52 protein-coding genes (2 of these 52 cut by a window edge) are annotated in these 56,865 nt (G+C 61.3%); 24 read left to right on the forward strand and 28 right to left on the reverse strand.

The window, feature by feature from the left end:
* A protein-coding gene (locus GTP58_RS07590) for a hypothetical protein (protein ID WP_161076886.1) crosses the window boundary here: on the reverse strand, nt 1–174 show its start. The gene continues 1,380 nt to the left of window position 1, outside the view; the window shows 174 of its 1,554 coding nt (coding positions 1–174); its start codon is at nt 172–174; its stop codon lies beyond the left edge, outside the window.
* A 193-nt stretch (nt 175–367) separates the two neighbouring features.
* The gene (locus tag GTP58_RS07595; RefSeq protein WP_161076887.1) at nt 368–997 is read right to left on the reverse strand and encodes a LysE family translocator; all 630 of its coding nucleotides are present in this window, start codon (nt 995–997) and stop codon (nt 368–370) included.
* A gap of 86 nt (nt 998–1,083) precedes the next feature.
* On the opposite strand from GTP58_RS07595, the gene GTP58_RS07600 reads away from it, so the two are divergent.
* From GTP58_RS07600 to GTP58_RS07615, 4 genes are all read left to right on the forward strand, one after another.
* Nucleotides 1,084–2,046 carry a YafY family protein gene (locus tag GTP58_RS07600; protein ID WP_161076888.1) on the forward strand — a complete coding sequence of 321 codons (963 nt, stop codon included), beginning with the start codon at nt 1,084–1,086 and terminating at the stop codon, nt 2,044–2,046.
* Between the two features lie 31 nt (nt 2,047–2,077).
* The gene (locus GTP58_RS07605; RefSeq protein ID WP_161076889.1) at nt 2,078–2,854 is read left to right on the forward strand and encodes a DNA/RNA non-specific endonuclease; all 777 of its coding nucleotides are present in this window, start codon (nt 2,078–2,080) and stop codon (nt 2,852–2,854) included.
* Nucleotides 2,851–3,099: a hypothetical protein gene (locus tag GTP58_RS07610; RefSeq protein WP_161076890.1), complete on the forward strand. Its 249-nt coding sequence runs from the start codon at nt 2,851–2,853 to the stop codon at nt 3,097–3,099. The genes GTP58_RS07605 and GTP58_RS07610 overlap by 4 nt, the downstream gene beginning before the upstream one ends.
* 87 nt (nt 3,100–3,186) lie before the next feature.
* On the forward strand, nt 3,187–4,899 hold the full coding sequence (locus tag GTP58_RS07615) for a DUF4214 domain-containing protein (protein WP_161076891.1): 1,713 nt from the start codon (nt 3,187–3,189) through the stop codon (nt 4,897–4,899).
* On the opposite strand, the gene GTP58_RS07620 is transcribed toward GTP58_RS07615, so the two are convergent.
* Nucleotides 4,900–5,895, reverse strand: a complete 996-nt coding sequence (locus tag GTP58_RS07620; protein ID WP_229215455.1) for a diguanylate cyclase — start codon at nt 5,893–5,895, stop codon at nt 4,900–4,902. It abuts the gene before it with no gap.
* 17 nt (nt 5,896–5,912) lie between these two features.
* The gene (locus GTP58_RS07625) at nt 5,913–6,677 is read right to left on the reverse strand and encodes a sensor histidine kinase (RefSeq protein ID WP_161076892.1); all 765 of its coding nucleotides are present in this window, start codon (nt 6,675–6,677) and stop codon (nt 5,913–5,915) included.
* Nucleotides 6,678–6,837: 160 nt separating this feature from the next.
* Here GTP58_RS07625 and queE point away from each other — a divergent pair, with 160 nt between their 5' ends.
* The 5 genes from queE (at nt 6,838) to GTP58_RS07650 (ending at nt 10,336) form a co-directional block, all read left to right on the forward strand.
* A complete protein-coding gene (gene queE / locus GTP58_RS07630; protein ID WP_072782120.1) occupies nt 6,838–7,473 on the forward strand; it encodes a 7-carboxy-7-deazaguanine synthase in 636 nt (211 codons plus the stop codon).
* The gene (gene queD / locus GTP58_RS07635) at nt 7,474–7,923 is read left to right on the forward strand and encodes a 6-carboxytetrahydropterin synthase QueD (protein WP_161076893.1); all 450 of its coding nucleotides are present in this window, start codon (nt 7,474–7,476) and stop codon (nt 7,921–7,923) included.
* Complete coding sequence (gene tadA, locus GTP58_RS07640) at nt 7,913–8,398, forward strand: tRNA adenosine(34) deaminase TadA (RefSeq protein ID WP_161076894.1); 486 nt, start codon at nt 7,913–7,915, stop codon at nt 8,396–8,398. The genes queD and tadA overlap by 11 nt, the downstream gene beginning before the upstream one ends.
* Before the next feature lie 65 nt (nt 8,399–8,463).
* Entirely contained in the window at nt 8,464–9,405 is a 942-nt protein-coding gene (locus GTP58_RS07645; RefSeq protein ID WP_161076895.1) for an alpha/beta fold hydrolase, read from the forward strand.
* Nucleotides 9,406–9,415: 10 nt separating this feature from the next.
* Nucleotides 9,416–10,336, forward strand: a complete 921-nt coding sequence (locus tag GTP58_RS07650) for an LD-carboxypeptidase (protein WP_161076896.1) — start codon at nt 9,416–9,418, stop codon at nt 10,334–10,336.
* Here GTP58_RS07650 and GTP58_RS07655 read toward each other — a convergent pair whose 3' ends face one another.
* Nucleotides 10,337–10,822, reverse strand: coding sequence for a hypothetical protein (locus GTP58_RS07655; RefSeq protein WP_161076897.1), 486 nt, complete (start codon nt 10,820–10,822; stop codon nt 10,337–10,339).
* Nucleotides 10,823–10,903: 81 nt separating this feature from the next.
* Entirely contained in the window at nt 10,904–11,464 is a 561-nt protein-coding gene (locus GTP58_RS07660) for a PEP-CTERM sorting domain-containing protein (RefSeq protein WP_161076898.1), read from the reverse strand.
* 172 nt (nt 11,465–11,636) lie between these two features.
* On the opposite strand from GTP58_RS07660, the gene GTP58_RS07665 reads away from it, so the two are divergent.
* The 4 genes from GTP58_RS07665 to GTP58_RS31040 all read left to right on the forward strand — a co-directional run bounded on the left by GTP58_RS07665 (nt 11,637) and on the right by GTP58_RS31040 (nt 16,150).
* A complete protein-coding gene (locus tag GTP58_RS07665) occupies nt 11,637–13,238 on the forward strand; it encodes an ABC-F family ATPase (protein ID WP_072782109.1) in 1,602 nt (533 codons plus the stop codon).
* 6 nt (nt 13,239–13,244) lie between these two features.
* The gene (gene nadA, locus GTP58_RS07670; RefSeq protein WP_161076899.1) at nt 13,245–14,399 is read left to right on the forward strand and encodes a quinolinate synthase NadA; all 1,155 of its coding nucleotides are present in this window, start codon (nt 13,245–13,247) and stop codon (nt 14,397–14,399) included.
* Nucleotides 14,396–15,262 (forward strand): carboxylating nicotinate-nucleotide diphosphorylase, encoded by an 867-nt coding sequence (gene nadC / locus GTP58_RS07675; RefSeq protein ID WP_161076900.1) that lies wholly within the window; start codon nt 14,396–14,398, stop codon nt 15,260–15,262. The genes nadA and nadC overlap by 4 nt, the downstream gene beginning before the upstream one ends.
* A gap of 105 nt (nt 15,263–15,367) precedes the next feature.
* Nucleotides 15,368–16,150, forward strand: coding sequence for a PEP-CTERM sorting domain-containing protein (locus GTP58_RS31040; RefSeq protein WP_202413505.1), 783 nt, complete (start codon nt 15,368–15,370; stop codon nt 16,148–16,150).
* Here GTP58_RS31040 and GTP58_RS07685 read toward each other — a convergent pair.
* Both GTP58_RS07685 and nadB read right to left on the reverse strand, forming a co-directional pair.
* On the reverse strand, nt 16,147–16,683 hold the full coding sequence (locus GTP58_RS07685) for a GNAT family N-acetyltransferase (RefSeq protein WP_072782103.1): 537 nt from the start codon (nt 16,681–16,683) through the stop codon (nt 16,147–16,149). The genes GTP58_RS31040 and GTP58_RS07685 overlap by 4 nt on opposite strands.
* A complete protein-coding gene (gene nadB, locus GTP58_RS07690; protein ID WP_161076901.1) occupies nt 16,683–18,296 on the reverse strand; it encodes an L-aspartate oxidase in 1,614 nt (537 codons plus the stop codon). Before nadB ends, GTP58_RS07685 begins: the two co-directional genes overlap by 1 nt.
* 110 nt (nt 18,297–18,406) lie before the next feature.
* Here nadB and GTP58_RS07695 point away from each other — a divergent pair, with 110 nt between their 5' ends.
* From GTP58_RS07695 to prsR, 3 genes are read left to right on the forward strand one after another with little or no spacing between them, the layout of a single operon-like run.
* Nucleotides 18,407–19,822, forward strand: coding sequence for a TIGR03013 family XrtA/PEP-CTERM system glycosyltransferase (locus GTP58_RS07695; protein WP_308937354.1), 1,416 nt, complete (start codon nt 18,407–18,409; stop codon nt 19,820–19,822).
* Between the two features lie 44 nt (nt 19,823–19,866).
* Complete coding sequence (gene prsK, locus GTP58_RS07700) at nt 19,867–21,831, forward strand: XrtA/PEP-CTERM system histidine kinase PrsK (RefSeq protein WP_308937357.1); 1,965 nt, start codon at nt 19,867–19,869, stop codon at nt 21,829–21,831.
* On the forward strand, nt 21,818–23,158 hold the full coding sequence (gene prsR / locus GTP58_RS07705) for a PEP-CTERM-box response regulator transcription factor (protein WP_161076903.1): 1,341 nt from the start codon (nt 21,818–21,820) through the stop codon (nt 23,156–23,158). Before prsK ends, prsR begins: the two co-directional genes overlap by 14 nt.
* On the opposite strand, the gene GTP58_RS07710 is transcribed toward prsR, so the two are convergent.
* From GTP58_RS07710 to GTP58_RS07735, 6 genes are read right to left on the reverse strand one after another with little or no spacing between them, the layout of a single operon-like run.
* Nucleotides 23,159–23,761, reverse strand: a complete 603-nt coding sequence (locus GTP58_RS07710; RefSeq protein WP_202413507.1) for a tetratricopeptide repeat protein — start codon at nt 23,759–23,761, stop codon at nt 23,159–23,161.
* Nucleotides 23,758–24,996: a glycosyltransferase gene (locus GTP58_RS07715; RefSeq protein ID WP_202413508.1), complete on the reverse strand. Its 1,239-nt coding sequence runs from the start codon at nt 24,994–24,996 to the stop codon at nt 23,758–23,760. The genes GTP58_RS07710 and GTP58_RS07715 overlap by 4 nt, the downstream gene beginning before the upstream one ends.
* Nucleotides 24,990–25,817, reverse strand: a complete 828-nt coding sequence (locus GTP58_RS07720; RefSeq protein WP_202413510.1) for a hydrolase 1, exosortase A system-associated — start codon at nt 25,815–25,817, stop codon at nt 24,990–24,992. Before GTP58_RS07720 ends, GTP58_RS07715 begins: the two co-directional genes overlap by 7 nt.
* Nucleotides 25,817–26,650 (reverse strand): hydrolase 2, exosortase A system-associated, encoded by an 834-nt coding sequence (locus GTP58_RS07725; protein ID WP_373924707.1) that lies wholly within the window; start codon nt 26,648–26,650, stop codon nt 25,817–25,819. Before GTP58_RS07725 ends, GTP58_RS07720 begins: the two co-directional genes overlap by 1 nt.
* 2 nt (nt 26,651–26,652) lie before the next feature.
* A complete protein-coding gene (locus GTP58_RS07730) occupies nt 26,653–26,895 on the reverse strand; it encodes an acyl carrier protein (protein ID WP_161076905.1) in 243 nt (80 codons plus the stop codon).
* On the reverse strand, nt 26,862–27,566 hold the full coding sequence (locus GTP58_RS07735) for a GNAT family N-acetyltransferase (RefSeq protein ID WP_161076906.1): 705 nt from the start codon (nt 27,564–27,566) through the stop codon (nt 26,862–26,864). The genes GTP58_RS07730 and GTP58_RS07735 overlap by 34 nt, the downstream gene beginning before the upstream one ends.
* A 161-nt stretch (nt 27,567–27,727) precedes the next feature.
* Between GTP58_RS07735 and GTP58_RS07740 the strand changes: the two genes are divergently transcribed.
* From GTP58_RS07740 to GTP58_RS07750, 3 genes are read left to right on the forward strand one after another with little or no spacing between them, the layout of a single operon-like run.
* A complete protein-coding gene (locus tag GTP58_RS07740; protein WP_161076907.1) occupies nt 27,728–29,290 on the forward strand; it encodes an acyl-CoA ligase (AMP-forming), exosortase A system-associated in 1,563 nt (520 codons plus the stop codon).
* Nucleotides 29,287–30,513, forward strand: coding sequence for a pyridoxal-dependent decarboxylase, exosortase A system-associated (locus GTP58_RS07745; protein ID WP_161076908.1), 1,227 nt, complete (start codon nt 29,287–29,289; stop codon nt 30,511–30,513). Before GTP58_RS07740 ends, GTP58_RS07745 begins: the two co-directional genes overlap by 4 nt.
* Nucleotides 30,510–32,339 (forward strand): asparagine synthetase B, encoded by a 1,830-nt coding sequence (locus tag GTP58_RS07750; RefSeq protein WP_161076909.1) that lies wholly within the window; start codon nt 30,510–30,512, stop codon nt 32,337–32,339. Before GTP58_RS07745 ends, GTP58_RS07750 begins: the two co-directional genes overlap by 4 nt.
* Here GTP58_RS07750 and GTP58_RS07755 read toward each other — a convergent pair.
* Nucleotides 32,269–33,099 (reverse strand): polysaccharide deacetylase family protein, encoded by an 831-nt coding sequence (locus GTP58_RS07755; protein ID WP_161076910.1) that lies wholly within the window; start codon nt 33,097–33,099, stop codon nt 32,269–32,271. The two genes, GTP58_RS07750 and GTP58_RS07755, sit on opposite strands and share 71 nt — an antisense overlap.
* Nucleotides 33,096–34,349 (reverse strand): putative O-glycosylation ligase, exosortase A system-associated, encoded by a 1,254-nt coding sequence (locus tag GTP58_RS07760; RefSeq protein ID WP_229215456.1) that lies wholly within the window; start codon nt 34,347–34,349, stop codon nt 33,096–33,098. Before GTP58_RS07760 ends, GTP58_RS07755 begins: the two co-directional genes overlap by 4 nt.
* A gap of 82 nt (nt 34,350–34,431) precedes the next feature.
* Here GTP58_RS07760 and GTP58_RS07765 point away from each other — a divergent pair, with 82 nt between their 5' ends.
* From GTP58_RS07765 to GTP58_RS07785, 5 genes are read left to right on the forward strand one after another with little or no spacing between them, the layout of a single operon-like run.
* On the forward strand, nt 34,432–36,516 hold the full coding sequence (locus GTP58_RS07765) for a glycosyltransferase (protein WP_229215457.1): 2,085 nt from the start codon (nt 34,432–34,434) through the stop codon (nt 36,514–36,516).
* Nucleotides 36,513–37,931, forward strand: coding sequence for a lipopolysaccharide biosynthesis protein (locus GTP58_RS07770; RefSeq protein ID WP_373924708.1), 1,419 nt, complete (start codon nt 36,513–36,515; stop codon nt 37,929–37,931). Before GTP58_RS07765 ends, GTP58_RS07770 begins: the two co-directional genes overlap by 4 nt.
* A 9-nt stretch (nt 37,932–37,940) precedes the next feature.
* On the forward strand, nt 37,941–38,984 hold the full coding sequence (locus GTP58_RS07775) for a glycosyltransferase family 4 protein (RefSeq protein ID WP_229215458.1): 1,044 nt from the start codon (nt 37,941–37,943) through the stop codon (nt 38,982–38,984).
* Nucleotides 38,974–40,392, forward strand: a complete 1,419-nt coding sequence (locus GTP58_RS07780) for an MBOAT family protein (RefSeq protein ID WP_161076911.1) — start codon at nt 38,974–38,976, stop codon at nt 40,390–40,392. Before GTP58_RS07775 ends, GTP58_RS07780 begins: the two co-directional genes overlap by 11 nt.
* 32 nt (nt 40,393–40,424) lie before the next feature.
* Entirely contained in the window at nt 40,425–41,549 is a 1,125-nt protein-coding gene (locus GTP58_RS07785) for a hypothetical protein (protein ID WP_373924709.1), read from the forward strand.
* On the opposite strand, the gene GTP58_RS07790 is transcribed toward GTP58_RS07785, so the two are convergent.
* The 12 genes in view from GTP58_RS07790 to GTP58_RS07845 are tightly spaced (at most 13 nt apart) and all read right to left on the reverse strand, a layout consistent with a single transcriptional unit that may run on beyond the window.
* Complete coding sequence (locus tag GTP58_RS07790) at nt 41,533–42,273, reverse strand: class I SAM-dependent methyltransferase (protein WP_161076913.1); 741 nt, start codon at nt 42,271–42,273, stop codon at nt 41,533–41,535. The two genes, GTP58_RS07785 and GTP58_RS07790, sit on opposite strands and share 17 nt — an antisense overlap.
* A gap of 12 nt (nt 42,274–42,285) precedes the next feature.
* The gene (locus tag GTP58_RS07795) at nt 42,286–44,703 is read right to left on the reverse strand and encodes a glycosyltransferase (protein ID WP_202413512.1); all 2,418 of its coding nucleotides are present in this window, start codon (nt 44,701–44,703) and stop codon (nt 42,286–42,288) included.
* A complete protein-coding gene (locus GTP58_RS07800) occupies nt 44,700–45,902 on the reverse strand; it encodes a TIGR04063 family PEP-CTERM/XrtA system glycosyltransferase (RefSeq protein WP_161076914.1) in 1,203 nt (400 codons plus the stop codon). Before GTP58_RS07800 ends, GTP58_RS07795 begins: the two co-directional genes overlap by 4 nt.
* Nucleotides 45,902–47,827 carry an XrtA/PEP-CTERM system amidotransferase gene (locus tag GTP58_RS07805; RefSeq protein WP_161076915.1) on the reverse strand — a complete coding sequence of 642 codons (1,926 nt, stop codon included), beginning with the start codon at nt 47,825–47,827 and terminating at the stop codon, nt 45,902–45,904. The genes GTP58_RS07800 and GTP58_RS07805 overlap by 1 nt, the downstream gene beginning before the upstream one ends.
* A gap of 13 nt (nt 47,828–47,840) precedes the next feature.
* On the reverse strand, nt 47,841–48,989 hold the full coding sequence (locus GTP58_RS07810) for a TIGR03088 family PEP-CTERM/XrtA system glycosyltransferase (protein WP_161076916.1): 1,149 nt from the start codon (nt 48,987–48,989) through the stop codon (nt 47,841–47,843).
* Nucleotides 48,976–50,535: an exosortase A gene (xrtA, locus tag GTP58_RS07815; protein ID WP_161076917.1), complete on the reverse strand. Its 1,560-nt coding sequence runs from the start codon at nt 50,533–50,535 to the stop codon at nt 48,976–48,978. The genes GTP58_RS07810 and xrtA overlap by 14 nt, the downstream gene beginning before the upstream one ends.
* Nucleotides 50,532–51,770, reverse strand: a complete 1,239-nt coding sequence (locus GTP58_RS07820; RefSeq protein WP_161076918.1) for a TIGR03087 family PEP-CTERM/XrtA system glycosyltransferase — start codon at nt 51,768–51,770, stop codon at nt 50,532–50,534. The genes xrtA and GTP58_RS07820 overlap by 4 nt, the downstream gene beginning before the upstream one ends.
* Before the next feature lie 5 nt (nt 51,771–51,775).
* Nucleotides 51,776–52,810, reverse strand: a complete 1,035-nt coding sequence (locus GTP58_RS07825; RefSeq protein ID WP_161076919.1) for a FemAB family XrtA/PEP-CTERM system-associated protein — start codon at nt 52,808–52,810, stop codon at nt 51,776–51,778.
* Entirely contained in the window at nt 52,807–53,637 is an 831-nt protein-coding gene (locus GTP58_RS07830; protein ID WP_161076920.1) for an XrtA system polysaccharide deacetylase, read from the reverse strand. The genes GTP58_RS07825 and GTP58_RS07830 overlap by 4 nt, the downstream gene beginning before the upstream one ends.
* Nucleotides 53,637–54,779 carry a non-hydrolyzing UDP-N-acetylglucosamine 2-epimerase gene (gene wecB / locus GTP58_RS07835; RefSeq protein WP_161076921.1) on the reverse strand — a complete coding sequence of 381 codons (1,143 nt, stop codon included), beginning with the start codon at nt 54,777–54,779 and terminating at the stop codon, nt 53,637–53,639. Before wecB ends, GTP58_RS07830 begins: the two co-directional genes overlap by 1 nt.
* A gap of 12 nt (nt 54,780–54,791) precedes the next feature.
* Nucleotides 54,792–56,321, reverse strand: coding sequence for a TIGR03016 family PEP-CTERM system-associated outer membrane protein (locus tag GTP58_RS07840; protein ID WP_161076922.1), 1,530 nt, complete (start codon nt 56,319–56,321; stop codon nt 54,792–54,794).
* On the reverse strand, nt 56,305–56,865 hold the 3' portion of the coding sequence (locus GTP58_RS07845) for an XrtA-associated tyrosine autokinase (protein WP_161076923.1). Its footprint extends 177 nt past the window's final position; 561 of the gene's 738 nt are visible here — the last part of the coding sequence; its start codon lies beyond the right edge, outside the window — the gene reads right to left on this strand; it ends in the stop codon at nt 56,305–56,307. Before GTP58_RS07845 ends, GTP58_RS07840 begins: the two co-directional genes overlap by 17 nt.

Consider the following 56,865-nt stretch of genomic DNA (forward strand, 5'->3'; position numbering starts at 1 on the left):
ATAGAGTTGCCGCGCAGTTGCTGGCGACGGACCGCTGTAGTACATCAAGAACGATATGGTGGTTTCGTCGTTTTGAATGGTCAACGAGTCGACACCTGCCAGCGCTGATGTTGAAATGCAATACTGGGCAACAAGCGCAGCCAGGCCTTTCAATATGAATTTTTTGTGGGACATAGAATTCCTCATTGGTATAAATGCCAAATTATATATTTGAAAATACATTTTGACATGCATCATGAGGGCTTAGACAGCAGTACCAAACCCGTGTATAATTGCAATCAGTGTTGCACCAAATGAAATAAAAACATTGCCTCTGGTAGGGCTGGATGTTTTGAGAAGGCTGGCGTTCTGTGAACGCCAGCCTTTTTTATTTTCCGGCCTGCGTTGCGCTGAGTACTGCGGTGGCAATCAGCAGCAGCCCCATGACGCGCGCGGCGATGGTGGAGCTTTGCGGATGGCGCGCAAACCAGCCGCTGGCGCCACTGGCAGCGTAGGCCAGCGCACCATAGACGCCCAGTTGCGTGAGCGCAGTGATACCGCCCAGTACCCCGGATTGCACCCACAGCGGCCCCGCACCGGGGCGCAGGAATTGGGGGAAGATGGCCAGCATGAAGATGTAGGCCTTGGGATTCAGCAGGCTGGTGGTCAGCGCGCGGCGGAAGATGACGGCATCGGCCATGGCTTCCGCTCCGGCCGTCGGATGAAAGATGCTGTCGCTGCGCAGCAGTTGATAGCCCATCCAGGCGATGTAGGCGGCGCCAGCCAGCAGCATGATCTTGTACAGCGGCGGCCAGCATTGCAGCACCATGGCCACGCCCAGCGCACCCAGGCATAAATGGCAGAAGCCGCCGGCGATGATGCCGGCCACGGCCGCCATGCCAGAGCGCCGTCCGCCCAGCATGGCGCTGCCCATGACAAACGCCATATCCAGCCCCGGCAGCGCGATCACGCCCAGGACCACGATGAAATACAGCCAGAGATTGGCGGCCTGTGACATGGCAAGACTCCGTAAAGTTGTTGTTTGGAACAGCTTAAGTGGGAATCAGGGCGAATTTGGCCCTATAAACCTGCTATCTTTACGCCATGTACCATCCCACTACACGCGTGCTGGCAGTGCTGGAACTGCTGCAAACCCATGGCCGCCTGAGCGGCGCCGACATGGCCGGCCGGCTGGCGGTCGATGGCCGCACGCTGCGGCGCTATATCGTGATGCTGGAGCAGCTCGGTATTCCGATCACGGCTGAGCGTGGCCGGCATGGCGGCTATGCGCTGATGCCCGGTTTTAAGCTGCCGCCCATGATGTTCACCGACGATGAAGCGCAGGCTTTGTCGCTGGGCTTGCTGGCGGCGCGGGGGCTGGGGTTGGCGGAAGCCGCGCCAGCGGTCGCCAGCGCCCAGGCCAAGCTGGAGCGCATCATGCCGGATGGTCTGCGCCACCGCGTGAGTGCGATGCATGACACGGTGCGGCTAGACTTGCGCAGCGTGTCGTCCCGCACTGCGCCGCCGCCGGACAACGCCGCGCTGGGCGCGCTGTCGCTGGCGGCCAAGGAGGGGCGGCGCGTGCGCCTGCATTACCGCACCGCCGGCGTGGACAGCGAACGCGACTTTGATACCTATGGCCTGGCTTATTACGGCGGCTATTGGTATGCGGTCGGGTACTGCTATTTGCGGCAGGACATGCGGACGTTCCGGCTGGACCGCGTGACGGCAGTCCGGCCCACGCGCGGCCTGGCACAGCGGCCGCCTGGTTTCGACGCGCTCGAGCATCTGCGGGTCGCGGTCGCGACGGTGCCGCGCAAGTTCGCTGCCAGGGTACTGCTGAAGACCACGCTGGACCAGGCACGACGCGCCTTCATCGACACCATCGGCCTGTTTGAGCAATGCGAACATGGCGTGCTGCTGCATAACCAGTCCGATGAGCTGGAGTGGTTCGCGCGCCAGCTGGCGGCGGCGCCGTTTGAGGTGGAGGTGCTGGAGCCGCCCGCATTGCGCACGGCGCTACGCACGATAGGCGAGCGCTTGTTGCGCATGGCCGCCGTCCGCTAGAATGCGGCGACTTTATCGCAACAAGGAAACTATGTATCTGATTCAGCGTCTGGTGGCCACGGCTGCCATGCTGGCCGCCACCGTGGCCACGGCGGGCCAATGCCCCACTCATTATGTCGATGGCCGTTTGCCGGAAATCCGCAATGCCAAAATGAATGCCGCCACCACCGAGCTATGCTACGGCGTGTTTGGCGTGATGTACTCCGGAATCACGCGCACGCCGCTGTGGTCGGCCGAACATCTGACGGCGCAAAATATCGACGCGGCAAAGAACCTGTCGCGCGAAAACTCCTTCCACCCCGAGCCGCGCCTGGCGCCCGGTACGCGCGCTGAACTGGCCGACTATGCCCGCAGCGGCTACGATCGTGGCCACATGGCGCCGAACGGCGATATGCCAGACCGCGAAACCCAGCACGAAAGCTTTACGCTGGCAAACATGGTGCCGCAGGATGCCGAGAACAACCGTCACATCTGGGCCGGTATCGAAGGCGTGGTGCGCAAGATGGCGCAGAAGGAGGGCGATCTGTATGTGATTACCGGGCCGGCCTTTATCGGCGGCAATCTGCAGAAGGTCGGCAATGTCCTGGTGCCGAGCCATTTGTACAAGCTGGTCTACAGCCCGCGCCAGCGTGCCGGCGCTGCTTTCTTTATCGAAAACCGTAGCGACGCGAGCTACGATATGCTGAGCATTGCGCAGCTTGAAGACAAGGTGGGCATCAAGCTGTTGCCGTCGCTGTCGACGGCGCAGAAAGAAGTCATGCTGCGCATGCCGAAGGTGAGACAACGTAAAGACGGGAGCAAGGAATGAGCAAGTTTGTGCCTTATCAAAATGAATCGGACGTGCTGCGCATCGGCGGTCTGAGTATCGAGAACCGGCTGGACCGTGTGACCATCAACGGCGATATCGACCTGACGGCCGACCAGGCCGGCCTGGCGGACGCGCGCGCATTGCAGCAGTTGCTGGCTGCGGTCGTGGCCCGCCTGGAAGGCCAGCCGCTGCCGGCCAAACTGGCGCCTGCTGCCCACACTATCGTCGCAAATCCATTTGAATAAGTATCGCTGGGGCAACAAGAATGTTATTCTGTGAGGAGGCCCGCCCACGCTGGCCTGTGCCCTTTATTTTATTGAATCGACATTGTCATGAGCTTAACGACCGGTAATAATTCCATCGACTCCCTGGTGTATAGCAGCTGGAAAACCAAAGCTGGACAGCCGGTGTCGCTCACCTACAGTTTCATGACGACGCTGCCTTCCGACGCCAGCGCCGATGACGCCAATGGTTTCGCGCCGATGAGCGCCGAACAGCAGGCTGGCGCACGTGCGGCCATGGCCAAATGGGCAGCGGTGGCGAATATCAAATTCACCGAAGTGGCGTTTGGCGGCAACATCCAGCTGGGTACCAACGACCAGGGCAAGCAGAGCAGTGGCTATGCGTATCTGCCGAACGGTAGCGATCCGACCTATCTGTTCACGAATAACAAGGACGCGTACAACTTCAGCTTCCAGGACGGCGACTTTGGTATCGCGGTGCTGATCCACGAACTGGGCCATACGCTGGGCTTCAAGCATCCTGGTAATTACGATTCCACCGGCAGCTCCATTGACGGCCCGTTCCTGCCGGCGGCGCAGGACAATATCGATTACACGCAGATGTCGTATAACGTCGGCGCTGGTTTCAAGCTCAACGGTAACTACGGCATCACGCCGATGCTGTACGACATCCAGGCGATGCAGTATCTGTATGGCGCCAACATGAGCTATCACACCGGCAACGATACCTACAGCTTCGGCACCGATGCGCCGTTGCAGTGTATCTGGGATGCGGGCGGCACCGACACGCTGGATTTTTCCGCCTGCACCAATGCCAGCGTCATCAACCTGAACGCGGGCAGCTTCAGTGAAACCGCGCCGGGCTATAACAATATTTCGATAGCCTATAACGTCACCATCGAGCGCGCGGTTGCCGGCAGTGGCGGTTCGACGATTTATGCCAATTCGGCTGGCAACGTGATTACCGGCGGCGCGGGCGCCGACACGATATACGAGGGCGCCGGCAATGACCTGATTACGGGCGTGGGCGGCAACGATACGGTGGTATTCAGCCATACGCTGGCGTCTTATGCTTTGTCGGGTTCGATCAGCAACCTGACTGTGACCGGCGACGGCACCGATACCCTGGTGGGCATCAGCAAGCTGCAATTCAGCGATGCTGCGATCCAGCTGTCCAATTACAGCTCGCTGCTGGCGGGCGGCGTCAATAACGATGTGCTGACTGCCGGCAGCGGCAGCCAGCTGATCTGGGGCGGCGCCGGCATCGACCTGGTCAACTTCGGCGGCAAGCGTGCCGATTTTACGGTGTCGGCCAATGTCGGTGGCGTGACGGTGACCAATGCTGCCGGTACTGCAGATTTCCTGGCCGGTGTGGAACGTGTCCAGTTCAGCGACAACACGGGCCTGGCGCTGGATACCAGCGGGGAAGCGGGTCAGCTGTACCGTCTGTACGGCGCCATGTTTGCCCGTACGCCGGATGACCTGGGCATGGGCTTCTGGCTGTACCGCATGGATCACGGACAGACGCTGCTGTCGATCGCCAAGGGGTTTATCAACAGCCCCGAGTTTGTGCGGACCTACGGCGAAAATGCCAGCAACAGTGTGTTTGTCACCAGCCTGTACCACAACGTGCTGCATCGCGAGCCGGATATCGCGGGCTACAATGTCCAGCTGAATGCGCTGACCAACGGCATGTCGCGTGAGCAGCTGCTGGTCAACTTCTCGGAGTCGGCGGAAAACATCGAAGTTATCAGCCATGTGATTCCGGTCGGCGTGTCGTACACGCCGTGGGTTCCAACGTAATCACGGACCATCGGTACCCGGCAGGCTGATACGGTTGCGGCCCATGTGCTTGGCGCGGTACAGCGCCGAATCGGCCGTGGCCACCAGCTGGCTGGGATCGGTCTCCGGCGCCGCCAGCGCTGTGGCTGCGCCGATGCTGACCGTCACCACATGTTGCTGGCTGCCCAGGTTGGGTAGCCGTAGCTGCTCCACGCGGCAGCGGATGCGTTCCGCCACGATTGCCGCGCCCTTGAGCGACTGGTTGGGCAAAATCACCGCAAACTCTTCGCCGCCATAGCGCGCCACCAGGTCGTTGGCGCGCATTTCGCTCGACACGGCCGTGGCGATGCGTTGCAAACACTCGTCGCCGCCCAGGTGGCCGTAAGCGTCGTTGTACTGCTTGAAATTATCGACATCGACCATCAGCAGCGACAAGGGCTGCTGATGGCGCAAGGCGCGCTGCCATTCGGCGTTGAGGGTGTCGTCGAAGCAGCGGCGGTTGGCCAGGCCGGTCAGGCCGTCGCGCGTGGCCAGCTGCTCCAGCGCCACCTGAGCGTGCTTTTCATCGGTGACATCGCGCAGGGTTTCCACCACCGCCACCAGCTTGCCTTCGCTATCGAGAATGGGGCTGGCGTCGGCAGCCAGGTAGCGGCGCCGGCCCAGGCGCGGCATGTCGCACCAGTTTTCGGCGCACAGATTGTTGTCGGCGTCGTTGCGGCGCGCGTGCTGGCGGTAAAGCCGGTGCAGATCGGCGGCGCGGCCCTGGATCACGAGGTCGGCCAGGGTGGGACGCTGCTCGCCATAAAAACATTTCCAGTGGTCGGCGGTGCCCAGCACCTCCCAGGCTTCGACGCCGGTCAAGCGTTCGCACGCGCGGTTCCAGATAATGATTTTGCCACTGGTGTCGATGACGAAGGTGGGAATGACCAGCAATTCCATGAGTTTGAGCGCGAAGCCATGCTGCTGGTCCGCCTGGGAGAATTCCATCACGTGCTGGATTTTCTGGGAGCTGTTCATGGGCGCCGCCTCGCTGGTTATTGGATTGGGATGGACAGGGTGAGCGCAGTGCCCGCGCCGGGTGTGCTGGCAATGTCAACGCGGCCGCCGACCTCGGCGACGCGCTGGGCGATGCCGCGCAAGCCAAAGCCGGCACGTGCGCCCGGTTGCGGCAGGCCGACGCCGTTATCGCGCACGGTCAGGTTCAGGCAGTGTTCCTGCCGGCACAGGCCGATGCAGACTTCGGATGCCTGCGCATGGCGCACGATATTGCTCAGGGATTCCTGCAGCACGCGGTAGACCACGGTGTCGGTGCGTTCCGCAGGCGGGCCGTCGAAGGCGTCGGGCGTGGCGTCGAGACGGCACGGGATGCCGCTCAGGCGCGAGAACTGGGCGATCTGTTGTTGCAGCGCGCCTTCCAGGCCTGATTCCAGCGCCTCCGGCGTCAAATCGTGGACAATGGCACGCATGGCCCGTGTCGCTTGCTGGATGCGCGATGCCTGCCAGGCCAGCGGCTGCGCCAGCGCGGGGTGTTGTGTCTGCAGTGTGGCGCAGTCCAGCGCCAGCGCCAGCAGTTGCTGGCCGAGGTCGTCATGCAGGTCGCAGGCGATGCGGCGCCGTTCGGCGTCGCGCAGCGATTGCTGGCTGGCGCTGAGCTGGCGGATCTGCTGGCGCGCGTGGGTCATCGCCAGCATCGCCTGCGCGCGTTGCCGCCACCACAGCAGCACGCAGGCGGCGGCTGCCAGCACGCACACGCTGGCGCAGAACAGGTCGATTTCAAGGAGGAGCGGCGCGTATCTCATGGTGTATCTTCCTGTGATGGAGGACAACGTTGGCAAGCGTCCACATCGACCAACATAACTGCTTACCAGGTGCAAGCATTGTGAAATGTCAACTTCTGGCGGTTCTACCCGGAAACTGTGGCGTGGGATATAATTGAGGGTTGTCCTATCAGGAACTATCGTGACTTACAGCATCAAAGAGATTTTCTACACGTTGCAGGGTGAGGGCGCCCACGCCGGCCGTCCGGCCGTGTTCTGCCGCTTTTCCGGCTGCAACCTGTGGACCGGCCGCGAAAGCGACCGTGCCAGCGCCATTTGCCAGTTCTGCGATACCGATTTCGTCGGTACCGATGGCGAAGGCGGCGGCAAGTTCAAGACGCCGGAGGCCCTGGCTGCCACCATCAATGCGCTGTGGCCGGAAAGCTATCCGGCCAGCAAGTACGTGGTATTCACGGGCGGCGAGCCGCTGCTGCAGCTGGACAAGCCGCTCATCGACGCCATGCATGCGGCCGGCTTTACCATCGCGATTGAAACCAACGGCACGCTGCCGGTGCCGGACGGCGTGGACTGGATCTGCGTCAGCCCGAAAATGGGCGCCGAGCTGGTGGTCCGCAAAGGCAGCGAAATCAAGGTCGTGATACCGCAGACCAACCAGGACCTGTCAGTCTACGAACAGCTGGATTTCGAGAACTTTTACGTGCAGGCCATGGACGGCCCGCTGGCCGAGTTCAATACCCGGCTGGCGATCGAGACCTGCAAGCGCAACCCGAAGTGGAAGCTGAGCTTGCAAACCCATAAACTTTTACAGATACCTTAAATGTTAACTATTACCCGCAAGCTGGAATTCGACGCCGGCCACCGCATTCCCGACCACAAGAGCCAGTGCCGCAACCTGCACGGCCACCGCTACACGCTGGAAATCACGCTGACCGGCAACATCATCGATGTCGAAGGCAATTCCGACAACGGCATGATCATGGATTTCTCGGACATCAAGGCGCTGGCCAAGGAGCACCTGGTGGACGTCTGGGACCACGCGTTCATCGTCTACGAAAAGGATGACGCGGTGCGCGAGTTCCTGGCATCGCTGCCAAACCACAAAACCGTGGTGATCGACCGTATTCCGACCGTGGAAAACCTGGCCCACGTCGCTTTCGGGATCCTCAAGGCGGCCTACAAGGACCGCTACGGCACCGGTCTGCACCTGCACAAGCTGGTGCTGCACGAAACCCCGAACTGCTGGGCCGAGATCACCGATGGTGTCTGACAGCGTCTACATGCAGCTGGCGCTGGAACAGGCGCAGCAGGCGTGGGACCTCGGCGAGGTGCCGGTAGGCGCCGTCGTCGTCAAGGACGGCGAGGTAATTGCGGTCGGCTGCAACCAGCCGATCGGCAAGCATGATCCCACCGCGCATGCGGAAATCGTCGCGCTGCGCGCTGCGGCCGAGAAGCTGGGCAACTATCGTTTGCCCGGTTGCGAACTGTATGTAACGCTGGAGCCCTGTGTGATGTGTTCGGGCGCGATGATGCATGCGCGCCTGGCCAGGGTGGTGTACGGCGCCGCCGACCCGAAGACGGGCGCCTGTGGTTCGGTGCTCAACCTGTTCGAGCAGGAACAGCTGAACCACCATACCGATATTGTCGGCGGCGTGATGGCCGAGGAATGCGGCGCCATGCTCAAGAATTTCTTTGCCGCGCGCCGTGCGGCACTGGCGGCTGCCAGGCGCGCCACACAAGTGTAAGGCCGGTTTCACCGCGCCAGCAAAAAATGGTATGCTGATTCCCAAGCACGCACAGGGAGATGGTCTTGGCTACGGCGCAAGCAAACGGCATCACGATTGCCTACGAAACCAGCGGTAATCCGCTCGATCCGCCGGTGCTGCTCATCATGGGGCTCGGCATGCAGCTGATTGCCTGGCCTGCGGATCTGGTGGAAGGCCTGGTCGAACAGGGCTACTATGTGATCCGCTTCGACAACCGCGACATTGGCCTGTCCAGCAAATTCCACGAGCATAAAAAACCCAATCTGCTGTGGGCGTATCTCAAGTCGCTGGTCGGCTTGAAGCAGCAGCCCGCCTACACACTGGGCGACATGGCCGACGATGCGCTCGGCCTGCTCGATGCGCTGGGCGTCGCCAAGGCGCATGTGGTGGGCGTCTCCATGGGCGGCATGATTGCGCAGATCTTCGCCTCGCGCTTTGCCGCGCGCACGCTGAGCCTGACCTCCATCATGTCCACCAGCGGCAAGCGCGGCTTGCCTGGTCCCACCGCGAGCGCGCGCAATGCGATGATGCGCTCAGTTGACATGGGCGACCGCAAGGCCGTGGTGGACCATATGATGGCGGTGTATCGCCTGATCGGCAGCCCATCCTTTCCCACGCCGGAACGCGTGTTGCGCGCGAATATAGAGCGGGCGCTGGACCGCGGCACCAACCCCGACGGCGTGGCGCGGCAGATGGTCGCGATTGTCGCTTCCGGCGACCGCACGCCACTGCTGCGGCGGATACATTGTCCGGCGATGGTGATACACGGCGCGGCCGACCCGCTGGTGCCGGTGGCCTGCGGCGTTGATACGGCGCAGTCGATTCCCGATGCGCGGTTGCACGTCATCGAGGGCATGGGACATGACCTGCCGCCGCAACTGATCGAGCGCCTGCTTGCCTTGCTAGACCAGCACCTGCGCGGTAATATGACGGCCGAACTTCCTCCGTTGCCGCAGCATCGCGCAGGCAGCGGCACCCATCACTGACAGAGACACTTTGAGCACATCGAACATCGGCATCGCCATCGCGGCGCCCAGCGGCCGTCCGCTTGATATCGCAGCCTACAACCTGGGCGTGCAGCGCCTGGAACAGCAAGGCTTCCTGGTCCACAATTACTACGACGACGACAAGAAATTCCAGCGCTTCGGCGGCACCGACGAATGGCGCCTGGCGCAGCTGAATGCCGCCGCCGCCGATCCCGATGTACAGGTGGTGATTGCGCTGCGCGGCTCGTATGGCATGTCGCGCCTGCTGCCGTCGATCGACTTTCACAAGATGGCGGACAGCGGCAAGCTGTTTGTCGGCTACAGCGACTTCACCGCGTTCCAGATGCCGTTGATGAAGCAGACCGGCCGCATCAGCTTTGGCGGGCCGATGATGTGCGACGACTTCATTCGCCCCGAGCCGGTGGCGTACACGCTGGACCAGTTCTGGAACTGCCTGCGCGGTCCGGTGCACCAGGTGCGCGGCGCGGTGGCCGACGGTGCTGCCGATAATCCGCTGCTGGATGTCAGCGGCAAGCTGTGGGGCGGGAATCTGGCGATGATGGTCAGCCTGCTCGGTACACCGTATTTCCAGGCGCTGGAGCAGGGCATCTGCTTCATCGAGGATGTCAGCGAGCATCCGTATCGCGTGGAGCGCATGGTGCTGCAGCTGTTCTACGCGGGCGCGCTGGAAGGACAGCGCGCGCTGGTGCTGGGCGATTTCTCTGGCTACAAACTGAGCCCGGTGGACAATGGCTATGACTTCGACAGCATGGTGGCGTACCTGCGCCAGCGTTTGCCGATTCCGGTGCTGACCGGCCTGCCATTTGGCCATATCAAGGAGCGCGCCACGCTGCCGTATGGCGGCATGGCGCATCTGGTATCCAGCGAACGCGGTTTTGATCTGACGATCAGCGATTACCCGACGCTGTAATTACTGCAGGCGGCGCACGCGTGGCGCCTGGCTGGTGCCTTCGATTTCCAGGAAGATCGTGCCTATGCCGTTGCGGCTGATCCGGACTTTGGGATTGGTGACTTCGCTGATGGAGGCCGCGCTGTCATCGGCGACGCGCCAGATCTGGCCATTGGCCAGCTTGAACAGGGTGCCGGCGCTCCAGCCGTCGATGGTGCCGATCAGCGTGCTTTCAATGGTGGTCGGTTCGTCAGACTTGCGCAGCTGGGTGGCGCTCAGGCCGAAGTTCGCTGCCGGATCAGGCTTAGCTGCAGGCGCGCTTGGTGCGACTGGCGTGGCCATTGCGGCGCCGGGGGCGGCGGCCGGGCGGGCGGCCGTTGCGACCGGGATCGCGTCATAGCAGGCGACACGGCCGGCGACGTCGGCAATGCTGCGGCAGCGCAGCAGGTCGGCGTCGGAGGCGAGGGCGGAACCGGATACTGCCAGCAAAAGAAGCAAAGCTTTCATCGAACTCTTTCCAGGTTGCGGGCGCCCGGTCCGGGCGCCACCTGGCTGGATTATATCGGCCCTGGCCCGCCCTCGTATAGCTCAGGCCGAAGGACGCTGGCGGCGGCGTGCGGCGACGCCCAGCAGGCCCAGGCCAGCAAGCAGCATGCCGTAGGTGGCCGGTTCCGGTACCGCGGCAGTTACGCTGATGTTGTCCAGGCGGGTAAAGCTTGGTGCATTGTAGGCGCCAAATTTCAGTTCCGTGCTGGCGCCGGTGGCAACCAGGCCGGTCAGCGTGACGTGGGTCCAGTTGCGGATCTCATTGCTGAAGCTGTAGACCACGGCGCCGTTGAAATCCGCTTCGAAGTACGAGCCGGTGGTGACGTTGTTGAAGATGTCAAAGCTCAGGGTGTAAGCCTTGCCGGCCACGGTGGCCAGGGTCTGGCTGATGTAGGCTGGCGGGGCGCTGGCGCCGACACGCCACAGATAGGTGTGGTTCGCGGTGACGGTATTGGAAATCACATCCGACAACGAGGAGTTGCCCGACTTGGTCCAGCCGGCAAACGAGCCGGTTTCGAAATCGCCATTGGAGACCAGTTCGGTTGCTGCCTGTGCTGAAAACGCAGTGGCTGCCAGGATGGCGACGATGGCCAGTTTCTTCATGTTTACCCCCTATTTGTAATATAAAATTGACAATAGAGTGGTCATAGTAATCTTGTAATTGTTACTTTGTCCAGATGATTTTCCAGCGCCGGCGATGTGTGGGTTCGCAGCCACGGTGTGGAAATGGTAAAATCACCGGTTACTTCATCTTACAGCTCTAAGGGTCTTCCTCGTGCTATCTACAGCAAACATTACCATGCAATTCGGCGCCAAGCCGCTGTTTGAAAACATCTCCGTCAAGTTCGGCGATGGCAACCGTTATGGCCTGATCGGCGCCAACGGCTGCGGCAAGTCCACCTTCATGAAAATCCTCGGCGGCGATCTGGAACCGTCGGCAGGCAACGTGATGCTGGATGTGAACGAGCGCCTCGGTAAGCTGCGTCAGGATCAGTTTGCGTACGAAGAGATGCGCGTACTGGACGTGGTCATGATGGGCCACACCGAGATGTGGGCAGCGATCTCGGAACGCGACGCGATCTACGCCAACCCGGAAGCGACCGACGACGACTACATGCGCGCCGCTGACCTTGAAGGCAAGGTCTCCGAGTACGACGGTTACACCGCGGAATCGCGGGCCGGTGAACTGCTGCTGGGCGTGGGTATTTCCATCGACCTGCACCAGGGGCCGATGAGCGCCGTCTCGCCGGGCTGGAAGCTGCGCGTGCTGCTGGCACAGGCGCTGTTCTCGAATCCGGACATCCTGCTGCTCGACGAACCAACCAATAACCTGGACATCAACACCATCCGCTGGCTGGAAGATGTGCTCAACGAGCGCAACTCCACCATGATTATCATTTCCCACGATCGCCATTTCCTGAACCAGGTGTGCACCCACGTGGCCGACATGGACTACGGCACGCTGAAGATCTACCCAGGCAATTACGATGACTACATGCTGGCATCGACGCAAGCGCGTAACCAGCAGCTGGCCAACAACGCCAAGGCCAAGGAAAAGGTCGCCGAGCTGCAGGACTTCGTGCGCCGCTTCTCGGCCAACAAGTCCAAGGCCCGTCAGGCGACTTCGCGTGCCAAGATGATCGACAAGATCAAGGTCGAAGACATCAAGCCGTCGTCGCGCGCTTATCCGTTCGTGCGCTTTGAAGGCGAGAAGAAGCTGCACCGCCTGGCCGTGGAAGTGGACAGCATCAGCAAGAAGTACGACCGTACGCTGTTCAACAACTTCAGCATCATGGTGGAAGCAGGCGAGCGCATTGCCATCATCGGTGCCAACGGCGCCGGCAAGACCACCATGTTGCGCAGCATCGGCGGCCAGGACATCACGGGTCTGAGCGCCGATCACGGCATGGTCAAGTGGGCGGAAAACGCCAACGTCGGCTACATGCCGCAGGATCCGACCGAAGATTTCGCCAAAGAGATCACGCTCACCGACTGGATGGGCAAGTGGACCAAGGAAGGTGACGACGACCAGGCCGTGCGTTCGATCCTGGGCCGTCTGCTGTTCGGCGGCGACGAGGTGAAGAAGTCGGTCACGGTGCTGTCCGGTGGCGAGAAGGGCCGCATGATGTACGGTAAGCTGATGCTGGGCCGTCACAACGTGCTGCTGCTCGATGAACCGACCAACCACATGGACATGGAATCGATCGAGTCGCTCAACATCGCGCTGGATAAATACGCCGGCACGCTGATCTTCGTGTCGCACGACCGTGAATTCGTGTCGTCGCTGGCCAACCGCATCATCGAGATCAAAGAGAATGAAGTCGTCGACTTCCGCGGCAACTATGAAGAGTATCTGACCAGCCAGGGTATCGCTTAAACGATTATGCAAGCTATCGAGATCAAACCCGTCGAGTATGAACATCCACAAGACGGTGCCAGCTGCGTCGCCCATGCGTGGGCGCGCACGCCAGCTCCAACGACTGCGGAACAGCGCGTCGAACTCAAGGAACGCATCAAGCGCCTGCTGAAGGAAAAGCAGGCGGTCCTCGTGTCGCACTATTACGTGGACGCGGACCTGCAGGACCTGGCCGAGGAAACCGGCGGCTGCGTGTCCGACTCGCTGGAGATGGCGCGCTTTGGCCGCGATCATCCGGCCAAGACGCTGATCGTCGCCGGCGTGCGCTTCATGGGAGAAACGGCCAAGATCCTGAGCCCGGAAAAACGCATCCTGATGCCGGACCTGGACGCGACCTGTTCGCTGGACCTGGGCTGCCCGGCCGACGAGTTCACTGCCTACTGCGACGCCCATCCGGACCGCACGGTGGTGGTGTACGCCAACACCAGCGCTGCCGTCAAGGCGCGTGCGGACTGGATGGTGACGTCGTCGATCGGCCTGGACATCGTCAAGCACCTGCACGAGCAGGGCAAGAAGATCCTGTGGGCGCCGGACAAGCATCTGGGTTCCTACATCCAGAAGCAGACCGGCGCCGACATGCTGCTGTGGCAGGGCTCCTGCCTGGTGCATGACGAGTTCAAGGGCGTGGAGCTGGAACTGCTGAAGGCGCAATACCCTGAAGCGAAGATCCTGGTGCACCCTGAGTCGCCAGCCAATGTGGTGGCGCTGGCCGATGTCGTGGGCTCGACCACGCAGATCATCAACGCCGCCGTGGAGTTAGACTGCGATACCTTCATCGTTGCCACCGACAACGGCATCCTGCACAAGATGCGCGCCGCCGCGCCGGGCAAGCGTTTCATTGAAGCGCCAACCGCCGGCAACAGCGCTACCTGCAAGAGCTGCGCGCACTGCCCGTGGATGGCCATGAACGGCCTGCAGAATCTGGCGGACCTGCTGGAGAATATGGACCAGCCGGAGGTCAGCGCGGCCAACGAAATCTTCGTCGATGCGGAAATCGGCAAGCAGGCCGTGACCTCGATCACGCGCATGCTGGACTTTGCCGCGGCCAAAAAAGCCAAGGTACAGCCAGGGCCGGATCTGGCGCAAGAAGCTAAACTGTTTTCGGGAATTGGTCCTGCATGAGCACTCTGATTAACAAGTTCGCGCCGTTTGACGACGCGTTGAAGTCGGCGTTTGAAGCCAATCTGCTGGCGGCGTTGCTGGAAGATGTCGGTTCCGGCGACCTGACCGGCTTGCTGGTGCCGGAAGGCGGCCGCGCGCAGGCCCGCGTGATCGTGCGCGAAGATGCGGTGCTGTGCGGCGCGGCGTGGTTTGAAGGCGTCATGAACTGCATGCAGGCTGGTATCGAAATCGACTGGCAGTACGCGGAAGGCGACATGATGAAGGCCGACAGCGTGGTCTGCACCATTGCCGGCCCGGCGCGCGCGCTGCTGACGGCAGAACGCGGTGCGCTGAACTTCATGCAGCTGCTGTCCGGCGTGGCGACGGCGACCCGCAAGTATGTGGACGTGATTGCCGGCACCCGCGCCGCCATCCTGGATACCCGCAAGACGCTGCCGGGCCTGCGCCTGGCGCAGAAGTATGCGGTGCGTGTGGGCGGTGGCCAGAACCAGCGCCTGGCGCTGTATGACGGTATCCTCATCAAGGAGAATCACATCGCGGCGGCGGGCGGCATCACCAATGCGGTGCTGGCGGCCAAGGCGCTGAACAAGGGTGTGTCGATACAGGTGGAAGTGGAATCGCTGGACGAGCTGCGTGAAGCGCTGGACGCGGGCGCGGTGTCCATCCTGCTGGATAACTTCAGCACGGACATGATGCGTGAAGCGGTGGCGGTGAACGCCGGCCGCGCGCTGCTGGAGGCCTCCGGCGGCATCAATTTCGATACCGTGCGCGCGATTGCCGAGACCGGCGTGGACCGCATCTCCATCGGCAGCCTGACCAAGGATGTCCGTGCTACCGATTATTCTTTACGCATCATTGGTTAACAAAATTTTATTGTTGACTTCGCCCGCGCACGATTGAAAATTGTTAAATTGAGTAATCAATAAAACAATAAAATATGCCCTCTTTTTAATCAAAGGGGGTAATACATGAAATTACAATACGTGGCGGGTGTACTGGGGATGCTGTGCCTGAGCGGTCTGGCGCAGGCGGAAGGTTTTGTGAATGGCGGCTTTGAGGATGGCAACACCAACGGCTGGATCACGGGCGGCGGTTACCGTGGCAGTGTTCTCAACGACGCGCTGACGCCAGCGCAGCTGTTGCCAGGCGGTAGCCTGCATACCGACAACGGCAGCCGCGGCGCCATTGTCGATGGCAGCTATGTCGATCCACGGCTGGGCAGCCTGATTGGTTCGACCATCTATAGCGGCAAGTACGCCTACCGCGCGGAAGACACCTGGGATGGCGGCAACGCCACCGCCATCAGCCAGCAGGTCAGCAATTACACCGACAATAAAATCGTTTTCGCCTGGAAGGCGGTGCTGGAAAACGGCGGCCACGTCGAGAACGAATCTGCCGTGATGAAGCTGACGCTGACCGACAATACCACGGGTCAATTGCTGGTCAGCCGCAGCTACAATGCCGGCTATACCGGTTCTGGCGTCGACTCGCGCTTCCTGACCGAAAATGGTTTGTTCTACACGCCGCAATGGCAGGTCGAGCAGCTGAACATCGACCAGTCGCTGTCCGGCCACAGCTTCACGCTGTCGCTGCTGGCGGCGGATTGCAACCCGACCGCACATACCGGCTACGTCTATCTGGATGGTTTCGGCGCGGCGCTGCCCGTGCCTGAACCGGAAACCTACGGCATGCTGCTGGCAGGTCTGGGCCTGATGGGCGTGGTTGCCCGCCGCCGTCAGCGCGCCGCTTAAGCCGCGACGGTCTTGCGCATTTTTGCCAGCGGAACCTTGACGTTCCCTGGCAAATCCAGTTCCATGTTCTCGATGATGGTAAAGCCGCAGGCCTGGTAGAGCGGCACGCCGGGCATGGTGGCGGCCAGTTCCAGGGTGTGGAAGCCGCCCGCCAGCGCCGCGTCGGTGCAGTGCTGCAGCAGCAGACGGCCCAGGCCCTGGCGCGCTGCCGACGGATCCACAAAAAAAGCACGGATGCGGGCTGGTTCCCGGGCCGGATCGAGCAGCGGATCGGCGCCGAGCTTGGTGCGGTCGGCGCCAAACAGGGTGGCGCGCTTGCTCCAGCCACCGCAGGCCGCCAGCTGGCCATCCTTCTCAATCACAAAATACGTCTGGTCCGCCACGAGTTGCGTATCGACGCCAAATACGTAACGCGTTACGGCTTGGGCCTGCTCGCTGGTGTAGAAACCGGCGCTGAGCGCAATGCCGGAACGCGCGATCAGCGCTTCCATGGCCGGGATGTCGGCTGGCGTGGCGTGACGGACCGCGATCATTATTTGCGTCGCGGTGGCGTCAGGATGGTGGGCAGCGCCTTGGCCAGGGTTTCCGGATAGTCGCGGCTGAAATGCAGGCCGCGGCTTTCCCGGCGCAGCAGGGCGCTGTTGACGATCAGGCCGGCGACATCGACCAGGTTGCGCAGCTCCAGCAGGTCGTGCGTGACGCGGAAGTTCTGGTAGTACTCGTCGATTTCTTCCTTGAGCAGCGCAATGCGGTGCTGCGCGCGTTCCAGGCGCTTGCTGGTGCGGACGATGCCCACGTAGTTCCACATGAAGCGGCGCAGCTCGTCCCAGTTGTGGGAGATGACCACTTCTTCATCGGCATCGCTGACGCGGCTTTCGTCCCAGTCCGGCAGATAAGGCACTTCGCCTTTTTCCTTGGCGGTGATGTCCATGGCGCAGGCGCGGCCGATGACCACGCATTCCAGCAGCGAGTTGCTGGCCAGGCGGTTGGCGCCATGCAGGCCGGTGCAGGCGGTTTCGCCGACCGCGTACAAGCCCGGCAAATCCGTGCGGCCGTGCATGTCGGTCACCACGCCGCCGCAGGTGTAGTGGGCGGCCGGCACCACGGGAATCGGTTCTTTGGTGATGTCGATGCCCAGTTCCATGCAGCGCGCGTAGATGGTCGGGAAGTGCTCGATCAGGAATTCGGCCGGCTTGTGGCTGATGTCCAGGTGAACATAGTCCAGGCCGCGCTTCTTGATTTCAAAGTCGATGGCGCGCGCCACCACGTCGCGCGGGGCCAGCTCGGCGCGCTCGTCGTGCGACAGCATGAAGCGCTGGCCGGCAGCGGCGCCGGCTTCCGGCGGCAGCTTGAGCAGACCGCCTTCGCCGCGGATCGCTTCGGTAATCAGGAAGGACTTGGCGTACGGGTGGTACAAACAGGTCGGGTGGAACTGGATGAATTCCATATTGGCCACGCGGCAGCCCGCGCGCCAGGCCATGGCGATGCCGTCGCCGCTGGCGGTGTCCGGGTTGGTGGTGTACAGGTAGACCTTGCCGGCGCCGCCGGTGCACATCACCGTCTGCTCGGCGGCGAAGGTGTGGACCTGGCCGGTCTGCTCGTCCTGCACGTACAGGCCGTAGCACTTGGGCTGGGCATGGCCTTTTTTGAGCGGATGCACCTTGTCCGAGGTAATCAGGTCGATGGCGCAGTGGTGTTCGAACAGCGTGATGTTCGGGTGGGCGCGGACTTTTTCTTCCAGCGTGGTCTGCACGGCGTTGCCGGTAGCGTCCGCCGCGTGGATGATGCGCCGCTGGCTGTGGCCGCCTTCGCGCGTGAGGTGGAAGCCCAGTTCGGCCGAGTCGTCGCGCGTGAACGGCACGCCCTGGTCGATCAGCCATTCGATCGCTTCGCGGCCGTGCTCGACGATGTAGCGCGTCGCGCTTTCGTCGCACAGGCCGCCGCCGGCGATCAGGGTGTCTTCTATATGCTGGCTGTGGCTGTCGCCGGAATCCAGTACGGCGGCGATGCCGCCTTGCGCCCAGTTACTGGCGCCGTCCTTGAGCGCACGTTTGGAAATAATCGCTACGGTGCGTGTTTCGGCCAGATGCAGGGCGACCGACAGGCCGGCCAATCCGCTGCCGACAATTGCAACATCAAATTTCATGATTACGTGGTGGAAATGCAATAGAGAACCATGACTATAGACCATTTGTCATAGTCGCGTCACAAATAGCCCTTTTGGCGAGGTGGGTTGCGGGCGCTCAAGGTCTGAGCTTGAGCATTCCCCATGATGAAAGCTTCGCCTGGGAGGCCACCGTGATCCGCATCTTTCACCATTATGTGTCCAGAATCGCCGTCATGCTGCTATTGCTGGAGCTGTCGATATTGCTGGCGGCGGCGGTGGCCAGTGCGCCTCTGTGGCTGTCCGATGCCAGCCAGCTGTATGGGCCTGCAGTGGTGTTTGCGCTGGTGATGGTGTTCAGCATGGGCACACTCGGCATGTACCAGCATGACCAGTCGCGCGAGGATGTCAAAAGTACACTGCTGCGTATCATGCCGTCGTTTGTGCTGGGGTTTTGCCTGATGCGTTTGCTGGCCGGTTTGCTGCCGGGCATACAGCTGGGACGGCTGGGCAGCACGGTGTTCTTGCTGGGCGGTGGCGCGGTGCTGCTGGCGCGGCTGATTGTCTTCACGTCGGCGCAATCGCGCATGCTGGAGCAGCGGCTGATTATCGTGGGGGATGGCGCACTCGCGCTGGAGTGCATGGCGCTGGCGGCAAGCAGCGTCGGCTTCCATCCATTTCGCGTGGTAGGGTTTGTGCCGGTATCCGGCGAGTTGCGTGCGGTGCCGCCGGCGATGCTGCTGCCGGCGGATCTGCCGTTGCTGGCATTGGCGCGGCGCTACGCGGCGGACGAGATCATCGTCACGGTCGGCGACCGGCGCAACGGCGCTTTCCCTGTGCGCCAGTTGCTGGAGTGTGCCCTGGGCGGCGTGCCGGTAACGGATGCCGCCACCTTCTTTGAGCGCGAAGCCTGCCAGATCCGGGTGGATTCGTTGCAGCCCAGTTACCTGATTTTCGGCGGCGGCTTTGACCAGAGCGTCACACGCGCGGCCGTGAAGCGGCTTTTCGATTTGACGGCCAGTGCCGCGATCGGCCTGATCGCGACGCCGGTAATGCTGGCAACGGCGCTGGCGATCAAGATGGACGATGGCGGGCCGGTGTTTTTCCGGCAGGAGCGTGTCGGCCGGGGCAACCGCGTGTTCCACGTGCTGAAATTCCGCAGCATGCGGCCGGATGCGGAGCGCGATGGTCAGCCACGCTGGGCGAGCGAGGGCGATCCGCGTGTGACGCGCGTGGGGCGCTGGATACGTCAGCTGCGCATCGACGAGCTGCCGCAGATGCTGAATGTGTTCAGGGGCGACATGAGTTTTGTCGGTCCGCGGCCGGAGCGCGCCTATTTCGTCGAGCAGTTGCGCCAGCGGATCGCGTACTACAACGTGCGGCACGGGATCAAACCGGGCATCACTGGCCTGGCGCAGGTGCGCTACCGCTACGGCGCTTCGGTCGAGGACGCGGTGCGCAAGTTGCAATATGATTTGTACTATGTGAAGAACAACAGCCTGTTCCTGGACCTGCTCATCCTGGTCGATACGGTGCAGGTGGTGTTGTTTGGCAAGGGCGGACGGTGATGCTGGGGGCTGGCGTTTCCATCGTCGCGCTGTGCAGTCACGCGATGGCGGCGCTGGCATTTGGTGGTCTGGCCGGGTGGGTGCTCAGTCCTGGGCGTCGCGCCTGGCCTCACAGGCGGGCGATCTGTTGCGCCTTGTTGCTTACCGCCCTGTGGGCCGCCGGCGTTGCGGTAGCGGTGCTGCCGTTTGCCGCGCCATCCGCATGGCGGACGTTTCTCCTCATTGATCTGTCGGAGATGCTGCGCAGCGCCGGCTGGCTGATTTTGCTGCAGGTGTTGTCGGGCGCCGGCAAGCGCTGGCTGCTGGCCGTATTGCTGCTGCCGGCGCTGTCGCTGCTGGCGGCAGTGCTGGCCGCGACGATGCCGCTGGTACGCGCGGCGATGTCGTTGTCTGTGGCGGTTCTGGGCATGCTGCTGGTGGAGCACCTGTATCGCCGCGCACCGCAGAACGCGCGCTGGGGCATCAAATTCGCCTGTCTGGGCATCGGCGCCTTGTTTGCGTATGACTTCTACTTGTACAGCGATGCGATGCTGCTGCGCCGTCTGAGCGCGGATATCTGGGCGGCGCGTGGCGTGGTCAATGCGTTCAGCGCGCCCCTGCTGGCGGCGTCCCTGATGCGCGGGCCTTCATGGACGCCGTCGCTGCAGTTGTCGCGTCAGATCATGTTTCGTTCGGCGGCCTTGCTTGGTGCGGCACTGTATTTGCTGGCGATGGCGGCGAGTGCGTGGTATCTGCGTTCCATCGGCGGCGCATGGGGCGGCCTGATGCAGCTGGCCTGCCTGGTTGGCGCGGCGTTGATCCTGGCGGCGCTGCTGTTTTCCGGCAGCGCACGGGCCAGGCTCAAACTCTTCATCGGCAAGCACTTCTACAAGGGGCGCTACGACTATCGCGAGGAATGGCAGCGTTTTACGCACGCGCTGGCCGATGATGCGAATGGCCTGTCGGAGCGCGCCATCCAGGCCGTGGCGGCGCTGGTTGAAAGTCCCGGCGGCCTGCTCTGGTTGCGGCATGATGATGGCAATTATCTTGCCGTCACGCGCTGGAACCTGCCGCTGCCTCAAGCGGAGGAACCTGCGGATGGCGCGATATGTCAGCTGCTCTCAAGCCGGCACTGGGTCATCGAGCTGGCGGATGACCATGCGCCAAGGCCAGCATGGGCCAACGGCGTCTGGCTGATTGTGCCCATGATGCTGGAGCGTAGCCTGTTCGGTTTTATTTGCCTGGCGCCGCCGCGCACCGCGTTGCACATCAACTGGGAGGTGCGCGATGTGTTGAAGATTGCGGGCAGCCAGGCGGCCAGTTATCTTGCGCATCGCGCATCGGCGGACAATCTGGCGGTTGCGCGGCAATTTGAATCGCTGAACCGCATGTCAACCTTTGTCGTGCATGACCTGAAAAACCTGGTCGCGCAGCTTTCCCTGTTGTTGGTGAATGCGGAAAAGCACAAGGCGAATCCGGCATTTCAGGACGATATGCTATCCACGCTGTCGCATTCGCTGGGCAAGATGCGCAACCTGCTGCTTAAACTGCGCCGCGATCAGGCCTCGGACATGGCGTCCGCGCTGGTGCTGGACGCACTGCTGCAGCGCGTGATGCGTGATTACAGCGCTTGCGAGCCGCGTCCATCGCTGGAGCTACGCGACAGCGGGCTGCTGGTGCAGGCCAACGGGCCGCGGCTGGCGCGCGTGATCGGTCATCTGATCCAGAATGCCATCGAAGCCACGCCGCGCGCTGGCCAGGTGCAGGTGCACTTACAGAAAGACGACAACTGCGCCGTGCTGGAGGTGCGCGACACCGGCCACGGCATGGATGCCCAGTTTATCCGAGAACGCCTGTTTCGCCCCTTCGTCTCGACCAAGGCTGCCGGCATGGGCATCGGTGTATTTGAAAGCCGCGAGTATCTGCGCGAGATCGGCGGGCAGGTGCAGGTCCACAGCGAGCCGGCCTGTGGCACCACGTTCCGCATCACGCTACCGTTGCATAAGGAGGCCGTTCATGGGCAAGAATAAGCTGCTGGTCGTTGAGGATGATCCAGGACTGCAAACACAGTTGCGGTGGCGTCTGGATGCGTATGAGGTCCTGGTGGCGGACGACCGCGAGTCCGCCATGGCGCAGTTACGCCGGCATCAGGCAGCCGTGGTGACCATGGACCTGGGCCTGCCTCCCGACCCCGATGGCGCCAGCGAGGGACTGGCCTTGCTGCCACAAATACTGGCAGCCGCGCCGGATACCAAAGTGATCGTGCTGACCGGGAACCAGGACCGGGCGTATGCCTTGAAAGCGGTGGCGATGGGCGCGTATGATTTTCACCCCAAGCCGCTGGACGGGGACACGCTCGCACTGGTGATCGAGCGCGCCTTTCATTTGCATGGCATGCAGCAGGAAAACCGGCGCATGCTGCAAATTCAGGCGGATTCGCCATTGGCTGGCATCATCAGCCGTGATCCTGCGATGTTGAAGTTGTGCCGCAATGTGGAGAAAGTTGCGTCTTCCTCGGCGACGGTGATGCTGCAGGGGGATTCCGGCAGTGGCAAGGAGCTCATTGCGCGCGGGCTGCATCAACTGAGCGCCCGGCGCGACAAGCGTTTTGTCGCCATCAACTGCGCGGCGATTCCCGAGCATCTGCTGGAAAGTGAGTTATTCGGCTATGAAAAAGGCGCGTTCACCGGCGCCCAGCGTCAGACCCAGGGACGGCTGGAACTGGCCCATGGCGGAACCTTGTTTCTCGACGAGATAGGTGACATGGCCATGCCCTTGCAGGCAAAGCTGCTGCGTTTTTTGCAGGAACGTGTGATCGAACGGGTTGGCGGGCGTACTGAAATCAGCGTCGATGTGCGGGTGGTGTGCGCCACGCATCGCAACCTGAAAGCGCTGGCGGTGGAGGGGGGATTTCGTGAGGACCTGTATTACCGGCTCAGCGAGATTGTGTTGCATATTCCGCCGTTACGTGAACGCACGGGCGACAGTGCCCTGTTGGCGCAGCATTTCCGCAATAAATTCTGCGCCGCCGAAGCGCGTTCGCTGCTGGCTTTTAGTCCGCAGGCACTGGCGGCGATTGAGGCATATGCGTGGCCAGGTAACGTGCGCGAGATGGAAAACTGCATACGCCGCGCAGTGATTATGGCCGATGGCGCGCAAATTGAGCCTGCGGATCTGGGCTTGTCGGACGGTGAAGAACGCAGCCTGAACTTGCGCCAGGTGCGCGAAAAAGCGGAATACAGCGTGATGGTGCAGGCGCTGGCGCGGGCGGATGGCAGTATCGTCAAGGCTGCGGAGTTGATGGGGATTAGCCGTCCGACACTGTATGACTTGATGAACCATCACGGTTTGAAGTAGTCACTCGCGCCATTCGCCGGCTGCGGTAAGTTTGTTCCTGAGTCCTGGCAGCGGGAACCCGAGGTTGTACGCCTTTCTGGCGCTGGCGCGCGCACTGTCGAAATCCTTCTTTTTCAGGTAGAGCAGGCCGAGGTTGTAATGCGATGTCGGATTGTCCGGCTCCAGCTGCGCTGCCTGCTGCAGTTGCTCCAGTGCGCCGTCTGTCTGGCCGAGCGCTAAAAGATAACCGCCGTATAGCGAGCGGACGTTAGCGTCGTCCGGGCGGAAACGCAGGGCGCGGGCGAAGTAGCATTCAACGGTGTAGTGAGCGCCGCGTGGTTTGCTATTCTTTTCTCGCAGCGCAAGGCGGGATATCGCCGCCAATGCGCGGCTGTGATTCGGGAAGTGTTCCAGTGTGTAGCCGATATCCGCACCCACGAGGCCACTGACGCCACGGATCAGGCGTTCGACGTCTGGTGTGAAGTGGTAGTTTTCTACGGCGGCCAGTCCCTGGCGGTCTTCTGCGTTGTTATAGTCGCCGCCGGGACTGTGCTTGATGTAATCCGGGCAGTCGTCGGCATGGGCGGCTGCGCATAATGACAGCAGAACGAGCAGGGTTTTCATCGCGGCTCCTTGCATATGTGGTCTAGTAAGGTTGCGAGTTCGCGCGTCCGCGCCGCACGTGCATGGCGGACGACGACGTCGGCAGGGGCCAGTGGTGCGCGTTGTTCGCGGCATGAGTTCAGAAACTCTGGAAGTTTTACGGCGATCTCTTCGGCCGAATTCAGACGTGCGATGGTGTGAATGCCGGCGTTGCGCAGTGTGGTGGCGGTATCGCCGTCCGGGTGGGTGAGCGCGAGTAGCGGGCGGCGTGCGCGCAGGTACTCGTACAGTTTGGCGGGAATCTGACCGTTGCAGTTGCCCGCTTGTAGCAGCAGCAGTCCATCGGCGTGCAGCATTTCGGCCAGCGCTGCCTGGTAAGGGAGTGGTGGAGCGAGTTCGACTAGCGCTTGCAGGCCAGGGTGCTGCTGTATGAGGCCGCGCAGGTAATCGTCATGGCCTGTTGCGCGCAGCACGAGGCGAAAATTTCCGGGGTTGATGGCATTCGTGGCCAGCAGGCGCGTGAGCGCCGCGAACAGCGCGCGTGGGTCACGCTCCGATGGGTAGATGGCGCCGCTGTGCAGAAGACGGAATGGTTTTTGGGCGTCTTGTACTGGCGCCGGCAGTAGTTCAGCGGCGATAAAGCCGGCTTCGTCGTAGCCGTTCTCGATCAGGGAAATCGCTGTGCTGGCCCCGTGGCGTCGGGCCAGATCACCGGCGGCCATCGGCGTGGTGCAGACGATGGCTGCGGCCCGCTGTGCCGCTTGCTGTTCTATCCAGCGATGGATGCGGTAGCGGCGCGCGTCCGGGGGATAGTCCTGGTCGATCATGGGGTCGCGCTGGTCTGCTATCCACGGCAGACCGCTGAGGCGATGCAGCGTCATTCCGATCAGGTGTGCGGTGGCGATCGGATAGGTGGACCAGATGACTTGCGGGCGAAATTTGCGTATCAGGGCCAGCCCCGTTGGCACCGCGCTGAGCCACCAGGACGACCAGCGGTCTGGCTGCGCCAGCAGGGCTGGATAGCGTCCCTGTATCGAGAGCTGGCGGGCGGCGTCCAGCGCAAAGCTGCGGTGGGCTTGCACGCGCGGTTCTGCGGCGCGAGCCCATTCGGCGTAGGCGTTGAGGCTGACGGACAGCACCACCGGTTCCCAGCCGGACTGCGGCAGGTGTTGTGTGAATGCGGCCGTGCGTTGCATGCCGCTGCCGCCGCAGACCGGCGGATAGTGGTAAGCAATCATGAGTACGCGTTTTACCATTGCCGTATCCAGTTGGTGCAGATGGTTGCCACTTCATCGCGCCAGGCCTGGCGGGCAAAGGTGTGATTGGCGTGGGGGATTACGGTTTGATGTATTTGTGGTGCAGCCAGCAGCTTGCGCCAATGCGCGTGCTGGCGCGGTAAGGCCATGAATTCGCGCGCGCCCAGATCTGCGCCCGCCAGGATAATCAGAATCTGGCCCCGAAACTGCCGCAATGCCTGATACACCCGATCTGGTAACGCTTCGACCTGGGCTGACGGCGTACTGGCGGCAACCGCCAGTTTTCCCATCGAGGTTGCCGCCGCGCGCATCCCAAAGCGGCCACGCAGCAGCTTGCGCCAGAATTCCCGGTCGCGGATGCGTTGCAGGTAGTAGTGTCGCAACGTGGTTCTTGCCGCGCCCTGATCGGTACGCACCCATGGGTTCAGCAATACCAGCCCTTTGATGCGTGGATCGCTCCAGGCGTGGAAGGCGGCGGCTGTGGCGCCGTCGCACAGGCCCCACAGTACCAGTTCCTTCATTGCCGGCATGGTGGTGAAGAATTCGCTGATCGCGGCTTCCAGATCGTCCTGGATATCTTCAAAAGTGCGCGGTTCGCCTTCGCTGTCGCCCATGCCGCGATAGTCGAACCGCATCACTGGGACATTATGGGCGGCCAAATGCCGTGCCAGCAGCACGAATTGGCGATGGCTGCCGATGCGGTACTGCGGCCCGCCCGTGATGATGAGGACACCGCGCTGTATGGCCTGGTCTGGCACGTGCAATATGCCGATCAGCCAGCATCCACGGCACAGGAAACGGAGTACGCGTTCGTGTGCCATCAGGCTGACTCCATGGCTTGGGCGGTCGCGGCCAGCAGGTCCGGAACAATGCCGATTTCTGCGCTGCTCCAGAACGGATCGCCGTGCAGCGACCAGGTATGCACAGTTGCCCCGGCATCGCGCCAGCGCGTTATCAACAAGGCCGATGCGGGTTGCAGAGCAGGGTGGGAGATGCCGGCGGCGGTTGCATAGTCTTCGGCCGCATCCTGTATTCTGGTGTTGAGTTCCAGCCACTGTACCGGGCAGTCTGGTGTTAGCTTAGCGGCATCCAGCTCGTGGATGGCCTTGGACAATGAGGGTGACATCAGGTAGCCGCCGATTTCGGTATTCTGCTCGACAGACGGGCCAGTTGAAAATAGTCTGGCTGCGCTCTGCATGCGTGCGAACTGGTTCAGATGTGCGCGTCCGCTGAGTGCGGGCTGCCACAAGATCAGCGATGCTGGATTCACACGTTTGGCAAAGTGCAGGGCGAGCAATCCGCCCAGTCTCAATCCCCACAGGTGACGCGGGCCAAGATTACGCTGGTCCAGCCAGCGCCAGGCATGTTCGAGATCAGTGAGCCAGATCTCGCCATGCGCCTTGCCGATGTCGCCACTGCTGTCGCCGCAGCCATACAGGTCAATTTGCAGCACGCCGAAACCCGCTTGCGCATAGGCGCGTGCCTGCAACATCACCATGCGCCGGCTTTTGTTGAGTTCTTCGGCAAATGGCGGCACGTAGAGGATGGTCCCGCGCGGCTGCACGCCAGGCTCCGGTTCATGATACAGGCAAAAACGCTCACCCTCGTCGGTGTTGAGGAAGAACGGCAAGGCATTGAACGGCAAGGTATCCACGGTCACGCCATTTTGCCGACGACGAAGTCGGACAGCGTTCCCACCGTTGCAAAGTGGTGGGCGCTGATCTCGTCGTCCTGCACTTCGAAGCCGTAGTGCTGCTCGAGCGCGATAATGAGGTTGGCCACCGCCATCGAATCGAGTTCCGGCAGGCTGCCCAGCAGCGGTGTCTTTTCGGAGAGCGGCATCTGGTGCAGGCCCAGCGTGGTTCTCAGGATCTGGCAGACTTGTTGAAGAGGGGGCATGACGGCTCCTGGAATGTCAGTTGGGGATAGGACGCGGGATGGCGGGACAGGTGGACGTATGGCGGCAGGCTGGCGAGCATCCACTGCCACGCGCCGCAGCGCAGAAAGGTGGCGCTCCCCATGTTCACGGCGCCCATGCTGGCGTGGGCACGCAGTGAAACAGCGTTGAAGGCGGAGATGCGGCTGCAGCTCCATTGAATGTCGCGCTGGCGCAGGTCGAGCCGCGCGGCTTCCCATAACTTGCGAAATACCCAGCCCAGACGTTCTTCCGGCCGCACCCAGACGTCGAAGTCCCAACTGGTGTGCGGCGATGCGAGCAGATAACGGACGCGCACTTCATCTTCCTGGTAGGCGCTTTGGATCAGCCATAGAAAACCTGCGAGCCGGCCTTTGCGCCAGGCCGCCAGAGCGCGGGCGCCCTGGGCGTAGCGCTGGCCGATCACATTGGCCGGGCGGGGATAGTCTGGCGGCAGTGCTTCGTGTGCCGCCGGCAGGCGGATTTCGATGTCTGTGCCGCGCAACGGTAGCAGTGGCGTATCGCCAATGGGCTGGGCGACGAACCGGTAGCGAAACAGGGTCCAGCGGCCGCCCGTGATCGCAGCCAGACCCCGCGCCAGCAGATAGAGCATGGCGTTGAACCAGCCAAGTTGCGCGAAGGTGTTGGTCATCATGGCAGTGGTGCGGAGAACGGCGGAAGTCCGATTAGACTATGCACGCCTGGCGCACGGTTTGCGTTATCTCAAGCGCATTGGGACTTTGATCGGGATCAAATACGGCTGTGTCGAATCTCCGATGATGGAAGACTGTCCAACGTCCAGTGAAGGACTTCGCCATGACGCAACTTATCCATGAATTCATTTTCTCGTCGGCGCAGACCATGGCCGGGCGGCAGGCGCTGTGCTATCAGGGCGTGGGCCTGAATTACGGCGCGCTGGCGCAAATGGTGCGCGTGGCGGCGGATGCCTGGCTGCAGCTTGGTTTCGGACGCAGCGAGCGTCTGGCGGTGTATCTGGAGAAGCGTGAGGAGGCGGTGGCGGCGATGTTTGGTGCGGCTGCGGCGGGTGGTGTGTTTGTGCCGGTGAATCCGGTGCTGAAAGCGGAGCAGGTGGCTTATATCCTGGCGGACTGCAATGTCCGCATCCTGGTGACGTCGCGCGAGCGGCTGAACCAGCTGGCCGAGGTGCTGGCATTGTGCCCGGACCTGCGCAGCGTCATCGTGATCGGTTCCATGGAAGGGCTGCCGGAAATCGCCGGCATACAATTACATTCGTGGCGTGAAACCATGGTCGGCGCCGCGCCGCATCCCGCGCATGCCTGTATCGACAGCGATATGGCGGCCATAATGTACACCTCCGGCAGCACGGGCAAGCCCAAGGGCGTGATCCTGTCGCACCGCAACCTGGTGGCTGGCGCGCTGAGTGTATCCAGCTACCTGAATAATACGGCCGAAGACCGTATCTTGTGCGTGCTGCCACTGAGTTTTGATTACGGTCTCAGTCAGCTGACCACGGCGTTTGCGGTGGGCGCCTGCGCGGTGCTGCTGAATCATCTGCTGCTGCGCGATGTACTGGATGCGGTTGATCGGGAGCGTATCACTGGTCTGGCCGGCGTACCGCCGCTGTGGATACAGTTGTCGGAGTTGAGCTGGACTCATGCACGGCGGCTGCGCTATATCACGAACTCCGGTGGCGTCATGCCGCTACACACCGTCAAGGCGCTACGCAAGGCGCTGCCGCAGGTAGAGATTTACCTGATGTATGGGTTGACCGAAGCGTTCCGCTCCACCTATCTGGCGCCGGAGCAGCTGGACAGGCGCCCGGATTCAATCGGCAAGGCGATCCCGAATGCGGAAATATTGGTGTTGCGCCAGGATGGCACGCCTTGCGACCCGAATGAACCGGGAGAGCTGGTGCATCGCGGACCGCTGGTCTCGCTGGGTTACTGGAACGACCAGGCCCGCACCTCGGAGCGTTTTCGTGTTCTGCCGGACCGTACGGGCGGTGTGACTGTGCCGGAACTGGCAGTCTGGTCCGGCGATACGGTGAGAGTGGATGAGGAGGGTTTTCTATATTTTATCGGCCGTAGTGACGACATGATCAAGACCTCCGGCTATCGCGTCAGTCCGGCGGAGGTGGAATCGGTGGTCTACGGTACCGGTCTGGTCAGCGAGGCGGCTGCGTTTGGCGTAGCACATCACCTGCTGGGGCAGGCAATCGTGCTCATCGCGGTTGGCCGGGCGCAGGATGGCGCGGTGCTGCTGGCAGCCTGCAAGCGCGCCTTACCAACCTATATGGTCCCGGCGCGGATTGAAATGCGCGAGCAGCGGCTGCCGCGCAATCCCAACGGCAAGATCGACCGCAAACTGTTGGCCCTGCAACTGGAGGAACGCGCATGACCCCCGTGCACGAGGAACAGCGGCAATTCCCGGTGCTGGATGATTGTTTGCACATCGGCGGCATTGCGTTGACGCGGCTGGCGGAACGCGTCGGCCGTACGCCATTTTATGCTTACGAACGGAGCCATATCGCATCACGCATCGCCTTGCTGCGGCAGACGCTGCCGGCAGGATTGGAGTTGCACTATGCGGTCAAAGCCAATCCCATGCCGGCTGTGGCGCAGTTGATTGCTCCGTTGGTGGATGGCTTTGATGTGGCGTCCGGTGGTGAAATGAAAATCGCGCTGGATGCGGGTATGTCCGCTTCGCAAGTGAGCTTTGCCGGGCCGGGCAAGAGCAATGCGGAACTGCGCAGTGCCATTGCTGCGGGCGTCTTGCTGCATCTGGAATCGGAAGATGAAATGCACCGCGCAGCACGTGCGGGCGATCTGCTGGGGCTGACGCCGCGTGTGGCGGTGCGTGTCAATCCCGAATTTGAACTCAAGTATGCCGGCATGAAGATGGCTGGCGGCGCGCGCCAGTTTGGTGTCGATGCGGAGCGCGTACCTGCCATGTTGCGCAAGCTGGGCGCGCTGGGACTGGACTTTCACGGTTTTCACCTCTTTTGTGGCGCACAGAATTTATCCGCTAAGGCGATCTGCGAGGCGCAGCACCTGTCGGTACAGTTGGGCTTGCGTCTGGCCGCGCACGCGCCTTCCGCCTTGAGAATGTTGAATATCGGCGGTGGTTTTGGTGTGCCTTACTTTCCCGGTGAGCGGGCGCTGTATCTGCCGGCGGTAGCGGAGGGATTGCAGCACACCATGCAAATGTTGTCAGCGGAGTCGCCGCAAACCCGGCTGATACTGGAACTGGGGCGGTATCTGGTCGCGGAAGCGGGCATCTATGTCTGCCGCGTGCTGGAACGCAAGGTGTCGCATGACCGGGTATTTGTGATTACGGATGGCGGCATGCACCATCATCTGGCGGCGTCCGGAAATTTTGGGCAGGTGATACGCAAGAACTATCCGGTCACGATCGGCAACCGCGTGCATGCCGGCGCACGTGAGACTGCCTCGGTTGTCGGGCCACTGTGCACGCCGCTGGACCTGTTGGCCGATAGCATGGAGCTGGCGCGGGTGGAACCTGGCGATCTGGTGGTGGTCTTTCAGTCTGGGGCATATGGACTGACTGCCAGCCCGATTGCATTTCTGGGCCATCCTGCACCGCTGGAGGTACTGGTATGAGCGGCTTGTGCGGTTATCTGAATGCCCCGGCACCGCGTGATGCCGTGCTGGGCCTGGATGGCAGTCCATTACGGCGGTTGTCGCTAGGTGCTGCGGGGATATCTGTCGCCGCATCGCGTGACAGCATCAGTCTGCACCAGGAAACGGGGCTGCTGGCCGCAGTCTGGGGGCGCGCTTCACTGGACGGCAGCCGCGAGCTGGTCGCGCCCAGGCTGGCAGCCCTGTGGCGCCTGCGCGGGTCAAAGGCTTGCGAGAAGCTGTCGGGGCATTTTGCCGTCTGCATCATTGATGGCAATGAAGGCCAGGTGCTGCTGGCGGTGGACCGCAGCGGCGTGCATACGATGTACTATCAGCGAACACAGACGGGGCTGGTATTTTCTTCATCGGTTGCCGCGCTGGCTGGTGAGCTGGACCCGCAGGCTTTGTATGACTATCTTTATTTTCACGTGATTCCCGCCCCACGTAGCGTTTATCGGCAGCAGCATCGACTGCTGCCAGGACAGTATGTCCTGTATCAACGGGGCAAGCTGGAGTGCGCCACTTATTGGCGGATGCGCTTTCAGGAAACCGACAGGCTACCGTTTGCACAAAAAAAGCAGCAGTTTTTAAGCCTGCTGCGGGATGCCGTACGCCAGTCGGCAGATGGTGCAGAGAGGGTTGGCGCTTTTCTGAGTGGCGGTACGGACAGTTCTACGCTGGCTGGCCTATTGGCACAGCTTGGCGGAGAACCTGCACACACGTATTCGATAGGCTTTGACGTCAAGGACTATGACGAAATGGCTTATGCACGCATTGCCTCCCGCCATTTTCAAACGCAGCACCACGAGTACTATCTGACTGCGGGCGATGTCGTGGATGCAATTCCTCGTATCGCAACGGCGTGCGACCAGCCATTTGGCAATTCATCCATCGTACCTGCCTATTTTTGCGCGCAGATGGCGCGTGCGGATGGCGTCACCCGTCTGCTTGGGGGCGATGGCGGCGATGAGCTGTTCGGCGGAAACGCGCGTTATGCGCGACAACACGTTTTTGCTCGCTATGAGCGTTTGCCGTTCTGGCTACGGCAGGCGGTGCTGGAACCGTTGCTGTTCGGCTTGCTGCGCCACAGACAGGCAACACTACTGCGCAAAGCGCGTAGTTATATTGAGCAAGCGCTGGTCCCGATGCCCGCGCAGTTGGAAACGTATAATCTGTTGCAGCGCTACGGTCCGTCGCAGATGCTGGATGCAGATTTTCTGGCCTCTGTGGATCAGCGCTCGCCACTGGCGCAGCTGAATGCCTGTTACTCGGAGTCGGATGGCCTGAGCTTAATCAACCGCATGCAGGCGCTGGACTTGCGCTACACGCTGGCGGATAACGATCTGTGCAAAGTGAACATGGCCTGCGCCCTGGCAGGCGTAGAGGCTGCTTTCCCGTTGCTTGCCGATGATGTGCTGGCGTTTTCTGCGCGGCTCTCACCGCGCGACAAGCTGAATGGCACGCAGCTACGCTATTTCTTTAAACATGCCCTGAAAGAACATCTGCCAGCGGCCATCCTGCGCAAGCAAAAGCATGGCTTCGGCATGCCGTTTGGCCATTGGTTGCTGGCTGACGCCAGCCTGCGCGAACTGGCGCACGATAGCCTCTGCACCTTGAAAACGCGGCGTATTGTGCGGGCTGATTTTATTGATCGTCTGACACAGACGCTGGTACAGGAGCATCCGGCCTACCATGGCACCATGGTCTGGGTGCTGATGATGCTGGAGCAATGGCTGGCTAAACACCATGCCGCCGCTGTTCCAGCAGCCGCAGCAGAAATCGCAGGCGATCCGGTTCCCAAGGTGTAAATCGTGGCAGTTGGAGCAGGTCACTTCCTTCGTAGGCGACACCGGGAGCGGTGCTGCAAGCTGCCTTGAAGCCGGAGTCAGCAATCATGCCGACGTGGCGCTGATCGTAGTCAAGGCCAGGTTTGCCGTTGGGATAGGCGAACAGGCTTACCGCCCGTTGCGTAATGTTTTCCAGTACCGCTTTACCGCGCGCGATGTCGAGCCGGGCATCGTCGTCCCCCATGCGGCTCAGGATAGGATGCTGGTGCGTATGCGCGCCGATTTCCATGCCTGCGGCCGCCAGCGCCTTCACTTGATGACTACGCAGCATGAGGCAAGGATCTGCGGTCGGTGCCAGTGATTCCGCCACGCGCTGGCGCGCGTCGAACGGCAGGTACTTCAACTGCCGCAGCATGTCATCGAGCTGATGCACACTCATCTTGTTGCGGCGGGCGTAGGCAATAACATGGTCATTCCACATCTGGCCACCGTCGAGGTAGGCGCTGGCGATGAAGAAGGTGGCGCTCAAACCATGACGCAACAGGATGGGAAGGGCGTACTCGGCGTTATCGGCATAGCCATCGTCAAAGGTCAGCGCCGCAGCGCGGGCCGGCAGCGTTCCCCGGTGCAGGTGCTGAATGGCCACGCTGAGCGGCAGTACATGGAAGCCGCGCCGCAATATGCCCATCTGCCGGTCGAACTGGCGTACATCGGGCAGGCCGGGCAGCAGTGGGTCCGGACTTGGCAGTACGCGATGGTAGATCAGAATGGATAATCTCATGGCCGCACCTGAAGACGTTGCCTGACCAGGGCGTGCATGGCCACCACGGCGGCCATCAAGTAGTAGGGTACATCGAAATAAAGCAAGCTGAGGAATGCGCCACCTACCGCAAAGCCGATCAGGCTGGCTTGTATCATCCTGGCCAGGTTGCCCGCCCATCTCAGTTCGAGGTCGTGGTGGCTGTTACGTACCACCCACGCTGCCGAGCGCCAGGTCAGTATCCCAAGCAGCAGGTACAGGCCGAGGCCGATAAACCCATGCTCGCCCAATGCCTGGAAATAGATGCTGTGTGCTGCATGTACATCGGTCGGATCTGGAGCGTAGAGGCTGAAGACTAGCGGCTCGGCCACTTCAAATCCTCCGCCGAAGAAACGGTCTTTGGCGAGGTTGTAAGCCATATACCAGGCATTGATGCGGCCCATGGCGGACGTGTCTGCCTGATAATGACCGATGCTGTCCATGCGCTCGCTCCATTGATCGGGCATGAACAATAGCGCCAATGGCGTCAATAGCACGATCAGCAATCCGCCCAGCATTTTCCTTTGGCTCTTGAGCCACATCAGCGCCATCATGGCGGCGATGGCAAGCAAGGCGCCGCGGGAATAGCTGCCCAGGGCGGCCAACGCGGAGAGCAGCATGGCGGCGGACAAAGCGTGCTTGAGCCATCGTTGGTCGCAGCTCTGCTGGAGGTAGCGCATGAGCGGAATCACAATCACGAGCGCCAGCGCAATTTCGTTGTTGCCACCGATGAAGGTGCCGGTCGGGCCCCAGACGCGGAAATTGCCGCCACCACGGATCGTGAATAGGCCGCCTTTGACCCCATAAAAACCCAGTGATATGACCAGTATCCAGATCATCTTGTGAATGTCCTCACGGTCCCGAATGATCGCCATTGCGACCAGGCTCATCAGCATAATCTTCATGACTTTGCTCAGTTGCGCCAGCGATGCGGCGGGAAAGATGGCAAACAAGGTGGTGATATTCATCCATGTCACCAAGGCCAGCAAGGCGATGGTGACGGCGCTGGACGGCGGCATTTTCGGCATTCGCGAAGTGACCAGGCTGAACAGCGTGGTGACGGCGATGATCTGGGCGAACGGGAAGGTGGTGGCAAATCCCCATCCTTGGGTATGGGGATTCATGACGCTAATCCAGATCCACATCAGCACGCCATTGACGGGGTTTTTGATGATGAACGGCAAGCTGGCAAAGACGATGAGGGTGACGAGTATGTCGCGCATGGCAGTCATTGATGTGGCTCAACGATGCGATTGAGCCTGTCGCTACACTGGCTTTTGGCCCATTTAATCTTAGAACAGGGGAGAAGCTGCCTTGTTGACCGTACTCATGGCCACGCGCAATGGCGCCGAAACTTTAACGCAAGTGCTGGATGCATATTGTCACTTGCTGGCGCCCGTTGGCGGCTGGCGTCTGCTGGTGGTTGACAACGGCAGCCAGGATGCGACGCCGGCGATACTGGCAAGCTACCGCGATCGGCTGCCGCTGCAATGCCTGCACGAACCGGCAGCCGGCAAAAACCGGGCGCTGAATCGCGCAATCGACCTCGCCCTGGCGCAGTCCGCTGATGACGAACTGTTTATCTTTACCGATGATGACGCCACGCCGGCAGCGAACTGGCTGCAGCAGTGGCAAATCTGCGCTCGGCGAAATCCGGACGATAGTGTGTTTGGTGGCGCCATCAGCGCTGACTGGGCAGAAACGCCGCCGGACTGGCTGCTGAAGTTGGTGCCGACCGGCTTGACCTACGGCCTGACGGCGCCGGATCTTGCGGATGGGCCGGTGTTTCCTGGCCTGGTGTGGGGCGCGAACATGGCGGTGCGTCCTGCCGTGTTTGCCGCCGGCCACCGCTTTGATGTCGACGTTGGCCCAAACGGTACTGACTATGCGATGGGCAGCGAAACGGAGTTGACCCGCCGGCTGGGCCAGGCCGGCTACCGGTCCTGGTTTTTCCCGGCGGCCCAAGTGCGCCACCGCATCCGCAAACCGCAGATCCAGGTCGGCTACATCCTGCAGAAAGCCTGGCGCTATGGACGGGGAAAATACCGGCAAGAGCATCCTGGCGTGTTTGTCGAGTTGTGGGGGATCCCACGCTGGATGTGGACGCGCGCGCTATCGGAGCTGGCTGGCCTGTCGATGGCGCTGCTGCAGCGCGATGCGGGCCGTGCTTTCAGGCATCAATGGGAACTGTCCTATTTACGGGGATATTTTTACGAATCCCGCCACGGTGTTTCCTGCAACCGCAGTACGGTGTTGGTAACCAGTTATTCCGGCGAACTGGGCGGCATGGAATTGCGGATGGCGCAGGAGGCCCGCTATCTGCAATCCGCTGGTCACCGCGTCACGCTGGCACTGCGTCACTTTGATGGATGGAAAGACTGGACGCAACGGTTGACGGCGGAACAAATCGCGGTCGCAGCATTCGATCCTCCGGCTTTTTTTGAGCAGGACTGGCGCTGGCGTCATCTGCGTGTCTGGCGCGCCCGCTGGATCGCTGCTTCACGATTGAGGGGGTTCCAGGCGGACCTGGCGCATATCGCCTTATGCTGGACCAATTATGGCGCTTCAGTGCTGTGGCTGGCCAGTCATTGCCGCTTGCCGGCTGTCATCAGTGTGCACAATGCGTTCCCCGCAGTGCGTTTTGATGCATGGCACGACAAGCTGCTCAAGCAGGCGTTTGCCGGCGTACGCGGTGTGTATGCCGTGTCCGCTTCGTCCCTGGAACACTTTAAAGACATCTACCGCCCGTATCTGCTGGCGTCAACGCGGCTCGCAGTGATACCGAATGGGGTTGATGTTGACCAGTTCAGGCCGTCGTTGGCATTGCGCCTGCAAGCGAGGCAGCGGCTACAGCTGCCTCAAGATGCGCTGGTGATTGGTGCAGTCGCAAGGCTGTCGGAGCAGAAACGGCCGGACTTGCTGCTCAAGCTGTTTGCCATCTTGTGCAAGCGCTTCCCCGAGTTGTATCTGGTACTGGCCGGAAGCGGCCCGCTGGAGGCTTCCTTGCGCGCCCAAGCGGCCCGGTTGGAGATACTGCCACGTGTGGTGTTCACTGGCTTCGTCAACGAAATATCCACGTTGATGCCCGCACTGGATGTGCATGTGCTCATGAGCCGCCGCGAGGGATTTGGCCTTGCCACCATTGAAGCGATGGCTTGCGGTATTCCCGCAGTGGCCACGGACGTTCCCGGGAGTGCGGATATTTTGCGTGGCAGCCTGGGCGGCATGCTGGTTCCCGTCAATGACGTGGACGTTGCCGCTGACATGGTGGCCGGCTTGCTGGCAGATCCGGCCCGCCGCGCCGACATGGGGCATCAAGGTCGGCGTGAAGCGGAGGCGCTTTATAGCCACCGCGTGGTAGGGCAGCAGGTGCGAGCGTTTTATGAGGGGCTGTTGTGACGCCACGACTCTCCTTCCTGATCTCGTTCGCCGAAAAATACACTTTGCTGCTGCTGAACACTGGCAGCACCATGATCCTGGCGCGTTTATTGACGCCTGCGGACACGGGGGTGTATGCGATAGGTGCGGTGCTGACCGGCGTGGTGCAGGTGTTGCGCGATTTCGGTGTCGGCACTTATCTGATACAGGAAAAGACGCTGAGCAGTCAGAAACTGCGTGCGGCACTCGGGGTGAGTCTGCTGATAGGCTGGTTGCTGGCAATCCTGCTGTTTGCCGCGAGCTATCCCGCCGCGCAGTTCTATCACGAACCGCGCCTGTTGCCTGTGTTACAGCTGTTGTCCTTCAATCTCCTGCTGCTGCCGTTCAGCGCGGTGGCCTTGGCGTGTCTGCGCCGGCAGATGCGATTTAAGGCGATTTTTGCCATCAACGTCAGCCAGGCTGTGGCGCAGATAGCCTGCTCGGTCGTGCTCGCAATGCTGGGCTGGGGCTTCCTCAGTCTGGCGCTGGGCACCGTTGCCGGCACGCTTGCCACGGTGATCGTCGCGTTCGGCTGTCGGCCTGACGGCTTGCCATGCTTGCCATCCTGGCGCGGCATGCGGGATGTGCTGTCGTTTGGTTCGTTCTCGACCGCTGGAACCTTGATCGATGAGCTGGGTGTGGCGGCGCCGGATCTGATTATCGGCAAGGTGGCCGGCATGGCGGATGTGGGCATCTATGGCAAAGCCACCGGTGTCATTAACGTTTTCAACCAGATGGTCACGGCAGCGATTTCGCCGGTGATTTTCCCGCTGTTCTCGACGCAGGTGCGGACAGGCGGCGATTTACGGGCGGCCTACCTGAGTACGGCAAGTTATATCACCGCGATGGCGTGGCCGTTTTTCGCGTTTGTCGCCTTCATGGCGCCAGAACTGGTGTCCGTGCTATATGGTCCGCAATGGATGGCGGCGGTGCCGATGATACGCGTGCTGTGCCTTAGCGCCGGTTTGTACAGTGTCTTCAACATGGCAAGGTACCTGTTTGTCGCGATGGGGGAAGTGAAGGCGCAGGCCCGGCTGGATGCGCAAGCTGTCGTGGTGCGGATTGCCGCCGTACTGGTGACGGCGCCCTATGGACTTGAAGCGGTGGCGTGGGCGGTGGTGGGGGGGGCGATGTGGCGAAGCGCGCTGACCTATTACTACTTGCATCACCTTGTCGGTCTGCGCTGGAGCGTGCTGCTTGGGGCGACATGGCGCAGCGCCGCGACAGCGACAGGCTGCATGACGGGGGCACTGGCGGTGCAGTGGCATACACCGCATCTGCAGGAATTTTCACAATTGGCGTTGACGGCGCTGGCGGGCGGCACATGCTGGCTGCTGGCCATGTGGGGACTTCGCCATGCGCTGGCCCAGGAAGCGCTGGCGCTTTTGCACAGATGAGAGGGCATCATGCGGGTTGGTATCCTGTCTTATCCGATGTTGTTTCAACGCGATGGCGGCCTGCAGGTACAGGTTCGCGCCACGCTGGAGGCGCTGTCACAACTGGAGCCTTCGCGGTTGAAGGTGGAATTGGTCGATCCCAACCGTGAGCGGCTGGACAGTTACGATGTCCTGCATGTTTTTTCATGCATCAACGGTAATTACCGGGTGGTGGAGTTGGCAAACGAGATGGGTGTGCCGGTACTGTTATCGGCGTTGCTGTCGCCGGGATGGAACCGGGCTGTGGCATTCCGTGCCCGCATGGCCGACAGCCTGGCTGGCCGCCTGACCAAGTGGCAGGTGCAGACCAGCTATGCCCAGACCAAGCGGGCGCTGCAGTTGGCACAGATGATTGTCGCGCTGGGGCCGTCAGAAGAGCAGGCGTTGCTGGACGGCTTCCATATCCAGCGCTCACGCATACGGGTACTGCCCAATGGTATCGATACGCGCTTCTTTGGCGCTTGCGGCGACCTTTTTTGGCGGCATACCGGCTTGATGAGGCCCTTCGTGCTCATGGTGGGATCGATTTCGCCATATAAAAATCAACTTGGCCTGGTGCGCGCGCTGGCGAAGTTGGATGTGCCCGTGGTGCTGATTGGCCGACCTCAACGGCAACATCAGCATTACCTGCAGCAGTTGCTGGCGGCACCGAATGTGCGCTGGCTGGGGCAGCTGGACCATCATGACCCGCTGCTGGCCAGCGCCTATGCCGCCGCATCAGTGCTGGCCTTGCCGAGCCAGGGAGAAGTGTTTCCGCTATCGGTATTGGAGGCGCTCGCGGCGGGAACGCCGGTCGTGATGACGGACGAAAGCGCGTTGCAATTTGCCGATGGCGCGTTTGCCCTCCGGCAAGTGCACTGGAACGATACCGCCGCGCTGCGCGATGCGCTTACGCATTTTCTGCGCTATCCGCCGCTGCGCAGCCAGGTGCAAACCCTGGTACAGGCTTATACCTGGCAACGTGTCGCGCGGCGCCTCGCGGATTGCTACCGGGAGCTGTCAGATGCTGTTTAACTCGCTCAGCTTTCTGTTTCTCTACCTGCCGGTGGTGTTCGCGGGCTATGTTATTTTGCTGCGCTGGCGACGGCAATGGATCGCCGCCTGGCTGGCGCTGGTGTCGCTGTTCTTTTATGGCTACTGGGATCTACGCTATCTGCCATTGCTGCTGGTATCGATCCTGTTCAATTACTGGTGCGCGCGGCATCGGCGTTTCCTGCTGTTTAGCATCGCGGCGAATCTGGCGCTGCTGGCCTACTACAAATACGCCAATTTCTTTGTCGATACGGCCAACCAACTGGGTGGGCACTGGCAAGGCTGGGCGATCATTCTGCCCATCGGCATTTCGTTTTTCACTTTTACGCAGCTGGCCTATCTGGTTGATTGCAGTCGCGGCAAGGTTGGTGAGTACCGATTGGTGCATTACGCCTTGTTTGTCAGCTATTTCCCGCATCTGATTGCGGGACCGATTCTGCATCACAAGCCAATGATGGCGCAGTTCGATTACTGGCCGCGGCTCGAGATGGCCAATATCGGCATCGGCCTGTCGATTTTCGTGGTGGGACTGGGCAAAAAGGTACTGCTGGCAGATCCGATATCGGTATTGGTGGCGCCCGTGTTTGCTGCCGGTGCCCATCCCCAGTTGCTGGAGGCCTGGATAGGCACGCTGGCCTATACGGTCCAGCTGTATTTTGACTTTTCCGGATATTCGGACATGGCGATCGGCCTGTCGCGCCTGTTCGGCGTGCGATTGCCATTGAATTTCAATTCGCCGTACAAGGCCGTGAGCATCAGCGAGTTCTGGCGGCGCTGGCATATGACGCTGTCCCAGTTTCTACGCGATTACCTGTATGTCCCGCTGGGCGGCAACCGGCATGGCACATGGCGTCGTTATCGTAACCTCATGCTGACCATGCTGTTGGGCGGCTTATGGCACGGCGCTGGCTGGACGTTTGTGGTGTGGGGCGGATTGCACGGCTGTTATCTGGTGGCGCATCAGGCCTGGCAAACGTTCGCGCGGCCATTGCCGGGTTGGTGCGCCTGGTGCTTGACCTTGCTGGCAGTGATGCTGGCATGGGTGGTGTTCCGCGCGCCCGACCTGGGCACTGCGGGCGATGTGTTGCGGGGCCTGGTCGGCGGAAATGGTGTTTCTCTACCACGGGGGCTGGCAACCTGGGCATCACCGTTAAAAGCCTTGGGATGGCAGTTTGAGGGCATACGCTGGATCGATGTCAACGGGCCGGCGCTACCTGCCTTGATGTTGGCCGTAGCGCTTGCCCTGTTTGCGCCCAATACACAGGAAATCTTTGATGCGTCCACGCGGTGGTCACCCGCAAGATGGCGCGGCGCCGTGATGGCGATGCTGTTTCTTGGTTGCCTGTTCAATATGAATCGGGTCAGTGAATTTCTCTATTTTCAATTCTGAGCATGGATAAATCGGCGTCATGGCATGGGTATGTGGCTACCTTTTGCGGCATCAGTATGGTTGTGATCGGCGGTGTGCTCGCGCTCAACTACCAGGTCGATCCCTATTTGATACACCAATGGGAGACACCGCCTGTGCAACGGCTGCTGCCTGGCAGGGAAAAGCTCAGTCCATGGGGCAAGACCTATGCGTTGGCGCAGTATCGGCCGGACATCCTCTACATTGGTAACTCGCGCACCGAGCTGGGCCTGCCGGTCCGCATGCCGCTGTTCGGAACGCGCCGCGTGTTTAACGGCGGGCTCTCTGGCGCCACATTGGCCGATGCCGCCGCCATGGTCCGGCATGTTGTGGCCATTCATCCGCCGGGTACGGTGGTGTGGGGCATAGATGCGCCTTCGTTCTCGATGGAAGTGGGCAATACCGACTTCAATCGGGAGCTGGTCGCCGCCATCAGCTACCGCCGCCAACTGCTTAACCTCAAGCGGGCCTTGAGCCTGGACATGACGCTGGATTCGATCCGCGTGCTGCGCGGTACATTCGGGCAGGTGTGCCTGTCGAGCCTGGCCTTGTTCGGTCAACGCGATGGACGCTGTGTGCTGGACCGGATTACCCGGCTGGGTGGAACCGGCGCCGTCATCCTGCCGCGCGTGCAGGACTTTGTGCGCGGTCCCGGACCCACGCCAGACGCCATGCGCGAGTTCGACCACAGCGTTGGTGAACTCTGTCAGGCAGGAACGCAGTTACGTCTGTACATCAATCCGACCCATGCCATGACCAGTGATGCGTTATTTTGGGCGGGAAGATGGCCGGCGCTGGAGCACTGGCAACTGGAGCTAGTGACGCTGGTGGCACGGTATCAAAAGCTCGGTTGCGATGTGCAGCTGTTTGATTTTTCCGGTTTCAACAGTATCACCACGGAGCCGCCGCCGCAGCTCAGCGGTCAAGCGGAGATGCAGAATTACTGGGAACCGTCGCATTACCGCGTAACGGTCGGCCGGATGGTCCTGACGCGCCTGTTCGGGGCCGGGAGCAGCGAATTTGGCGTGGAGCTTACGCCGGCATCACTGGCAGCACATCAATCCGCGCAGCGGCAGGCGCGGGACCGCTATCACCGCGTACACCCGGTGGAAACCGCCATGGTCAGATCGATTTTGTAAGCACCGCGCAGCCTTTTTCACATGCCCGGGCGGACTGCTGCAAGGATGGAAATTCTTCACGCCAGCGTTCCAGGATCGCCAGTTCGTCCGCGCGGGCGGCATCGTCCAGGAACACCGTGGCCTCGGCAGCCAGTCGGCGGAACAACATGGGGCCGGCAGGATAGCGGGCCTGGGTCCGCGTGGCCTGCGGTGGACCATCGATGACCAGCATGTCGATTTGCACCCGCTGCGGTAGCAAGTTCAGGCTGTACCATGGCCAGGATTCATCGCCCCACAGATGTGGCTCCAACGGCGCATCCAGCACCTCCGCCCAATCTTGCAGATTGTGGCGGCGTAGCTGGTCACGGGTCTGCGCGGCAAAATGGGGATCGTGCTCCAGGCTCAGGACTTTGCCGATACCATTGAGTTGCATGCAGCGCGCCAGCACCACGGTGGAAATGCCGCTGCTGCATTCGACCACGGTCAGCGGCCGGGCGCTACGTGCATGGCGCGTCAGTTCCAGCAGGAAGTCCGGGGATGCGGCCCAGCCACGGGTCGGCGGCAGGCTGTTTCGCAAGCCGAGCTCGGCGTACAGGCCCTGCAGCGCTTCCAGTTGCCGGAACAGGCTGGTGTGATCGCTACGCGACTGGTCGCGCAGATCGTACAGCAGCAGGTGCGCTGCGCGCAGTTTGTAAAAAATATACAGTAGCATCAACAGCATCACGGAATTGACCAGCAACGGCATGGCAGTGCTCCTTCACGTGGCGGCAAGCTTGCTGATGACATAGCGGTGCTTGCCGGATGCTTCGGCGGGAATCGTGGCCACTTCCTCAATCACGACATCGACGCTGCTGCCGAGACGGGCACGGAACTGGGTGATGATGCTGAGCTTGAGTGCAGGCGACAGTCCGTCGTTGCTGACCAACAGTATCCGTGTGCAGTCCAGGCTCTCCTGGATGATCTTGAAGGCATGCACTTGCGGCAGGTCGCGCAAAATATAGATCAGGGCGAGGCCATGCATTACCGTGCCGTCGCGCGCGATGACAAAGTCGGTCACACGGCCTTCCACGCGCTGTAACAACGGCAGGCCACGGCCGCAGGGGCAAGGATGGGGATCGAGCGCGCCGATGTCGCCGGTCGCGTAGCGGATAAATGGAAAGTCGTGGCTGGCCAGGTGGGTGACGACGATGGACCCGCTTTCTCCCGGCGGCAGCGGCTGGCCCCGTGGATCGAGAATTTCGACGATCACATCTTCTGCCGTGATATGCATGCCACCTTCTGGACATTCATGGGCGATAAAGCCGGCGTCGCGGCCGCCGTAGCCGTTGGCCACTGGCGCGGCAAACGCAGTCGTAAGCAGCCTGCGCTGGTCTTCGTAGAGCCGTTCCGCAGTGACGAACACAATCTGGATGCCCAGCTTGTCCAGTGGAATTCCCCGCATGTGCGCATGCCGCACCAGCAGGCACATGACGGACGGATAACCGAACAGTATGGCGGGCCGTTGTTTTTGCAGATGCGCGAGGTATTGGTCGAGCCGGGCGGGTGTGAGGTCGAAGGCAGGCAGCAGCACGCTGCGCAGGAGGCGATCACGGCGGGTGCGCCACCGGTCCTGGGCATGCAGCTCGATGGGCGAGCCCCAGATGACGGCTTCGCGGTCGCCAATGTCCACGCCCCACCAGCGCGTTGCGCGCCATTTGGCGGCGACGTCATGGCTGATACGTTGCTTGCCAAGATAGAATATCAGCGGTTCACCACTGGAACCGCCCGTGCTGTAGCGCTGCAATTGTCCAGTAGTGTCGGCGCGGAAGTCCTCGCGATGGGCGTTGATGTCGGATTTGCGCAGGATGGGCAATTTCCCCAAGTCCGCGCAACTTGTGGCATCAAAACCGGAGCGCGCATAGGCCTGGCGATAATACGGGACGTGCTCGGACGCATGCAGCAGCAGGGCGCGCAAGCGCGCTTGCTGCATTGCCATAATCCGTTCGCGCGGCCACCATTGGCTGCTTTCCATCTGACGCAATAGCGCCAGGCTGTGATGCTGCTTGAGGCGTTCATGCAGCGGAAACAGGACACGAGATACCAGTGCGGTATATCCAAACTGCGGCGGCCGCTTCAATACGCGGCGGTACTGGGCGTTGAGCAGGGGCGCGACGTGAGACCAGCTATAGCGCTGCGCGCGCACCAGGCCTGCACTTGCCAAGCGTTGTGCAAGATCAGGATTGTTCAGCAGTGCGAGCATGGCCTTGGCCATGGCGGCGGCATCACCTGGTGGTACGAGTAAGCCGTCGACTTGGTCTTGTATCAGATCAGGCACACCACCGACGTTGGTGCTGACGACCGGCACACCGCTGGCCCACGCCTCCAGCACCGAGATGGGCATATTGTCTGCAAGACTCGGATTCAGCATCAGATCCGCTTGGTGATAATGTGCGGCCATGGCGGCATTTTCGGTCTTGCCGGCAAAATGTGTGGCCAAGTGGATGTTGAGGCTTTCGGCCAGTTGCTGCAGGCGTGGCAATTCCGGTCCCTCGCCGCAGATGATGAGCGAGGCATGAGGCAGGCTCTGGCGTAGCAAGGCGAACGCGCGCAGTGCGGTGGCGTGGTCGTACAGCGGCTCTAGATGACGGGCAATCAGGATGGTGGCGCGCCGCGGACGATGCATTGCCGGCTGAAACCGTGCCAGGTCGATGATATTGGGAACGGTTTGCGCGCTAAGACCGTACTGAGCGAATACCCGGACCAGGTAGGCCGAGGGCACAAGCAGCGCATGGGCGCGGCGCATGGTAAAACAGATCAGCCAGGCCCGTCTGGCGAGAAACGCCGCCGCTTCGCCGCCGCGGTAATTCAGCACCACCCCTTTGCCGCAGAGACGTCCTATCCAGATGGCGGGGGCGGCATGGAGGTGCCAGGACCAGCCGGAATTCGCCATGACATGGAGCAGTTGGGCTTTGCGCACCGCCGTCCATACGCGCAACACATAGCCGGTCAGGCGCAGAAGTGCGCGAAGGCCGCGGAGGTCTTTCGCCCAGAACGGCCACCATGGCGGATTGACCTGGACCAGATCGACCTCGAAGCCGGCCTGCGTGAGTAAGTCCGCGAGTTGGGCGGTTTGATTGGCCATGCCGCCTGCGGGCGGCGGTAGCGGCCCGATGAGGGCGATGCGTACGCCGTTCATGCTGATGACAGCAAACGTTGATAAATCGCCGCGTAGCGCGAGACGCTGGCGGTCCAGCTACGCTCGCGCGTGATGTAGGTGCGGGCCTGCTGGCGCAATACTGGCCACAGCTCAACGTGTTTTACCAGATACAGTACCTCGCCGATCAAGGCATCGGCATCGCCTGCCGTGAAGAGCATTCCGGTCTTGCCATGCTCTATCATTTCCCGGTGTCCACCAACGTCGGAGGCGATGAGCATGCGGCCGTGCGCCATGGCTTCCAGGGGTTTTAGCGGCGTCACCAGCTCGGTCAGTCGCATCGGCAGACGTGGGTAGATCAGGATATCGATTAGCTTGTAGTATTGCGCGATCTCGTGCTGCGGCACGCGGCCGATAAAGCTGACCTTGTCCTGCAGGTTAAGCTTCTTGACGAGTGCTCGCAGGTCCCCCTCTTGCGGTCCGCCCCCGACCAGCAACAACTGCACGGAGGGCATCACAGCAAGCAGGCGCGGCATGGCATGGAGGAGAAACGCCAGTCCTTCATAGGCATAAAAGGAACCGATGAAACCCAGTATCAGTCCTTTGAGACGCAGCTTTCCAGCCAGCACGTGATCGGTCCGCAGCGGCTGATGCAGAGACTCGCCATCGACCGCGTTGGGAACCACCGTGATGTCCAGTCCTGGTATGCCACGTGCAAGGATGTCGCGGCGCATCCCATCACAAATGGTGGTGGCGGCATCGACATGACGCAAGACATACGTTTCCAGTGCGCGCGTGAGCAGATAACGCATGCCTCCCTCGGGACTGGTACCGTGGGAGGCCGCCGCGTCTTCCCAGAATCCACGGATTTCGTACAGCACAGGAATCTTGAGCTGGCGCGCAACGCGCAACGCGGCAACTGCGTTCAGGGCCGGCGAGTGGGCGTGCAGTATCTGTGGACGCTCTGCCTTGGCAATCTGATGTAATCGGCGGGTCAGGTTATTGATCAGGAATAGTTGGCCCAACACCGGCAGGCGTGCGTACCACCGCTGGACGATCGGCGTGCGGAAGAAATGCCAGCCGTCGATATCCTGTTCGGCTTCCGGCGCCCCCTGTTTCGGCCCGGTCAGATGGATGGTTTGCCATCCCAGGTGTCGCTGCTGACGCAGGATCGCCAAGGTGCGGAAGCTGTAGCCGCTATGCAGCGGGACAGAGTGGTCGAGTATATGCAGAATACGCATCACGCGGCCTGTTGCTGTAGGATTTGACCAGGGGAATCTTGTAACTGGCGCAGGAAGGACTCAAACATCAGCAGCGACCATAAGGCGGCGCTGTGGTCGCGCAAACCAGAAAAATGCTGTTGAAGCAGACGCTGGATGGTTTCCTGGTTGAATATCGTGCTGTCTGCAATGACCGGGCTGCGCATGCTGCGCACAAGGCGATCGCGGGCCGGCCCGCGCAGCCAATCCGCCAGTGGCACGGAAAAGCCCATTTTTTTCCTGTGCAGCAGGGATTGCGGAAGATAGGGCGTCAGCGCCTGCTTGAATACATATTTGCCGGTGGCGCCGCGCAGCTTCAGTTCAGGCGGCAGGCCGGAGAGCCACTCTACCAACTGATGGTCGAGCAGCGGTGAGCGCACCTCAAGACCATGCGCCATGCTGGCGCGGTCCACCTTGGTCAGGATGTCGCCGCAGAGGTAGGTTTTCAGATCCAGATACTGCACCAGGGACAATGGATGTTCGGTCGGGGCCGCCGCCGCGTGCCGCTGTAATACTTCAACGGCTTGATATCCATGCAGACGACGCTTGAAGGCTGGGCTAAACAGCTGAGCGCGCAGGTCTTCCTTCATGATGCTGATGCCATCGCAGTAGGCTGAGACAGTGTCGCGTGCGAGCGCCTGCAGCGTACTCTTGGCGCGCAGCGGGCGCGGCGCCCAATCGGCCTTGGGATAGCACCTGGCCATCATCCCGAAAAGGGGGCGGCGCAAGCGCAATGGCAGCATGCTGCGCCAGCGTTCCTCATGCAGATGCCAGCGATAGCGGCGATAGCCTGCCAGATTTTCGTCACCGCCATCGCCAGAGAGCGCTACGGTGACGTATTGGCGGGCCAGTTGGCAAACACGGTAGGTCGGGAGTGCTGAACTGTCGGCAAACGGTTCGTCATAGAGCTGGGCAAGCTGGTCGATCAGCGCCACCTCGTGCTGTTGCATATATTGACGGTGGTGGCAGGTGCGATAGCGCTCGGCAACGGCCAGGGCGTAGGCCGATTCATCAAATTGCGCATCGTCAAATGCAATGGAACAGGTATTTACCGGCGTGCTGGACATCTGCGCCATCATGGCGACCACGGCACTGGAATCCACACCGCCAGACAGGAACGCACCCAGTGGTACATCTGCGACCATGCGGATGCGCACGGCTTCGCGCAGGCGTGCCAACAATTCATCTGCGGCCTGTTCCTGGCTAACAATGGTGGTAGGCGTGAATGGAACCTCCCAGTAACGGCGTGGCGAGGCCAGGGGACTGCCATGGCGGATCAGCAGGGCATGCCCGGGCTCCAGTTTGCGTATCTGCTTGAATACCGTGCGGGGGTCGGGAATATAGCCGTAGGCGAAATAGTCTTCAATGGCGCACGGATCAAGCTCGCGGCTCAGCTCGTCGTGAGTCAGCAAGGCTTTGATTTCAGAGGCAAAAATCAGGTGGCCGTTGTTTAAAACGGCGTAGTGCAACGGTTTGACGCCCAGCCGGTCGCGGGCCAGGAACAGGCTGCGCTGCCGCCGATCCCACAGAGCAAACGCGAACATGCCGCGAAAATGTTCTACACAACGTGGCCCCCATTGTTCCCAGGCGTGAACGATGACCTCGGTATCGCAGTGGGTGCGGAAAGTATGGCCGAATTGCTGCAACTCACGCATCAGTGCCGCAAAGTTGTAGATCTCGCCGTTATACACCACGGCAATACTGTGGTCCTCGTTGAACACCGGTTGCTGGCCGCCGTTCAGATCGATGATGGAAAGGCGCCGGTGCCCGAGACCGACACCCGCTTCCCGGTACATGCCGCTCTGGTCCGGCCCGCGGTGGCGCTGGACGTCTGTCATCCGCTGCAGCAGCAGGGGATTGATGTCTGCCTGGTGATACAGATCAAAAATACCGGCAATCGCACACATGACTATCCTTTCGTCAACCAAGGGTAAGGCGGTCGTAGACCGCCAGATAAGCGTTTGCCATTGCAGTCAGACTGAATTCGTTGAGCACCCGTTGACGTGCCCGGGCGCCGTGCTGCATCGCCAGCCCGGGCATACGGTAATAATTGGCGATGGCATCCGCCAGGTGCGCCGGCTTGCGGGGCGATACCAGCGCGCCAGTCCAGCCGATCTGCACCAGATCCGGATTGCCGCCGACGGCGGTAGCCACCACCGGCAAGCCGCTGGCCATGGCTTCCAGGATGGTGTTGGAAGTGCCTTCAGTCAGAGAGGGCTGGACGAACACCGTCATGCCGCGCATCAGTTGCGCGACGTCATCGCGGCTGCCGGGCAGCCAGGCCAGATGCGCCGCACCCGCCGCGCGCAACGCTTCCTGACAGGCCTGTCGGCAACTGCCGTCGCCGATGATGGCAAGCCTGAGGTGTGCGGCCGGGATGATTTCGGCGTCCAGCAAGTGCAAGAAGGCATGCACCAGTGTCAGATGGTCTTTCACCTGTTCCATGCGGCCGACGCTGCCAATAAGAAATGTCTGCTCTGAAACGAAACCTTGAGGGCCGATCGCGGCAGGCGGGCCAAGCCGTGGATGGAATTGCAGACTATCGACGCCATTACGGATATGTGTCACCCGCTGGGGACGTGCGCCGATGGCGCTGATAAGCCATTCCTCCAGTTCCCGGCTGACGGCAATGAACTGTCCAATCAGGGGCCGTAGTAATTTGCGCAGCAAACGATAGCGGCGTTTGCTGCCATCCAGATCATCGATATCGCGGCCATGTTCACCGTGCACGCGCAAATGGACGCCGGCCGCTGCCGCCAGCAACTGGGCTTCAATGCCGGCCAGATTGCGGGTATGGATCAGGCAGGGATGCAGGCGTTTCAGGGTGTGAAATAAACGCAGGTAGTGCGACCAATCCTTGCCCCGTCGCTTGTTGAGGCTGATAATCTCAACCCCAGGCCGTTGTATGCGTTGGCGAAAATCGCTGGCGCTTTCGAGGCAGACAATCGCGTGCCGGTAGCGTTCGGGAGGCAGATGGTTGATCAGGTTGATGAGGCCGTTCTCCAGCCCGCCCACATCCAGGCGGTGGATCAGGTGCACGATCAGCGGGATAGTTTCAGCGGTCGACATGGCGCAGGCTTTCGTCGATGGCCGGTTGCATGGCCGTCAGCAGACTCAGTAGCGCGGCAGCGGCTTGTGCAGGCTGCTCGTCATACGCCGAGGCGAGGGTGATTTCCGCCCCCGCATCACTACTGCCTGATAATTTTGCTTTGGCAAGCAGCAATTTCAGGACGTACGGGTTGCAACTTTCGGTGCCGTCCTGACGGTACCAGTGCCAGACCAGCATCTTGTAGTTCGCAGCTTGCTGCACTGATTCGCAGACCCGGATCGCTCGTCCATTGACGCTGATATGACGCTGCTCGTGACGCACTTCCTCCCATTGGGGCATACCAGACACCATCGTTCGACGCACTGGCGCCAGCAGTTCCGCTCCTTGTGATTGGTGCGCGTACCAGAATATCTGCAAAGACACGGTACGCTTGCCATCGCCGTAGTTATTTGCGACACGCTGTGGCTGGCCGCGGTGAAGCACTTGCCAGTTCCCAGGCCGTAAAGGCGCTACCTGCCAGGGCGCCGGTGGCATGGCCAGGCGAAGTTCGGGCAGGGCGTCCGCTGTGACTGTTGCCGGACGCTCAGCGATGGCCGCCAGCAGCGGCCAACTGGCATTCAACGCAACGGCGATCAGGGCAATGCGGACGTAGTTTGCGGTGGACGCCCGCGTGCGCGACGTCACGGTGCTCGGCGGCACAGCGTCCGGATCGCGCCAGTAAGCGCCGCACCAGAACAACACCGCCATCACTAGCCCAAAGAACAGCCAGCCATACACCAGGTGATCGACGCCGGCGGCAAACCGCATGTTGCTCCAGTGGCCGATCAGCACGATCAGGCAAGCGCGCATGCCATTGGCGAGCACGGGGAGAATGATGGCGACCACAACAAAGAGCATGCGCTTGTACGTAGCACGGTAATTGACGTAGGCGTAAATCATGCCTAGCGCGAAGGAGGCGATCAGGTATCGCAAGCCGCTGCAGGCATCTGCTACCGCCCAATTCCCCGTGGGCAGGGAAATATAGTTATTTTCGTGAAAGACCGGTATGCCGCCCAGTTGGAGCACGGCCACGGTAAAGCGGGCGGTGAACTCGATGAGCGGTGCGATCAATACTTCGCCAAACGGGACCGCCAGCAGTGTGTACGCAAGCGGAAAAGCCAGGGCGCCGATGATCGCGTTGCCAAGTATCAGACTGGCAGTGGTAATCCACATGAGAAGCAGGCAGTACTGTTGCAGTACCTGGACGTTGGCGACCTCCGACAACATCCATATAAAGCCCAGTCCGGCCAAGGGTAGCAGTGCCGGCAGCCAAGGACCGCGCGGTAGGTCCTCCAGGCTGGCGCGCTGGCGCCAGATCATCCAGCCCGCTACCGGGAAAATCATGAAGCCGTGGTTAAACGTGGGAGAGCGCATCCAGATATGAACGATGCCGCTCGCGGTAGGGAAATAAAAGAGCAGGGTCGCGCCAAGCGCCACGGCAAGGCAGGCAACGGGACCAGGGCTGCGCCTTGCCGGCAGGGGCGGCACGGGAAGCTGCGACAGCAGCGCGGCGCGATGCAGGCTCATGGTGCGAATTCCGCGCCAACTTCTGCGGGGCTGGGCGTCGTGATGCCGACCGCCAGTCCCAATCGCTGCAGGTTGCTGTGCCAGCGATAGTCAGCCAGTACTCGGCGCCGGGCCGCAGCGCCCAGACCGGCGTCAGGGGCATGTAATTGTCGACAGATTGCACTGATAAATTCCGCCCCGCCATTTGCACAGATGACTTCCTTGCCGTGTTCGGCCTGTATGCCTTCCAGTGCCTGCGGCGAGGCCACCACTATTTTCTGCATGGCCATCGCCTCCAGCACCTTGTTCTGCAGGCCCCTGGCAATGCGCAGCGGCGCCACTACCAGGCTGGCATGCTGGAGATAGGGGCGAACATCGGGCACCGTTCCACTCACGTGGATGCCTGGCATGCGCTGGAGCTCGCGTACCTGCGCCGTTGGCCGTGAGCCAACGATATGAAACTCCAGCTCGGGATGCTGCGAACGCAAGGTTGGCATCACACGTTCGGCAAACCAGCTGACCGCATCGATATTGGGTTCATAGTCCATGGTGCCGGTAAATACGATCGTGAACGCGTGGGAAAATGGCGAAACGTGGCTAGGGTGAGGGCAGAAATAGCTGCTATCAACGCCGTTGCAGTAGTAATCCACTTTGTGCGCCGATTCAGGCGCCCGCCGCTTGAACAGTTCCGCTTCGGCCGGCGAGACGAGGAGCGTGCGGTCGAATTCCGTTGCGGCCCTGCGTTCAAATTCCAGCAGCAGCCGGCCTTCGCGCCGATACAGTCCGGACAGTGGCCAGGGCTGTTTGTCCGCATAGCTATGCCATTTCTCGGAGTCCACGTCGACCAGGTCCAGCACGCGCCATAGCGGGCCGTGGGCGGTGCTGAAAGGTATGTATTGGGCCATCGGCCCGGAATAGGCCAGGCAGACACTCACATGGTGCTGCGTCAGCGTCTTGTTGACCCAACGTTGCAGCATGGTGCGACGGAAGTAAGGCAGGCTGAGCGCTTCGTCACGCAGCAAGGCGGACAGACCGGATAGCCTGGCCCAGTGCGGCGGCATACGGACAAAGCAGCTGCTGGCGCAGTCCGCTGCAAGCTGTTGGGTATAGTCGGCGTCCGCCTCATGATCGATGAACGTTCCCAGATGCACGCGGAAATGCTGCTGCAAGTAACGCAGTGCGTGATACGCGCGTATTTTTTCGCCTTTGTTGGGCGGGAATGGCAGCCGGTGGCTGAGAAAGAGCAGGTCGCGCATCGTCATTACCCCAGTTGACGCACGATATGCGGGCCGATCAGGTTGGCGACGGGCAAAGGCAGCAGGCGCCAGGCCTTGATGGCCAATTGAAAACGGGGATTCATGGGCTGGTTATCCCTGAGCTGTTTGCCACGGTAGAGCCGGCAATCGTAGTGCAATGGCTGCGGTGTAAAGCCCCAATTCCGTTTGAATGCGAAAGAACCGCTGCCGTATTTGCTGCGTCCAAAATCAAACAGGGTGCAGCCTCGGCTGCAAGCCCGTCGCATGACTTCCCAGTACATGAAGTCGTTCCCTGCCATGAGACGGGCTTGTTCGCCGCCACCGCCGTAGTAAGGCGATATCTCGTCGCGAAAACGGAAGCTCAACACAGCACAGATTGCTTGATTACGATGTTGCACACACAGAAGTTCGCAGTGGTCGCCAAATACTTGCTGCAACAACTGGAAGTAGCGGCGGCTGAAGGCTGGCGTGCCCAGCCGATGCAGGCTGCGCGAATAACAGTCGTAAAAGCGCTGAGTCGTTGCGTCGGCTGTCGCGACCAGCCCGGCTGCGATACCCTTGCGCACCATGGCGCGCTGTTTGCGCGGAATCGCCGCCATGTTTTGTTCGGGATCGCTATGAAGAGCTTTGCGGAAGGTTGCATAATTTTTTTTGTGCAACCAGTCGCTGTGGCGCGAGCGCAGATGGCGGTACTCAAGGTGGTCAACGTTGAGGCGCACAGCAAGCTGCTGTGCCGCAACGTCCAATGCCTGCGCAGCCTGCTCGTCGGTGGCGGCGATGCCGCCATACACGCAAAATGGCAGGGAGCACAGGGTGTTGCCGAACAGCGGACTTTTGATGTGCGCCAGCGGCAGGACAGCCTTGATGCCGTCCGCATTGGCCGCATACATAAACCAGGTCGGATGACCAAAGCCTTCTTCGATGACTTGCTGCCAACCCGCGCGATGGAAGAACGTGGCCTCCTCGCAGTGCTGCACGAAGTGGTCCCAGCGCATGCGGTCCTGAGATCCCATCAGCCCGACTGTGTAGTGCGGCGTCATGTCTGCTCCAAAAAGATGTGATCGATGCGCCCCCAGCGAAAGTCGCTCAGCAGTCTGGCGATACGGCCCTGCATGCGATGCAGGTTCAGACGATGCCGGCAGCGGGCCTGAAGACTAATGCCGGGCGGTATCGGCTGGTCTGGATCAAGCTCCCACGGATGAAAGTAAAATATGCCAGCTTGACCATCATGCGAATTGATGTGTCGCAAAGCCCAGCGTGAGACGCGATACGGCAGCAGACGGAAATATCCGCCACCGCCCGCCGGCAAGTTGTACCCAAGCAGGCGGACCGTGCTGACAGGCAGTTCAAGCAAACCGGAGGAGCTTGTTGGATGCCAGGCGAAACGCGGGGCATCCGGCATGCCGTAGTGATCATGGTGTATCGGATAGATGCTGGAACTGTAGCGATAGCCGGCGTCTTCCAGGCTGCTCAAGGCCCACCAGTTCTCCGGACTGATCGAAAAACTGGGCGCGCGATAACCAAGCACAGCCTGGCCGCTCAGTTGTTCAAGCAGGGCTTTGCTTAAGCGGATGTCGTCACGGAACTCGGCCGGCGTTTGCTCGCTGGCACGTTGATGTGCATAGCCATGGCTGGCCAGTTCGTGTCCCTGGGCGACAATGCGGCGTATCAGGTTGGGATAGCGTTGCGCGACCCAGCCCAGGGTGAAAAAGGTGGCGTGCGCACCGTGCTGCGCCAGCAGGTCGAGAATAAGATCAACGTTGCGTTCCACACGGCAGGGCAGGCTGTCCCATTGCTCCGGGCGGATGTGCCGAGCGAATGCGGAAACGTGAAAATAGTCTTCGACGTCAATGGTTAGCGCGTTCATCAGCAGCGCTCCCGGCGCGTTTGCAGCCAGTTGGTCGTGGCCTGCGCCACGCGGTGCGCGGCATGACCATCCCAGTATTGCGGAATGCTGCCGGCTTTGCCGCCATAACGCAGTATGTCGCGGCACAGCGCCAGAATCACGGAAGGATCCCGGCCGGCAATCGCATTGCTGCCTTCGCTGACGGTGACCGGGCGCTCGGTATTGTCACGCAACGTCAGGCAGGGGATGCGCAGCGCTGTCGTTTCTTCCTGGACGCCGCCAGAGTCGGTCAGGACCATGCTGGCGTTTTTCATTAAACCCAGCATGTTCAGATAGGATTGGGGGGGAAGACACGCCAGGCGGGGCGCGTCCAGCAGCCCGACCAGGCCGTGGCGACGCAGCATGTCGCGGGTGCGTGGGTGCAATGGAAACAGCACCGGCAGATCGTCGCTGAGTTTGACCATGGCGGTGATCAGCGCACGCAGGCGTTGCGGCTCGTCCACATTGGACGGTCGATGCAGTGTCAGCAAGGCATACGACGAGCCATCCGGGATGAAACCGGCCAGATTGGCTTGGCGTAGCACGTCGGTGGGTGAGGGTGCGAAAGGCAGTTGCGCCAGCAGCGTGTCGATCATGACATTGCCGACAAAGTGGATGCGGTGTGCCGGCACGCCTTCGCGCAGCAGATTGCTGGTGCCGCTGACTTCGCTGGTGAACAGCAGCTCCGCCAGCTGATCGGTCAGTACGCGGTTGATTTCCTCCGGCATCGCGCGGTCGTAACTGCGTAGTCCTGCCTCCACATGTAAGACGGGAATATTGCATTTGGCAGCGGTCAGCGCGCAGGCCAGCGTGGAGTTGACGTCGCCGACCACCAGGACGGCAGTGGGCAGCGTCTGTTCCAGGACGGGCTCGAAACGCCGCATCACCTCCGCTGTCTGGACGGCATGGCTGGCCGAGCCCACCGCCAGCTGAAATGCCGGCGCCTGCAATTGCAGCGTGTCGAAGAATTGACCATCCATCTCGACGTCGTAGTGCTGTCCGCTATGGACCAGGATGGTTTCGACCTGGGTTTCTGGCGGGGCGAATGCCCGCAGCAGGGGAGCCATTTTGACCAGGTTGGGGCGCGCGGCAACAACACAGATAATACGATAGGGCCGTGACATGGTTGAATCTCCCTAGAACGTGAGGGTGAGGGCAGCGCCGACGCTGTTTTCGTGATAATTCCCGCCGTGGTTGCTGGTATGGTGGGCGTGGCGGATATCGATAGTGCCGTTGATGCGGCTGGATAACTGGCGAGCCAGATTCAGGCTCAGTACGCGGTTATGGTCTTCACGGCCGGTGCTCAATGACCTGGCACGGCTGTGACTGACACCGAGGGTCACGGTGCCACGTGCTGACATGCGCCAGCTCCATCCCAGCTGTATGCTGTCCTGGCGCGTCCGGTCCGTGAGCATGAGCTGGTCCTGACCAAGCAGGGCGCTGTCAATCGCGCTGCTGGTCTGCGCCGTACGGCCGGTGCTGGCGAGATGCAAGGCCACGGTGGTGCGCGGCGTGCTGTAGACGCCAGAGAGCCGCGCCTGCTTCTGCAAATAGTAACGGTGACTGAAGAAGTTGACGTTGCCGTTCTGGCCCAGCATCTGCGAAATCGCCAGAAACAACTGGATGGCTTGCCGGCGCTTGTGTGGATCGGGTATGCGCGTGGCCCACAGGTCGTAGAGGAAATCGCTGAGCGCCGCTGGTGGCAGGCTCAGGAACTCCCCATGGGTGCTGGTGATGTCTTCGCTGTAGTTCAGGGTCCAGAACATGTTGCGCAGGCGGTAGCCGGCATCCAGGCTGTAGGTCTTGCCGAAGTAGCGGTGGCCGATGCTGGCGGCCAGTCGCGTGCGGGGCGAGGGCGTCCACACGCCGCCTACCGAGCCGGACTTTCCGCGCGGCGCGGCGCCCAGTGCGTGAAAGTCATGCTTTTCGTAGCCGGCGGTGACAAACGTGCCGATGCTGGTGTTGACGGGATAACTGAGCGTGAGATTGACGTCCTCCATGGTGATCGGCGTCTGCGCGGCATCGTCGGTCTGGACATGCCGCAGGTTCAGGTCCCAGTTCATGCCCTTGCCGCCATTGTCGCCGGTCAGTTGCAGCGTAGTGGCCTTGCTGCGCACATCGAGCAAGCCGCCGCTGCCGGTATGCTGATCGTCGTGGCGCAGCACCGCTGTCGCCAGGCCGCGGAAATAATGTCGCAAATAGGGACTGAGTACCCTGCTGCGGACGGTACGGCCGTTTGACGTGCTCTGGGTGGGATCCAGCAACTGCGGACCAAACGCGGAAACATTGTAGGCACTGATGGTGGCGCTCGCGTCCAGGAATAACCAGTCCGGGACAATTTCACCGTGGCCATGCGCGTCCAGTTGCTGGCCGGTGCGGTCAGGCTGATGGCTGTAGGCAATTTGCTGCAGGGTGTAGGACAGCGCCAGTTGCAGGCGTGGGGTCGATGTCGAAACCCGGATGCCTGGCGATACCTCCGTAGTGAACTGGCCGCGGGCCTGCTCCGGTGGCGCCAGGTTGTAGTTGTCGCTATAGCTTTCGCGCACGCGGATGGTCGGTGTGACGGTCCATTCTGCGCGGGCTGTCACGGCGGGCGCCGCCAGCAGTAGCAACACTGCCACGTTGCGCGGCAGCCCGCCCGGCCTGACGCTAATCATAATCACCATAATATTCCGCCCCCGGGAAAGCCGTGCTCTTGTTATAGACGACGTTGATATTCGGGCAGCGTTCAATGTGCTTGAGGGCCTCCTTGACGGCATGCTGCGTGGTCTGCTCAGCTTCCACGACCATCACGATCTGCCCCATCTGCGCCGCCAGCACGCTTGCCTCGGTTGTCATCAGCAGCGGCGGCGAGTCGAAAATGACGATGCGGTCGGCGTAGCGTTCAGCAATTTCAGTGAGGAGGCGACGCATATTGCGGCTGGCGAGCAACTCGGTGGCGCGCTTGTTGGCATGCCCCGCTGGCAAAATGCTGAGGCCGGGGACATTGGTGCGAAGGATGACATCCGCCAGGCTGGTTTCATCGTGCAGCAGGATGTCCATGAGCCCGGGCTCGGGAGATAAGCCCAGTACGCTCAGCACTGATGGCCGTGCGACGTTGGCGTCAATCAGCAGCACGGTGTTATCCATTTCCATGGCAATGCTCATGGCGAGATTGATGGCGCAGTAGGTTTTGCCTTCGCCAGTCAAGGCGCTGGTGACGACTATCAG

The organism is Duganella sp. CY15W (assembly GCF_009857555.1).
GTDB lineage: Bacteria > Pseudomonadota > Gammaproteobacteria > Burkholderiales > Burkholderiaceae_D > Rugamonas > Rugamonas sacchari.

Excerpts from the sequence above, each read along its gene's own strand:
- queD (WP_161076893.1), top strand. The coding sequence starts at position 7,474 with ATGTTAACTATTACCCGCAAGCTGGAATTCGACGCCGGCCACCGCATT.
- GTP58_RS07830 (WP_161076920.1), bottom strand. The coding sequence starts at position 53,637 with ATGAACGCGCTAACCATTGACGTCGAAGACTATTTTCACGTTTCCGCA.
- GTP58_RS07710 (WP_202413507.1), bottom strand. The coding sequence starts at position 23,761 with ATGAAAACCCTGCTCGTTCTGCTGTCATTATGCGCAGCCGCCCATGCC.
- nadC (WP_161076900.1), top strand. The coding sequence starts at position 14,396 with ATGAGCACTCTGATTAACAAGTTCGCGCCGTTTGACGACGCGTTGAAG.
- nadA (WP_161076899.1), top strand. The coding sequence starts at position 13,245 with ATGCAAGCTATCGAGATCAAACCCGTCGAGTATGAACATCCACAAGAC.
- GTP58_RS07605 (WP_161076889.1), top strand. The coding sequence starts at position 2,078 with ATGTATCTGATTCAGCGTCTGGTGGCCACGGCTGCCATGCTGGCCGCC.
- GTP58_RS07840 (WP_161076922.1), bottom strand. The coding sequence starts at position 56,321 with ATGGTGATTATGATTAGCGTCAGGCCGGGCGGGCTGCCGCGCAACGTG.
- prsK (WP_308937357.1), top strand. The coding sequence starts at position 19,867 with ATGGCGGCGCTGGCATTTGGTGGTCTGGCCGGGTGGGTGCTCAGTCCT.
- nadB (WP_161076901.1), bottom strand. The coding sequence starts at position 18,296 with ATGAAATTTGATGTTGCAATTGTCGGCAGCGGATTGGCCGGCCTGTCG.
- GTP58_RS07750 (WP_161076909.1), top strand. The coding sequence starts at position 30,510 with ATGAGCGGCTTGTGCGGTTATCTGAATGCCCCGGCACCGCGTGATGCC.
- GTP58_RS07685 (WP_072782103.1), bottom strand. The coding sequence starts at position 16,683 with ATGATCGCGGTCCGTCACGCCACGCCAGCCGACATCCCGGCCATGGAA.
- GTP58_RS07620 (WP_229215455.1), bottom strand. The coding sequence starts at position 5,895 with ATGAACAGCTCCCAGAAAATCCAGCACGTGATGGAATTCTCCCAGGCG.
- GTP58_RS07820 (WP_161076918.1), bottom strand. The coding sequence starts at position 51,770 with ATGCGCGACCTGCTCTTTCTCAGCCACCGGCTGCCATTCCCGCCCAAC.
- GTP58_RS07760 (WP_229215456.1), bottom strand. The coding sequence starts at position 34,349 with ATGACTGCCATGCGCGACATACTCGTCACCCTCATCGTCTTTGCCAGC.
- GTP58_RS07655 (WP_161076897.1), bottom strand. The coding sequence starts at position 10,822 with ATGAAAGCTTTGCTTCTTTTGCTGGCAGTATCCGGTTCCGCCCTCGCC.
- GTP58_RS31040 (WP_202413505.1), top strand. The coding sequence starts at position 15,368 with ATGAAATTACAATACGTGGCGGGTGTACTGGGGATGCTGTGCCTGAGC.
- GTP58_RS07805 (WP_161076915.1), bottom strand. The coding sequence starts at position 47,827 with ATGTGTGCGATTGCCGGTATTTTTGATCTGTATCACCAGGCAGACATC.
- GTP58_RS07740 (WP_161076907.1), top strand. The coding sequence starts at position 27,728 with ATGACGCAACTTATCCATGAATTCATTTTCTCGTCGGCGCAGACCATG.
- xrtA (WP_161076917.1), bottom strand. The coding sequence starts at position 50,535 with ATGAGCCTGCATCGCGCCGCGCTGCTGTCGCAGCTTCCCGTGCCGCCC.
- GTP58_RS07660 (WP_161076898.1), bottom strand. The coding sequence starts at position 11,464 with ATGAAGAAACTGGCCATCGTCGCCATCCTGGCAGCCACTGCGTTTTCA.
- wecB (WP_161076921.1), bottom strand. The coding sequence starts at position 54,779 with ATGTCACGGCCCTATCGTATTATCTGTGTTGTTGCCGCGCGCCCCAAC.
- GTP58_RS07730 (WP_161076905.1), bottom strand. The coding sequence starts at position 26,895 with ATGCCCCCTCTTCAACAAGTCTGCCAGATCCTGAGAACCACGCTGGGC.
- GTP58_RS07615 (WP_161076891.1), top strand. The coding sequence starts at position 3,187 with ATGAGCTTAACGACCGGTAATAATTCCATCGACTCCCTGGTGTATAGC.
- GTP58_RS07715 (WP_202413508.1), bottom strand. The coding sequence starts at position 24,996 with ATGGTAAAACGCGTACTCATGATTGCTTACCACTATCCGCCGGTCTGC.
- GTP58_RS07755 (WP_161076910.1), bottom strand. The coding sequence starts at position 33,099 with ATGAGATTATCCATTCTGATCTACCATCGCGTACTGCCAAGTCCGGAC.
- GTP58_RS07795 (WP_202413512.1), bottom strand. The coding sequence starts at position 44,703 with ATGAACGGCGTACGCATCGCCCTCATCGGGCCGCTACCGCCGCCCGCA.
- GTP58_RS07780 (WP_161076911.1), top strand. The coding sequence starts at position 38,974 with ATGCTGTTTAACTCGCTCAGCTTTCTGTTTCTCTACCTGCCGGTGGTG.
- GTP58_RS07810 (WP_161076916.1), bottom strand. The coding sequence starts at position 48,989 with ATGTCGACCGCTGAAACTATCCCGCTGATCGTGCACCTGATCCACCGC.
- tadA (WP_161076894.1), top strand. The coding sequence starts at position 7,913 with ATGGTGTCTGACAGCGTCTACATGCAGCTGGCGCTGGAACAGGCGCAG.
- GTP58_RS07610 (WP_161076890.1), top strand. The coding sequence starts at position 2,851 with ATGAGCAAGTTTGTGCCTTATCAAAATGAATCGGACGTGCTGCGCATC.
- GTP58_RS07800 (WP_161076914.1), bottom strand. The coding sequence starts at position 45,902 with ATGCGTATTCTGCATATACTCGACCACTCTGTCCCGCTGCATAGCGGC.
- GTP58_RS07735 (WP_161076906.1), bottom strand. The coding sequence starts at position 27,566 with ATGATGACCAACACCTTCGCGCAACTTGGCTGGTTCAACGCCATGCTC.
- GTP58_RS07825 (WP_161076919.1), bottom strand. The coding sequence starts at position 52,810 with ATGACGCCGCACTACACAGTCGGGCTGATGGGATCTCAGGACCGCATG.
- GTP58_RS07600 (WP_161076888.1), top strand. The coding sequence starts at position 1,084 with ATGTACCATCCCACTACACGCGTGCTGGCAGTGCTGGAACTGCTGCAA.
- GTP58_RS07595 (WP_161076887.1), bottom strand. The coding sequence starts at position 997 with ATGTCACAGGCCGCCAATCTCTGGCTGTATTTCATCGTGGTCCTGGGC.
- GTP58_RS07625 (WP_161076892.1), bottom strand. The coding sequence starts at position 6,677 with ATGAGATACGCGCCGCTCCTCCTTGAAATCGACCTGTTCTGCGCCAGC.
- GTP58_RS07720 (WP_202413510.1), bottom strand. The coding sequence starts at position 25,817 with ATGGCACACGAACGCGTACTCCGTTTCCTGTGCCGTGGATGCTGGCTG.
- prsR (WP_161076903.1), top strand. The coding sequence starts at position 21,818 with ATGGGCAAGAATAAGCTGCTGGTCGTTGAGGATGATCCAGGACTGCAA.
- GTP58_RS07745 (WP_161076908.1), top strand. The coding sequence starts at position 29,287 with ATGACCCCCGTGCACGAGGAACAGCGGCAATTCCCGGTGCTGGATGAT.
- GTP58_RS07775 (WP_229215458.1), top strand. The coding sequence starts at position 37,941 with ATGCGGGTTGGTATCCTGTCTTATCCGATGTTGTTTCAACGCGATGGC.
- GTP58_RS07790 (WP_161076913.1), bottom strand. The coding sequence starts at position 42,273 with ATGCCGTTGCTGGTCAATTCCGTGATGCTGTTGATGCTACTGTATATT.